This is a genomic window from Agrobacterium sp. NPDC090273 (assembly GCF_044772305.1).
Lineage (GTDB): Bacteria > Pseudomonadota > Alphaproteobacteria > Rhizobiales > Rhizobiaceae > Agrobacterium.
The window spans coordinates 1-57,671 of sequence record NZ_JBIVYN010000007.1 but is presented as its reverse complement, the minus strand read 5'-3'; the positions used below and the strand labels follow the sequence as shown (position 1 = coordinate 57,671).

Here is a 57,671-nt window from a genome sequence, read left to right as displayed (position 1 = left end):
TTCCTCAATCGCGCCTACTTCAATCACCTCGTTTTCCCGCGCCTCCCGGCTATTGCGGAAGCGGCGTGGACACCCAAGGCACAAAAGGACTGGCTGCGGTTTGCCGCGATCGTTCCTCTTAGCCCGGTCTATTGAGGAGGAGCGCCATGCGTATTGCCGTTGGTGGCATTCACACCGAATGCAGCACGTCTTCGCCGGTTTTGATGAGGCCGGAGGATTTTCGTGTCTTCCGCGGTCAGGATCTGGTCGAGGCCGAGTATTTCAATTTTCTGGGTGATGGAGGTGCGGAAGTTCTGCCGCTCCTGCATGCACGGGCAGTTCCCGGCGGTCCTGTCTCGCGTCAGGCCTATGAGGCTTTCAAGGCGGAATTTCTTGAAAGGCTTCGCGCGGCCCTGCCGGTTGACGGGCTTTATCTTGCCATGCATGGCGCCATGAATGTTGAAGGCATGGACGATGCCGAGGGTGACTGGATTTCTAGTGCCCGCGCCGTTGTCGGGCCAGATGTGATCGTGTCTGCCAGCTATGACCTGCATGGCAATGTCAGTCAGCGGATCATCGATCAGCTCGATATTTTTGCGGGTTACCGTACTGCACCGCATATCGACGTGCGCGAAACCATGGTGCGGGCGTGGTCCATGTTGCTGAAAGCCCTGAAAACGGGTGAGAAGCCCGGCGTCGCATGGGCCAAGATCCCGGTTCTCCTTCCGGGTGAAAAAACCTCGACGGAAGATGAACCTGCCAAGGGTCTCTATGCGGTGTTGCCGCAACATGATGCCCGACCCGGCATCTGGGATGCGAATTTCATGATCGGCTATGTCTGGGCGGATGAGCCTCGGGCAACAGCCTGCGCAGTGGTAACGGGCACCAACAGGCAAGAGGCGCAGGCCGTCGCCGTCGAGATTGCTCAGGCTTATTGGGATGCGCGTCAGGACTTCGAGTTCGGACCGGTGACCGAGCCTTTGGACGCCATTCTGGACATTGCGGCAAAGACAGTGACTACGCCAATCATTCTGGCTGATTCCGGTGACAACCCGACCGGCGGTGGGGTGGGAGATCGGGCTGATGTGCTGGCTGCGCTCATTGCCAGAAACTGGCAGGGCGCGTTGATGGGCGGTATTACGGACAAGCCCGCTGTCGAGGCGTGTTTTGCGGCAGGCGAAGGTGCATCTGTGAGCCTGAAGATCGGTGGTAGCCTCGATCCTCAAAGTCCATCCGTGAGCGTCGAAGCGCTGGTTTTGAAACTCGATGACCCGGGTACGGACGAGCAGCGCCAGGCTGTTGTTGCCATTGGAGGCATAACGGTCATCCTCGCTGCGCGGCGCAGACCGTATCATATGCTGTCCGATTTTACGCGGCTTGGTTTCGACCCCAAAGAGGCGAAGTTGCTTGTGGTGAAATCGGGTTATCTCTCACCGGAGCTCGCACCAATCGCCAATCCAAATCTGATGGCACTGACGGACGGCGTCATCAATCAGGATATTGAAAGTCTTCCGAACCACCGGCGGCAAGGAGCCATCTTCCCATGGAGCATGTCTTTCGATTATAGCCCGGAACCCGTTCTCTCGGCGCGCTGGCGATAACAGCGCGTCGGGAAAGATGCCCTCGTATCGATCCGGATTTGCGGATCATCTTTCGTGAGTTTTTATGCGCTCCGCTCTTTCCATCGTTATCAGCAATCCGTCGATCCGGATCGGGGCGCTTGCCATTCTGTTCTTCGGTTTTTCGAATGCTGCAACCGCGCCCTATCAGGCGGTCATAGGCATTCGCGAGATCGGACTGAGCAATACTGTATACTCGCTGTTGATGTTGTTTGCCGCCGTCATCAATGTCAGTGCCAGCGTGCTGATGGGGATCGTGGCAGACAGGCTCGGCGAATATCGCAAGCCGATGCTGTTCATCGCGCTGTTTGGCGTAAGCGGTTATTTTCTTGTCTATCTCGCTGCCAATGCGTCCGCGTTCGTGGCGGCGAAACTCGTTCTGTTGCCGATTTTCGGCGCCATGAATTCGTTGATTTTTGCGCATGTTCGCGCTGACGCCCGCGACCTCTCCATGAATGACATGATCGCCGTCAACTCGATCATGCGGGCAACGATTTCGTTATCCTGGGTTCTCGTGCCCGGCATCGTTGGCATATTCCTGGTGAACACCGGCAACATGATGTCGTCTTTCCTGTTCTCGGGCATTTGTGCAGGCGTCTGTTTCCTGTTGGTCGCCTTCTATCTGCCGCGCACCGCCACGCCAATTTCGGTTGGAAATGAGGCACGTTTCGGTTTGCGCGCCTCGCTGGCTGAGGTTGGTTCGCGCCGGGTGTTGTTGCGCGTCATTGCCATCGCGTTGATTTGCTCGATGCTGCATCTGAACGATTCCGTGCGGCCTCTGATCATCACGGGGCAGGCCGGCGGTACGGTGGCAGACATCGGTATCGTAGCCGGTATCGTAGCCGCGCTGGAAATCGCCTTCATCCTGTTCTGGGGATGGATCGAGAAGAAGCTGCCGCAGACGATCACCCTTGCGACAGGTGCCGTACTCTACGCCATCTACCTGGTCTTCCAGGGACTGGCCAGCGCGCCTTGGCACATCTATGCCCAGACCGGTATCAGCGCGCTTGGTGCTGCCGCGATCATCAGCATACCCATTACCTATCTGCAGGAACTGATCGCTGACCGGCCGGGACTTGGAAGCTCGCTGATTGCCGTGAACATATTCCTCAGTGCGGGCGTTGGTGCGTTGATCTTTGCGATCGGAACATTGTTCTCCAACTATGCCGGCACCTCCATTCTCGGGGCGATGTTCGGTCTGGGCGGCATTTACATGCTCTATGCACTTGATGGGAAGGGCCGTCGCCGATAACGGCGGTACAACGAAAGAGGTGTCGATGATTCTCGAGATTTGCGTAGACGATGCTGCCGGGCTGGCCGCCGCCGTGAAAGGTGGGGCAGACCGCATCGAATTGTGCGCAGCCCTTTCGGGTGGCGGTGTCACGCCGTCATCGGGTCTTTTGCAGTTGGCGGCCCGGTATGATGTGCCGGTAAGCGTGATGATACGGCCGCGCGCCGGGGATTTCGTGTTTAGCGGTGAAGATGCCGATCAGATGAAACACGATATTGATGCCGTTCGACGCGCTGGTCTTTCCGGCGTCGTTCTCGGTGCATCGCGTGAAAACGGCGCGCTTGACGTGCCGTTGATCGAAGACCTTTGCCGCCACTCCGAGGGATTGGATCTGACCCTGCACCGCGCTTTTGATGTGGTGCCTGATATGAGTGAGGCACTGGAGGCGGCTGTCGATCTCGGGTTCTCGCGCATCCTGACATCGGGAGGTGCGAGATCGGCCCTGGAGGGTATCGATATGCTGGAGCGGCTTTGCCACATGGCAGGCGACCGGATTGTCATCATGCCGGGTGCGGGGGTTCGTCCTCAAATCACGCCAGCGCTGTTGGACCGGCTTCCGATAACAGAGATTCATGCGTCATGTTCGTCCGCCCAGCCTTACGATCCTGAAAGCCAGGTCTCAAAGCTCGGTTTTGCCGGCCCGGAACGCAAACAGACGGACGAGGCGACTGTCCGGGCATTGAGGGATATTCTCAACGCTCGTCATAGAGATGGCGCAACGCCCTAGCTGTTCCCGATGCGCCATCCAGATCGAGGGAGACGAGGTCCGGAGCAGGCAGCGCCAAAGCTCTTTCTATGGCATCGGCCATCGACTGTGCCGTAATGTCTTTTTCTTCCAGCACATGCGCGAGCCCAAGTTTTTGCAGACGTTCCGCGCGGGCACTCTGTTCCGTCTCGCCACTTGCCGAGAAGGGAATGAGCAAGGAACGGCATTTTGCCTGAAGGACATCGCAGACCGTGTTGTAGCCAGCCTGGGAAATGGAAAGTCGCGCGCCGGCAAGCAGACTTGCAAAGTCTTTGCGGAATCGAAAAACGGAGATGTTGTCCCCGGCCTTTGCGGTAATTGCCTCGAAATCAGCCTGGGGCATGTTGGGCCCAGCGATCAGGCACCATTTTTCAATCCCTTTGACTTTTGGCGCTGCCTCTAGGGCTGCCTGAATGAGTGCTGCACCGACAGCACCACCACCCGCAGACACGATGATATCGAATTTTTCCGACGGCGGTGGTGGCGCTAGCGGAGCGACAAGGCCGGTGTAGACAACGCGGTGGCTGATCTGTTCAGCGAGAGGGAAGGTATCTTCAAGCCGCACGAAATTCGGATCGCCGTGCACGAGTACCGCATCGAAATGTTTCTTCACCAATGAGACGGTTTCTTCGTCCCGCCCCGGTTTCGAACGTTCCTGCAGGATGTCGCGAAGCGAGGTCATGACCAGTGGTCTGGGCTCGCTGTCCTCGATCTCGTCCAGCAGCGGCAGAAGTTCGAAGCGAACCTGCCTGCGCCCGAACGGAAAAGCCTCGATGATGACGATATCCGGTTTGGCGCCGTGATAGGCGCCGATCAGCATGTCGGTCCGATCTTTTTTGAAAGCGTCGTCTGCTGGCTTTCCCGTCGCATCGACAAGACCGGAAAAACTACCGTCGCTCACGGCGATCGGTGGTAGCTCGACATGGCGTATTCCGTCACCTGGAAAACCGGGAACAGGCATGCCCCCTGTCACAAGCGTCACATCGAAACCATCCGCCTGGAGCGCATTGGCAACCCGGCTGGCGCGGGCGATATGACCGATGCCGAGCAGATGCTGGACATAAAAAAAGACGCGGGGAGGCCGTTCAGTCGTCGTCACGATGCCTTCTCCCATTCGCTTTCGAAGAGTGTTTTGAGATCCGCAATGCTGGTTCTGTGATCGAAGGCCGTGCGAACCCGGTGTTCCGCTGCCTCACCGAGCCTGATGCGCAATTGCGGATCGGTGATCACCCGTTGCAGAGCATTGGCGAGGGCCACTGGATTCTCAGGTTCTGTCAGCAGACCATTCTCCCCATCAACAAAAAACTCCGGAATGCCGGATATATTGGTGGAAATGCACGTCAGCGACTGGCTGGCTGCTTCCACCAGGACATTGGGAAGCCCGTCACGGTCGCCATCGCTGGTGATGCGGCAGGCAAGCGCGAACAGATCTGCCTGGCGGTAGTTCTCCAGCACCTGTTTCTGATCCATTGAGCCTGTCCAGACGATGCGATCGGCGACGCCGAGTTCATCGGCAAGCTGTTTGAGCGACGCAAGCTCATCACCGCCACCGATATGGGTGAAATGCCAGTGGATCTCTGATGGCAGGGAGGAGAGCGCTCGCAAAAGCACATCGATCCCCTTTTTCTTGACTGCGCGGCCAACGCTTAGAACACGCACCGGATCGTTTGCGTCCGAGCCGTCTCTCATCGGACGCGGACCATCGAAATGCGGGAAGCGGGTCAGATCCAGCCCGTGATAGCTCAGATGCACATTCTGTTTTTTTCCGGACAGCCCAAGAAGGTGCTGGAAGCCGCTGGCGGTACAGGTAACGGCCCAGCGGGCGCTGTTCAGTTTGGTGGACAGATCGCGATCGGAGGATGTCCAGATATCCTTGGCATGGGCGGAAATCGTCCACGGCGTGCCGGTGATCAGGTGGGTATAAGCGGCAACCGAAGCGGGGGTATGGATGAAGTGCACATGCAGCCATCCAGCGTCGACGGGCCACTCATGAGCCAGAACCGCCGCTTGGCCGAAACGCCGGAAGCGGTTGCGACTGACATCGTGGCGCAAGTCCTGCCAGAACTGGCGAAGGGCTTTGCCGAAGCCGACTTTTTTTCGGCACGCCCAGAGTGCTTTGAGAACGCGCAAGGGTTCCTCGTGCAGATACTCAGGCAGGTAGGTGACAGGTGCGCGGATTTCATCATGCACCGGATGACGCTTCTTGTCGGTCGGGCGGCGCATGGACACCAGTTCCAGCTCAAGCCCGGCCCTTTCCAGCCCCAGAAGTTCCTGCGCAATAAAGGTCTCGGACAGCCGCGGGTAACCCTTGAGCAGCACCACGATTTTTTCTTTTTTTGTCACGTTGGTCGTGTCTCTTTCAGGTCGACGCATCGAACCGGTCGGTCATGCCGTCTGGACAGCCGGCGTCTTTTCGCTTTCCGGGTGCAGCCATTCGGCAATGCGCTTCGAAATGTTTTCGAGGCCGTCGAGCTTGAGGTTCTGCGAATTGACGGAAGGCGGATTACGATAGGGCAACGCTTTGAGAGCCGCAGCCATCTTTCCCGGATTTTCGGCGTCTTCCGGCAAAAGCATGTCGAAAAGCCCGAGTTCCGACGCGCGGCTGGCACGGATCAACTGTTCCTCGCGCGGGATGGTTCTCGGCACGACCAGAGCCGGCTTGTCGAATGACAAGATTTCGCAGACTGTGTTGTAGCCCCCCATCGATACGACGGCCTGAGCACCTGCAACCAGGTCTTCCATGCGGTTGTCGAATTCGATGATCTCAATATGCGGAATGTCTGCGACGAGGCTGACGAAACGCTGGCGCTGATCAACCGGCATATAGGGACCGAGCACCACGAGTGCCTTGTGGGTCAGATCCTTGTCGTGATGATAGGCATTGATCACGTCGTCGATCAGTTCGCTGCCATCACCGCCGCCGCCTGTCGTGATGAGAAGATAATCGCCATCCGGTTTATGCGAGACGGTTTCCGCCTGTGTTCTGGAGCGTTGCAGAAAACCGACGAAGTCCATCTTGCTGCGCACGGTCTGTGGAACGTCCAGCCCAGTCAGCGGGTCGTGGAAATCCGGTGGTCCGTAGACCCAGACGTGATCATAGAAATGACCGATCTTGTTCATCACGTCATTGCGTTTCCACTCGGCTTCAAGAAGTTGCGGCGCATCCATGACGTCACGCAAACCGATGACGAGCTTGGTTCCCTGCTGCTTCAGATAGGCCAGTGTCTCCTCGACTTCGCCACGAAGGCCCATCGGCTCCTTGTCGACGATGAAGATATCCGGCTTAAAGCTTTCGGCTGTGTGGTAGATGATCGAACGGCGCATCTTCAGGGTTTCCTGAAGATCGATGTGTCGATCCATGGATGTGTATTCGCCGTTGCGCAGCTTGATGACGCTCGGGATTTTTACAAAATCGACGCGAGCGCGATAGTCGAAGGCGCCGGCGATCGTTGCGCCCGAAATGATAAGAACGTTGAGGCCGCGATAATCCTCCACCAACGCATGGGCGATCGTCCGACACCGTCTAAGGTGTCCGAGCCCGAAAGAGTCGTGGCTGTACATCAGGATGCGCGCATCATTCAGGCGGGAGGTCATGGGCCACACCTCTTGGTGCCTTTCACGGAAAAGGCGATGGCGGAAGGGCAGTCTATCAAGGCGTGTTCCATTTTATCTGAAAGGGTCCGCGGCATCACGTAGTCCGTCACCGAAGAAATTAAAGGCCAGAATGACGAGAACGACCGGGATCGTCGGAATGAGAAGCCACGGATATAGCGCAATCACGCTGACGCTGCGCGCCTCCGTGAGCAGAATTCCCCAACTTGTGATCGGCGGGCGCAGGCCCAGGCCAAGGAAGCTGAGTGCGGTTTCGCCAAGAATCATGCCCGGTATCGTCAGCGTGGCCGATGCGATGAGGTGCGACATGAAGCCTGGTATCAGGTGTCGCCCAATGATGCGCGTCGTTCCCGCACCCATCAATTGTGCTGCTAAAACATAGTCTTCTTCGCGAAGCGCCAGCAATTTCGAGCGCACCGCGCGTGCCAGCCCGGTCCAGTCCAGCATGCCGAGGATGATGGTAATGCCGAGATAGACGAGAATCGGGCTCCAGGTGACGGGCATGATCGCCGCCAATGCCAGCCAGAGCGGTATGCTGGGGATCGACTGCAGCACTTCGATAAGGCGTTGCACGATGAGATCGAACGTACCGCCGCGATATCCGGCCAATCCACCGATCACAATCCCGAGAACGAAGCTCATGGCGACGCCCAAAAGGCCGATGGTCAGCGAAATACGTGCGCCATAGATGATGCGCGAAAGGACGTCACGACCAAGCCTGTCGGTGCCGAGCAGGAACATTTCGCCGCCTTCTGCCGGGCAGACGAGGTGTCTGTTGCCATCGAACAATCCCCAGAAGCGATAGGTATCGCCCTGGCAGAAGAACCGCAGCGGCTGAACATCGGTCGGGACGTCCCGATAGACGCGCCGCAGGTTTTCCATGTCGAGCGTCATCTCCCGACCGTAGACGAACGGTCCAACAAACTTGCCGTCATTGAAGAAATGGACGCGCTGTGGCGGGGCGTAGATATGGTCGATGTTGCGCGAGTGCAGGTTATAGGGTGCCAGAAACTCGCAGATCAGGATCGAGAGATAAAGGACAGCCAGAAACGCGCCGGACCATACGGCGATCTTGTGCTGGCGGAACTGCCACCACATCAGGCGAAACTGCGATGCCTTTCCGAAGGCCGCCAGCCCCGACGTCGCAGGCTCGACACTATAGGGATCAAATGGCGCTGCCGACACATAGTGCGGAAGCGGTTCGCCGGGCTTGGGAATGGGAGTCGGGGCGGGTGAAGTCATTTGACGTTATCGCCTCCGAAGCGGATTCTCGGGTCAAGTATGGCAAGCGCGATGTCGGAGACAAGAACGCCGATCACCGTCAGGAAAGCCAGGAACATCAGGAACGAGCCGGCAAGATACATATCCTGGCTCTGCAACGCTCTGATGAGCATCGGACCGGTGGTTTCCAGCGACAAAACGACGGCGGTGATTTCCGCACCGGAGATAATGGCCGGCAGGATCGAGCCGATGTCTGAGATGAAGAAGTTCAAAGCCATGCGGAGCGGATACTTGATCAATACCTTGAAAGGGTGAAGCCCCTTGGCGCGTGCGGTGACGACATATTGTTTCTGCAACTCGTCCAGCAGATTGGCGCGCAGGCGCCGGATCATGCCGGCCGTTCCCGCCGTTCCAATGATCAGGACGGGAATCCACAGATGTTCAAGGATTGATTTGAACTTGGCCCAGCTCATCGCCTGATTGAGATATTCACGATCCATCAGATGGCCGATGGAGATGCCGAACCATATGTTGGCGAAATACATCAGGATCAGCGCCAGCATGAAGTTGGGAATGGCGATGCCCAGCAACCCCAAAAACGTCAGCCCGTAATCACCCCAGCTATATTTGTGGGTAGCGGAGTAGATGCCGATCGGGAACGCGATCAGCCATGTAACGATAATGGTGACAAAGGACACCAGAACCGTCAGCCACAGGCGGTCGCCCACGACTTCGTTGACCGGAAGCTGATATTCGAAAGAATAGCCGAAATCGCCGACCAGCATGCCGCTGACCCATCGCAGATAACGAATCGGCGCAGGTTGGTCGAAACCGTAACGGACACGCAGTTCCTCGATTTCCGCCATGTTGGCCGTCTCGCCCATGGCGCGCATTTCGGCGACATAACTTTCGAAATAATCCCCTGGAGGCAACTCGATGATGGTGAAGACCAACATCGAAATCAGGATCAGGGTGGGGATCATCACGAGGATGCGCTTGAGAATGTACCGCAACATATCAAGCGTCTCCGTCGTACCAGAAGGCATCCGGCATATAGACGCCGAGATAGGACGTTGGCTCGTAACCGAACAGGGCTTTCTCCGGCACATTGCGCATGCGCGTGACGTGAACGACCGGTTGGAGCGCTCCGTTGACGAGGCCGATCGAGAAAACCTGCTGTGAATAGAGTTCCAGCATCTCAAGCCAGATACGCTTGCGGTCCTCGTCGGAGACCGTGCGTCGCCACTCCTTCAACATTGCCAGCAACTGCGCGGCCTCAGGCAGATCGGGGGCCGTGCCTTCTCGTCCACCGGACAGATAATGCACGCCCCAGACGGGCCATTGCAACTGGTCGTCGCCCGTCGGCGCAAGGCCAGAGGGCAACATGTCGGCGTTTGGCACCCCGTTGTCCATGCCCATCCAGACGGACATCATGACCTCGCCACCCATGGCACGTTTACGGAAAACGTCGCGCTGGGTCGGGCGCACCGAAAGCGAGATGCCGACGTGCCGCCAGTGATCGGTGACGAGTTCCATCACATCGGTCTCGAGGGTGCTTTCACCGGCGGTTTCAGCGATGATGTGGGCTGGACGACCGTCTCGAAGGAGCCGCATGCCCTTGCTGTCGCGTTTGTCGAGGCCCGCTTCATCCAGGAGACGGTTGGCGTGCGCGGGATCGAATTCGCTCCAGGCTTTGGCGAATTCCGGGCGATAGAGCGGACTTTCAGGCAGCACGGTATCGGCGCTCTCGGTCGCCAGGCCGTAAAAGCACACCATGTTGATTTCGTGCCGATTGATCGCCAGCGACAAGGCGCGGCGCACGCGGACATCGCGGAACGCCTCTCGCCAGACCGCATCGCCACAGGTCAGGTTCGGCAACAAGGCTATGCGTGAACCCTGCGATCGTTTGTAGAGATTGACCTTCAAGGGGAAGCGCTCTTCGGCATCCTTCAAAAAGGTGTAGTCAGTGAAATCGAGGCCAAGGAACTGGATGTCGCTGTCTCCAGATGCCGTTTTTGCCGAAATGATGTCTGATGACGTCACGTTCAGAAGGAAACGATCGAGATAGGGCAGTTGCAGGCCATTTTCATCGACACGATGATAATAGGGGTTTCGCTCAAACACGAATTGTTCGGCCGGTGGCGATGTCATGTTGCGCCATGCGTCGAGTGTCGGCAATGCAGGGTTTTCCGGACGAACCTGCCGCGACATTTTGATGTGCAATCCGCTCCAGTCATCGGTCTTGTTTTTCTTGATGAGCTTCGCGAGATTTTCCGCCGTCTGATATTTGACGTGGAATTGCTTCATGTAGGCGGCCGGCAGACACAGTCGCGCGGGGGAGGCGGCGGCAAGCTTTGCCAGGAAATCCGGGTTAGGACCTTCCCAGGTGTAACGAACGGTCAGGCGATCAATGATTTCGATGAGCGGCGGCTTGTCATAGACAAGCAATTCGATCGGCGGGCCGCCCTTGTGGATTTCACGGTTGAGGGCAACATCCTCCCAGAAATAACGAAAATCCTCCGTCGTGAAGTCACTGCCGTCAGACCATTTATGGCCGTCTCGCAGTTTCAACGTGAAGATCCGCTCTTCCTGAATGTCGTAGCTCTCAAGAATATCCGGCTGGAAATTGAAGTTCTCGTCATAGCCGACAAGACGTGCGTAACTGTTGATCGGCATCAGACGGATGTCTCGCTGCCCGCCGATCAGCATTCGTGCTGAACCGCCATGTTTACCCGGCTCACGGCCAAGCTCTTTCATGTTGATGATGCGGGGATTTTTCGGCAAACGCTCGGAAACATCCGGCAATTCGCCCTTATCCTTTTTTCCCTTGAAAAAGCCAGGGTCGACATAAGCTGCTCGTGCCGTGAACGGCAGAAAAACGGAGGCCAGCAGGCCAAGTGTTGTGCGGCGGGTAATCAAGGTCGCAACTCTCGGATATCGGCGCTGCCGTTGGCGAGCACGAAATGGCCTTCGCCCAGATCTGCGGAGATCATCGTTCCTTCGCCCTCATCGCGGAACTGCTTGCCCCAATCGAATTTGCCCGTCGCGCTGATCTTGCCGATGGTGCGAAAGTCGAGAGGGCGGTCCAGATCGGGGAACGGAACCGCAGCCAGCAGAGATTTAGTGTAGGGGTGGACCGGCGACCGCATCAAGATTTCCCGTGGCGCGAGCTCGACGATGCGTCCTTCACACATGACGGCGACGCGGTCTGCCATGTAGTCGACGACCGCCAGATTGTGGGAGATGAAGAGATAGGTCAAACCGAGATCCTGCTGCAAATCCTTCAGCAGATTGAGAATTTGCGCCTGCACCGACACATCGAGGGCGGAAACCGGCTCGTCGCAGATGAGAAGCTCAGGGCCGAGTGTCAGAGCTCTTGCAATGCCAATGCGTTGGCGCTGGCCACCTGAAAAGCTGTGCGGATAACGATTAAGGGCACTTTCGCCAAGGCCGATGGCCTTGAGAAGATTACGCACCTTCTCCGCACGATATTTCGCATCGCCGCGACGATGGATTTCCAGAGGTTCACTCAGGATATTTCCCACTGTCATGCGCGGCGACAGAGACGAAATTGGGTCCTGGAACACCATCTGGATTTTGGAGCGCAACTGCTTGAGGTCGTCGTCCTGTGCATTCAGGACGTCGATGTCGCCATCTCGGCTGTGAAACGTTACCGAACCTTCGTCCGGTCGGACGGCGCGCATGAGAATCTTGCTGACAGTGGTTTTGCCGCTGCCGCTTTCTCCAACGAGGCCGAGACATTCGCCCCGGCGAATCTCGAAACTGACGCTACTGACCGCCTTGGTGGCGTTAGCCTTGCCACTGCGGAACCAGCTGGATTTGCGCGTCGTGAAGGTCTTGCTGATGTTGTCGACCGTCAGAATCGTATCAGGTGCTTTGTCGCTCTGAGCGACTTTCTTCTTGCCGACCAGACTTTCGTGATCGACCGTGATTTCACGAAGTGCTTTCAGCCTCTGGCCGGGTTTCATGTCGAAATGCGGCACGGCAGCCATCAACCCCTTGAGATAGGGGTGGCTGGGAGCCCTGAAGATGTCGTCGACGGGACCAGCCTCCATGATCTCGCCTTGGTAAATGACGGCAACTTCGTCGGCGATGTTGGCGACAACACCGAGATCATGGGTGATGAGTAGCATGCCCATGTTCAGTCGGCTCTGCAGATCGCGCAACAATTTCAAGATCTGGGCCTGGATGGTCACATCCAGAGCCGTCGTCGGTTCGTCTGCGATCAATAGCGCAGGGCGGCAGATCAGTGCCATCGCGATCATGGCGCGCTGACGCATGCCCCCTGAAAGCTCGAACGGATACATGTTGCAGATCTTGGCCGGATTGGAAAAGCCGACGAGATCAAGCGTCTCGTGCATTTTTTCGAGACGGTGCGCTGGCGTCAGGACACTGTGAATTCTAAGCGCTTCATCGATCTGGTTACCGATTGTGTGCAGCGCTGAAAACGATGTCATCGGTTCCTGAAAGATCAGGCCGATGCGGTTACCACGTATGGCGCGAATTTCCCTGCCGTCTTTCGGCAGTTGTAGCAGATCGACTGGCGCCTGCGCTGGAAGAGCCGGATCGGAAAACAGGACGCGACCCGTCACGCGTGCGGTTTTGGCCTGGATACCCATGATGGTCTGGCCGATCACGGACTTGCCGGAACCGGATTCGCCGACGAGCGCCGTTACCTTGCCCGGCAGAATACGGAGGCTGGCGCCCCTTACCGCATTGATGGTTCCTCCCATGAGAGAAAACGACACCTGCAAGTTTTCGATGCGGAGCAAATCCGCGCCTGCGCTCATGCCAAAAAGGTTCCCTGTCGTCTTCTTGAGTATTGCCTTGCGACGAAGTTCATCCAAGGCTCTAACGTCACGTTATCGTAGGGCTTTGTGTCTGTCTATGCCCTTGAAACGCCTGTATATGCTGCGAATTCGAAGCCGGCTTCTTAAATCGGCGACTTGCCTGGCGGCTTCGGTTTGGCGATATGTGAATAAGTGTTTCGGGACAGGGTTAAATGTCGGACAAGAAATATTACGACACATTGCTGGATAAGGCCCGACAGTTGCAGGGCAATGGCAAGTATGCCGAGGCGCATGCGATCCTGTCTTCACTCGTTGCGGTTGAGGATGGGCACCTGATGGGTGAGCCGACCGTGCTTGGGCTTCCGCGAAGGTTGCATGCTGCCCGTCTGCGCCTTGCCAAGGCCGAGGGCGACCGGATTGCCAAGATCGGCTATCAGTACACGCTGGTACCGCCCCCTTCGACGCTCGCAAAATACGCGCAGTTTTCAGTGGAGGAGCGTCGCACCGTCGCGGAAAAAAGTCGGCAGCCGGTCCCCAAAATTATCCACCAAATATGGATCGGCGATAAACCTCCACCGGTATCGACCGTCGCATGGGAGGCTCATGCGCGGGCGAACGGTTATGAATATTTTTTATGGCGCGAGGACGGGTTGGAGCGGGAAGGTGTTTTTGCCGACGCGACCTTCAAGACTATGTTGGACAAACGCGACTATCCCGGTGCCGTCGATGTTGCTCGCTACAAGCTGCTGGACCGTTTCGGCGGTATCTATCTCGATTGCGACTGGTATCCGGCGCGCGATGATTTGAGCTTCGATGCCGTTTTACCGATGATCGGGCTTATAGCTTTCGATGAAAAAACACCACGCGAGACCGGAAAAGGCAGCGTTCTCCTGGCCAATTCATTTATTGCGGCACCTGCCGGGCATCCTGCCTTTCGCAAGCTTCTCGACGCCTTTCCAGGCATTGTCAGGGATATGCCGCGTGCTCCGGCCTGGTGGGCGACGGGACCGTTGATCTTCACGATTATCGCCCGGGCAGGAAGTATCAGCCTGGCACCAGCAGATTTCGTTGCTGCATCCATGGCCGATCGTGCGCCGTTTGACGAGGTAGAAGCTGTCAGGGCCGGCCTTCAGGACGAGGATGGAGGATTGCTGATTGCCTGGAAATCATGGTGAAGGCGTTTCGATAAGATTGGCGGACGAACGCCAGCGGCATGCCGGGTGATCTGTCGTGACTTCCAGGAGCATCGTCAAAAATCGCCAGACGTTTTCGTCGTGCACCAGATGATGGGTGAGGATACCTGTCGTCCCACCATCTTCCATTGTTGTTGTTATGCGAGTGGCAGTTTCCGCGAACAGGGTGTCGTGGTCGCGTCCGCCGCGCGTGCCATGCCAGTCCATGACATCGACATGGGTATTCAGAGATGGCGGTTCTGTCGCCTTTTCCGGGCCAAACACGGAAAGGGCGCGATAGCCGATTTGCGGGAGTCCGCTGACGACACCGGCATCGATGCGGTTCCAGGGTGGGACGAGCATCGGCGTGAAACGTCCTCCATGCAGATCGCGTAGTTTTCGCAGTCCGGATTGTAGCTCCGTGACAACGGCGGCCGTTTCCCGATGGCGCCCCAACTCCTGCTTCTTTTCTTCCTTCGTCGCATAGTTGGTATGGGACCAGCCATGGACGGCAACAGTCGCAAGATGTGCACCATCGAGATAGGTCGACAACTTCTCCGACGTGGCAACCGGAATGACGGCGAGGGTCATTGGCACCGAAAAGTCTTCGGAGAGACAGAGCAATCGATCGAGTTTTGCCGTCGGTTCGACCGCGTCGTCATCTCTCAGCCAGAGATCGGCTGTGACACCACGCTTCGCGCATGCGTCCAGGGCAGCAACAAGCTTTTCCACACTCATGGTTTCTGCGCCTTCGTTTGCGAAAGAATGTCGTTTAATCGTTCGGCAGCTTTCTCCAGCGATCGTTCCTCCATGACAAAGCGGCGAGCGCCGTCGGCCAAAATCCGACGACTTGTCTCATCGGTCAGCAGGGACTCGATCGCTTTTGCGTAGGCGCCCGTATCGCCTGCGGGCGTCAATCGTCCGGTCATTCCAGATTTTACCACCTCCGGCACCCCGGCCGTCTGCTCTGCGATAACCGGAAGACCTGCTGCTTGCGCCTCGAGATAGGCAAGCCCGTAAGCCTCACCATGTCCCGGCCAGACATAGACCGATGCCTTGGAGAGAAGGGTGGGGATTTCGGTGGCGGATTTTTCGCGGTGCCATACGAGCCGCCGAGCGTCGACGGGTCGGAACATGGCCTGCACCTGTTCGCGTTCGGGTCCGTCTCCGACAATGTCGAGCGTCCATTCCAGATCGTTTGGCAACATCACGAGCGCATTGGCAAGCGCTTGATAGCTGTTGAGCTTGTCGCCCGCTCGCATCATTGCGACTGCAATCAGTTTTCCCTTTACGGGCGTTGGCTCGTTTTCACGGTAGGCCCCGGTTTCGATGAAGGGAGGTAACATTGCTGTGTGAACGGCCGGTGAGGCCCGCAAGAGCCCGTCCTGATCCCGTGCGGTAAAGCAGATGTTGACGGCAGCATCTGCCAATGCGGACAGAAGTCCATCCTGTATGTCCTGCCATCCCATCGCATTGCGCTTGGGAGCATAAGAGGCTTCGGCCGTGACGTATGCAACATCGAATTCCCTGCAAAGCGTTGGTCCCAAGAGATCGGGCGCCTTGTAATAGGGATGATAGCAAAACCAGAGATCGGGTTTTCCTTCGTTTTTCCACACACCGGAAATCCGTGCCACTTCACGTTCTGCCGCAGCATTTATCTCCGCTCGACTGAGGGCGTCGGGGTGCTTGTTGAAGCTCCGCAGCTCCGAAACGACACAAACCTCATGGCCGCCCATCGCCATTGCTTTCATTAAAAGGCGTGCCATCAACCGGTCTCCGGAAGGGACAGGGTGATTGGGAGATTTCAGCGGCGAATAAAAAGCGATTTTCATCTGCATGGTTTTGCGTCGGCCGCTGTCACTGCGTCAACCGTAATTTGAGGGCCGCGAGCCTTGACAGCTTGTCCATTCTTGCCCAACTGAAAGGCATCTTTTTGCAATGCGCGGAGCGTAACACGCTTTGACTTCCTCGGTCTCCTTCCAGAATTTGCTCACCACCATTGAAACCAAGCGCGCCAGAGCAGGCGTGATCGGACTTGGCTATGTCGGCCTGCCGCTGGCGATGACAATCGCCAAGGCGGGCTACAAGGTCACCGGGTTCGATATCGACCCCAGTAAAATCATCGCGATCGACACGGGTCGAAGCTACATTGAGGCGGTCTCGGACGATGTTCTGGAAGAGGTGCGCCGAGACGATGGGTTTGTTGCAACATCCGATTTTTCGAAATTGGCTGATTGCGATGTGATCGCCATCTGTGTGCCGACGCCACTGACGAAATATCGTGAACCGGATCTCTCCTACGTCGAAAAAACCTGCCGTGACATCGCTGCACATCTTCGTGTGGGGCAGCTTATCGTGCTGGAATCAACCACTTATCCCGGTACGACCGATGGAGTGGTGAAAACCATACTTGAGACATCCGGGCTGATGGCCGGCGTCGACTTCTTCATAGGTTTTTCGCCGGAACGCGAGGACCCCGGCAATCGGGATTTTGAAACATCGACGATCCCGAAGGTCGTTGCCGGCTATGGTGAAGCAGCGGGAACGCTGATGACGGCATTCTACGGTGCGGTCGTGAAAAAAGTCGTTCCCGTGTCAACGACGGCGACGGCTGAAGCGGTGAAAATTACCGAGAACGTTTTCCGAGCGGTCAACATCGCGCTCGTCAACGAACTGAAGGTCGTCTACGAGGCAATGGGCATCGACATCTGGGAGGTGATCGATGCGGCCAAGACCAAACCTTTCGGTTATATGCCTTTTTATCCAGGCCCCGGTCTCGGCGGTCACTGTATTCCGATCGATCCTTTCTACCTCACCTGGAAATCGCGTGAGTATGAATTGCCGACGCGTTTCATCGAACTGGCGGGCGAAATCAACACCGGCATGCCCCGGCATGTGATCGGTCGCGTTGCGGAGGCGCTGGATATTCATGCCGGCAAGGCATTGAGCCGTTCCAAAGTGCTGGTGCTTGGACTGGCCTACAAGAAGAACGTGCCTGACATTCGCGAAAGCCCGTCTCTGAAGCTGATCGAGCTGATCCATGAGCGTGGCGGCGAACCGTTCTATTACGATCCCTACGTGGCTGAAATCCCGAAAACGCGCGAATACAGCGCCTTGATGGGCATGCAGTCGGTCGCGTGGCGCAAGGAAGTCATCGGTGCCTTCGATGCCGTGCTTATCGCGACCGATCACGACGACGTGGACTATGCGACGCTCGTGGAGTGGTCGCCACTGATCATCGATACCCGAAACGTCTTTGCAAGACGGGGCATCGCCGCAAAACATATCCTCAAGGCCTGATCGTCCTCCCATTTCTCGTTCCATTGGATATCGCATGAGCAGACTCGACAGTTTCATTCGCCGTTTGACCGCACAGCGGGATATTCTCAACCACGTGCGTGACGACCTCGAATTGCCACGCAACGGGGCGATCATGGAGGTTGGTCTTGGCAATGGGCGGACGTTCAATCACCTGCGCGAACTTTTCCCGGAGCGTCGTATCATCGCTTTCGACAGGGCGATGGGCGCGCATGCTTCGTCCGTTCCGGTGGCGGAGGACATGGTGATTGGCGAGATATCGGAAACCGCTCCCGCCTATATCGGCTCGGAGGCTGCGCTAGTACATGCCGATATTGGTACGGGATATCCGGAAAAAGACGCGATAACCTTGACCTGGCTTCCCCAGCTTGCGGCTGGCCTGCTGGGTGCGAGCGGCATCGCCATCAGTGGCCTGCCACTCGAGCATCCGGCCCTTGAACCGCTTCCGGTGCCGGACAGCGTGCCCACCGACCGTTATTTTCTCTACCGCAAGATCTGATACGTGCGGCGGTTTTACAGGAACCGCTCGCTCTCTTCCTTTGACAAGAGAAAGACCTTCAGTTGCGAGTTTCTGCCACGGATAGCGATCTTTTCGTTGCGCAGATCGGCGATGTCCTGACCGGCCTGAATAATGGCCGGTTCAGAGACCACAATTGCCACACCAAGCTCCTTGGCTTTCGATTCCAGCCGACTTGCCACATTGACGGTGTCGCCAATGGCGGTGAGGGTTTTTGCTGAACCATAGCCCATGACGCCAACAATGGTCGGGCCTGAATGAATGCCGATGACCACTTCCAGCCTTACGGAAAACTGTCTTTCCAATCCCTCGTTCAGAAGCGACAGTTCCCGTAAAATCGTGGCGGCTGCTTTCATCGCATTGCGGCAGGCATCTTCGGTTTTTCCCTCGACACCAAAAAGCGCCATGGCGCCATCGCCGATGAATTTATCCAGGCGTCCGCCTGCCTGTTCGACAGCCTGCCCGACGATCGTGAAGTAGCGGTTCAGCAAAAAGACGACGTCGTAAGGGAGCTTCGCTTCCGATAGCGAGGTGAAATTGCGGATGTCGCAAAACAGAACCGCGATCTCCTCTTCCCGGCCTGGCCGTGTTGTCTGCGTATCGGGTGGGAGATCGCTTTGCTGATTATGAGATACGAGGAGCGCGACACTGAGATTGTCGGTCGGGCGCAACTGACAGCCAAGCCGCACATCGGAATCGGCATGAATACGCCGTAACGTGTTCTTTTCGATGTCGCCAACAGGTGGCAAAGGCCCCTTGCTATCGAGAATTCTGACCCGACAGGTCGAGCAACGTCCTTTTCCTCCGCAAACGGAGTAGTGCGGAATACCGCCAATCCGGCTTGCTTCCAGAATGCTCAGTCCAGCAGGTACACGCACCTGCGCGCCATGCTCATAACGGATTTCGATGGCGCCGGTTCGCTGCCGCCACGCGCGCAGGCCACGCATTGCAATCACAACGGCAACCGCTGATGCGAAGAGCGCCTGTGCACCTGTCGTGATGGATTTGATGTGATTTTCCATCTGGCTTGGCGAGCGTTGATATTCCGGATGCTGGCTGTATTCGGCAAGCCCCGGCGGCAGGCTTAGCCTGGCGCTCTCCTCTTCAAGCAGTCTCCCCGCATCAGCAAAACCCAAGAGGGCGAGGATCGGGAGCATGACAGCAAAGGTCAGGAAGAAACCTGAAAATCTTGGGTACCAGTCCCGATAGCGCAGCCAGAAAAATACGCCGATACAGCCATGTGTCCAAATCACCAGCAGCGCAAAACTCTGCCATGCACCAGCACCGGGATTTTCGACCCACAGTCTGCGAATGATGTCTGGATAACCGAGATCGACGCCGTAAAGTATTCTGGAAAAACGGATGTTTACGGCATGACCGATGATGAGGAAGGGAATTAGCAAACCAAGACCAGTCTGCAATGCTTCACGCAGAGGCATCCGCAAGGTCCGGCGCAGATAAATGGAGCGAAGGACGAGCACCAAATGAACGAGAAGCGCGCCGTAAAGCAGAATGCTGCTTGCTGGATTCAGCCAGAGCAGGCTGAACCATTTGCGCCCTTTTTCTGCGGTTTCCAGTGATACGAGCGCAAGAGCGTGATTTGAAAGATGGCTGCAGACAAACGCGAACATGACAAGGCCAGAGCCTATCCGGGCATGTCTGAGCGCGGTTTCCGGCACGAAGCGGATCATGGAAATCCCTTTATGCGGTCTGTCGGTGTGACGTTGCCTGTTCCAATCTCGCGGTTCCCCCATCATTCATTGCGTAAGCACCCGTCATCGCGACGAACTGTTGTTCTGCGTTATTGCGCAATGGCTTGCGGCAACATCGTGGAAGGGAACACACACTTATTGTCACTTGTACGTGTTCGTATCACGGATTGTTCCGAAGGATGGAGACGGCCAGGTCGATGGAGCGAAATTTTCCGTCAGAGTTCGATGATCTGATGATCCATCGCCGCAAATGCACTGTCGAACTGCTCTTTCGCCTGTTTCTCGATGTCATCGAGTTCTTCGTCGCTGCGTGTTGGCGAATGATGGATGAACCCGACGCTCTTTGCATTGGCAAGCTTGGCGAGGCGGATTGCCTGCTGCCATGAGGAATGGCCATAGCCTTTATAGAGGCCCATCTCTTCGTCCGTGAACATGGCGTCATACAGGAAGAGGTCGACGTCCTTGATGAGATCAAGCACCGTCTCGTCAAAGGTACCCGGCTCATGTTCGGTGTCCGTTATGATCGCAAGCGATTTACCTGCCCAATCGATACGGTAGCCAACCGCATTGCCTGGATGATTGAGCATTCCGGTGCGAATGGAGAGGCCAGGGCGCACGTCCAGGGTATCGCCAGGGAGAAAGTCCCGGGTCGCAATTCTGGCGCAACAGATTTCCAGCGGAACGGGAAACCACGGTGGGCTCATGAATTCCTTGAGCATTTCGCGTGTGGTTTTCGTGCCGGCCAGATGACCGGACCAGATCTTCACATCATTGGCGCTGTTGTAGAAAGGCTTGAAATAGGGGAAGCCGACAATGTGGTCGTAATGGCAGTGTGAGAAGAACAGGTTGACGTCCGTCACGCCTTCTGCACGCAGCGCGAGGCCGGCTGGCAGAAGTCCGGACCCTGCATCGAACAAAAGCACATGATTTCCGCATCGAACCTCGATGCAGATCGTATTGCCTCCATATTTCCGGAAATCCTCACCTGAAACGGGGAGTGTTCCTCGCGCTCCCCAGATCTTTATCCGAAAATTCTCATCATTTTCCCGACCCGCTACGTCGGAACCGAACACCATGATACACCCCAAACCACAACGGAGCCTTGCAAGCTTTCCTCCCTGGAGGCCCGTTGTAAACGCATTACCTATGTCTGCTGCCCCACAGCAGACGTCTCACTATTCATCCAGCATTTCATGTATATTGCAATGGCGCGACGTCTGTTTTTTCAAGATCGCGCGTGACGGTAGCAAGGAATTGCCACTTATGTTTTCGCCATGGTGCGCGCTTTGCTCAGTTCCGCCGTGGTTTGCGTAAGCCGCTCGGCAAGGACGCGCATGACCTTGATGGTGATATCAGGGAAGTCCGACATCAGCTTGAAAAACTGTTCCTTGCCGATACGCAGAGCTTCGACATTGGTCGACGCCCGTACCGTCGCCGTTCTGACGCTGTCACAGAGGATGGCGATTTCGCCAACGATTGCGTTCCCGGTCATTTCCGTCAGCTTGATGGGGCCGGCAGGAGAATCGATGAGCACATCGACTTTACCGGTCAGAAGCACATAGGCGGCGTCGCCCACATCACCCTGCCGGAATAGAACATCACCACTGTGGTAGGATACGCGATCCGATGCAAAAGCCAGAAGTTTAAGCTTTGACGGTTCCATCTCCGAAAAGAATGGCACTCGTTTCAGCATTTGTATTTCGTCTTTAAACAGCATCGCTTTATCCTGATTTCGTTCCACCTCGGTCACGTCTCTTAACTTTATGTTGCGACCATTTCCTTGAATGTACCGTTTTCTTGCGCAAGAGTCTCGTAACTTCCATCAGCAGTTATAGAACCCTGGTGTACAACGATAACGCGATCGAACATTCGTGAGAGTGTAGCGTTAGACAGAACCCAGACGATGGACGGGTTATTGTTGTTCTGTTTCAGGAATGTGATGACTCTCTCAACAATTTCCTCCTGCAGTCGATGATCGAGACCTGGAAGCGGGCGATTGAAGATGTAGTAGTCTGATTTGCGCATCAGCGCCCGAGCAAGATTAAGCTTCTGGCGTTGCAGGGGCCCAAGTCTTTTGCCACCGGAACCAAGGTTGAAATCCAGACCAACGGCCAGAACGCGTTCGTAGACGCCACGTTTGCGCATGACATCGGCGACGATCTTGGTGATGCGCCTCGATGCATCCGAATATCGGTAACTGATCTTGCCGAGCAGAATATTGTCCATGAGGCTGGTGGCGCTCATGTATTTGGATGGATCGTAGATCTCGATGATGTTTTTAAGTTCATCGGGCAGGTTGGCATGGAACATGTGCCTGACCTCGATGATCCGGTCCATGATCTCCTGCGTCAACAGACCGAAACGTTGTCTCGGTTCGACATAGAAGAAGCTCAAGCGCAACATTGCACGCTTTTCACTTTCATTGGCGTCGGCGAAATGTTTGCCCTGAAGGCGCTGCAACATCTGCTGGTAGATTGGCAGATCATCCGGCGTCATAAAGGTGAGCTGCTGGAAGAACGGGTGGTCGCCCGGCAGGTCGGAGAAGATTTCGACAATGTTTTCAGCAATTGTGTGACCCATGTCGAACAATGTCTCGACAAGGCCGGTTTCACGCATCAGCGTCCGGAAGTAATCGCTCTCAATGACTGTCCGGATCGTCTGCGACGAATCCCGCATTGTACCGAACAGCAGGTTCTCGCCCACAGTTGCTTCGTTGTTGTAACTATTGAGCTCGAAAGGCGCGATAAGACCGCTCAGATTTTCCTTTTCAAGTTCGGAGCGCAGGATGTGGCGAAGTTCCACGATACGTGCCGCCAGATTCAGGTCATGCAGCGGGTCGATGGACGAGCGCAAAGCGAACTCCAGGACATCCTGCGACAGATCCACCGCATCGAGAACCGCCAGCACGGCCTTTGAGAGATTTTCCGGCTTGTCGTCACCGGCGGGACTGGACGCGTAGTCGATCCAGTTCCCGTTGATATCGACCGACGGATTGCCAGCCATCTTGGCTTCGCGGATTTCCCACTTTCGGTGTTCCAGTTCCGCACCCTGATACACCTTGTCGGCGATCAACGAATGCTTCAGGCCATAGAGCAGGTTGTCCGCGAGGCTGGCGTGGAAGAAATAGCTGTCCGACGAGACATAGGAAATCCGGCGGCCGGTGACGGCTTCCGGCAACTCCAGGATGTCGACATCATCAATGGTGATCTTGCCGCTCGCTGGCCACAGAGTACGTCCAACGGCGTCCGCAAGTGCCTCCCCGCCGGAGCCGCCGACGATCGCGATCACTTCTCCCGGTTCGATTTTCAACGAGGCCTGCTCAAGCAGTCTGCTGCCGCTGTCATCTTCCAGCGTCAGGTTGGTGATGACGATCGGGGCGGTGAGTGCCGTGGTCGATACGGCAGAAAGTTTCTGCACCTTTTCATCGATCATGTTGGGCGCGTTGAACTGCTCGAACACCTGTTCGTATTTGACCTGAACGTCCTGACGCGACTGGTCCCAGTCGATCAGTTCCTTCAATGGTCCCGGCAATTCCTTGTAGGCATTGATCACGGCCACGAGCTGGCCGACGTCCAGACTGCCTTTCAGCGTCAGGTATCCGCCCAAGGCGTAAAAGAAGAACGGCGTGAGCTGTGCCAGGAAGTTGTTGATGAACTTGACCAGGAACTTCCACTGGTAGAGATCGTAGCGGATTTTGAAGATATCGCCGAGCCGGTGGGATGCGTCGGCTCTCTCGTAGTTCGACGTGTCATAGGCATGGATGGTGCCAATACCGTCGACCATTTCGCCGATACGGCCGGCCAGTTGACGAGCGCTGAGCTGACGCTGGCGCCCCAGTTCGATAAGCCGGCGCCGCATCTTGGGGATAATGCCGACCTGAATGGCGGCCATGAAAGCGGCAATCAGGCCCAGCCAGAAATTCTGTACAAGAATGAAGAAAAGCGCAGACAGAGCCTGTCCGCCCAGCAGGGCTGGCTGGACGAAGGCATCGCCGGTAAAGCCGCCCAAAGGCTCAACCTCATCCTTCACCATGCTCGAGATTTCAGCGCCTTTGACGCGTTTGAAATGGCTGGGTGGGAAGCGAAGAATCTTGTCGATCAGCTCGTAGCGGATACGACGCAGCAGGCGTTCGCCGAGCCGACCCTTGTAGGTGTTGATGTAATATTTGAAGAGACCGTTGACGATGACCAGCGCGAGAAACGTCAGGCTCAAGGCCATCAGCATTGACATGCGGTCGAGCTCAAGCCCGTCGAACAGCGTGATCGTACCCCAATAGGGCAAGTCGACGGTGATGTTCATGAACGGCTGAGTCGCGTTCGCGCCTTCGAAGCCGTCACCCTGAATCGGGCCGTTGACGATCTGCTTGGGAAGGTCAAAGGCAAGGAAATAAGGAATCATCGAAAGAGCGACGATCATCAGAATGAAGAGCTGATGCCGCTTTGTATGCGTCCAGATGTAACGCGTAAGGCTTTGTTCCATAAAAGACTTCTATGATTTTTCGGGTGAAACCCGTCGTTTAGTTCCCGCAACGCTCCGGCACTGGTTTGCCAGACAACGAAGGTCCCTCCTACAGATAGTATGCAAGTTGCTATTTATCAGCATCTCGAGGGGGTTTCGAGCAAAATAGCGACGCTTGTGCCTTCGAGGATGTCGTTGTCGTAGAACTGGTGTTAAGACCTTTGATGTATCTGTAAACGTGTATGGTTGAGCCAGGCATCGGCGCAAAAAGTGGCAGGCCCAATGACGATAAATATTTCAGAGCGAACAGGCGGTATGAAAGCGCAGCCAGTTTCTTTTGATGGTTGTGTCGGCATTTTTCATCCAGCCTTGGGTGATACCCAAAAAAATACTGCGGTTCTCTTCGTCAGCCCCTGGGGTATGGAAGAACTCTGCAGCCGCAAATTCCAGCGGGTCATTGCCGAGCGGCTTGGTGCTGTCGGCATTGCGAGCCTGCGGTTCGACTACCATGGCGCGGGTGATGCGCTCGATCCTCAAGATGTGGGCAAGGACGCCGATTGGTCCGCCAACGCCAGATCTGCTCTCAATTGTCTCCGCCAGATTTCGGGTGTCTCAAGCATTGTCATTGTTGCGCAGGGCCTCGGCTGCCTGATTGCCATGCAGGCTTTTGCGGATGAGACGAGCGTAAGCGGAATGGCTCTGCTTGCTCCTGTCGTTTCAGGGCGTGCCTATCTGCGTGAAACTGCGATGTGGTCGTCGATGATCGATGACGGTCTGGGCCTTCGTCCCGAGCAGCGGTTGGCGACACCCGGTTCCATCGCCAGCATGGAGATGCCTGCCGTCGTTGCAGAGAGGGTCAAGAAGACCAATCTTTCCAGCCCGACTGTTGTTCCTGCCGGGCGGCTGCTCGTTCTGACGCGTCCAGGGCGCGTGACGGATGCCGATTTCGCACGCCATTTGCAAACGCTTGCTGGCGACGTGCAAGAAGACGAATTCACAGGCTATGACGATCTGGTTTCCAGTCCGACCTTGTCAAAGATCCCGGACAGTGTCGTCAGCCGTATCGTGGACTGGACACTGTCGCAGGCGCAAGCGAGTGACGGTGTCGGATATGCCGGGGAACAGCTCGCCAACGCGGGTCAAAGAGGACATGGATTTATCGAAAAACCCGTCCAGTTTGGTGAGAACGGACGTCTGTTCGGTGTCTTCTGCAAACCCGCTGACGCGCGCGCATCGTCTGCGGTCCTTTTTCTGGGGGCTGCCTATGACAGACATGCGGGGTGGGGCAGACTTTCGGTAACGATGGCACGCGAACTCGCGAGAAATGGCGTTGCTTCCTTGCGGTTTGATGCCGCGAACATCGCCGACAGTCCGCCGGTTGAGGGCGTTCCAGAACAGGTGCTTTACGACGTCAGACAGAACGACGATGTCGTCGCAGCTCTCGATTTTCTGTCGGCGCAGATCGCTGGTCCGATCGTCGCCGCCGGGCGCTGCAGCGGTGCCTATCTGGCCTTTAACGGTGCCCTTGCCGATGATCGCATCCGCGCTGTCGTTGCGGTCAATCCGGTTGTTTTCCATTGGCTGAAAGGCCGCTCTGTCGATGAGGCGCTGCACAAACGTCCGCGCTCTTTCGGCGAATATCGCCAGCGCTTTTTGCAAGGGGCGACGTTCAAGCGCCTGTTCAGCGGCGATGTCGACGTTGGAAGTGCTGTGCTGAACATCATCAAAGCGACGGCGAAAAAGCTTTCGACAAAAACCGCACGCCTTTTTCGAGCCAACAGTGAGGAGGGTCGGGCGGTTTATCGGGCTTTCGAAACATTGCGAGCAAAGGGCACGATCGTCACGTTGCTCTATAGCGACAATGACGATGGGCTCGAACACTTCCGTTATTACTTCGATTCCGATGGCCGGGGGCTGGGTGCCTATGCGAATGCGTCCGTGACGATCATTCCCGATGCCGACCATAATCTTTCCACACCTCAAGCCCGCGCGGTCTACCTCGAGACCGTGACGCGTCTTGCATCTCAACCCTGATCGGTTGCTTCTGCAGGGAATGCTCTAGAAGGAAAAGCGGCGGCTTGAGCCGAGCGACATGATTTCGCCAGTTGGTTCGGCAGCATCGGTATCGACGTTGGCACGAAGTTCGACCTGCTTTGCTTCACCCGGAGCCAGATGGAACCAGTTGTCGGAGGGGCTATAGCCTTCCGCAGCAATATGGACCGACTGCGCCAGACGATCGGTTTCGATCTCAAGCCACCAGATTCCACCAATATTGTTTTTGGTGATCTGTATTGATGCTGGGTGCAGTGCTCTTTTCCGTCCAAGTGGAAAATGAAACGCATCTGTCACCACATGTCCGCTTGTCGTGTCGCGTAGCCGCGCGAGCGTCACATCATGGGAAGGAGGGCCGAAGCGATAAGCATAGGTTGTGTCGAAAAACGCTCCGAACAGGTCTGTTGCCGGGACAACGAGACTCTGGCGTGGCGCAAGATCGAAGGCCCGCTTGGCATGCACGACCGGTTGCGTGCCGTCCCGCAGGCAAGTCAATTCCAGCATGACTTGAGTTGTTTGGGCGGTTTCGTTGACGATATTGACGTCCAGGCCATTTGTGCCTTCATCTGACAGCGTCACCTGCAGCCGACGGAAGGCACGTTTCAACCCGTACCAAACGGATTTTGGTCGGCCCGTGGCATCGATCAATCCCCAGCCTGCGCCGGGCAGGATATCCTGGAAAGTCCAGACCATGGCGCCTTGGCAAGGGGATGCCGGACGACGCCACTCCGCAAAGGTTGCTTCCATGACTTCGGCAATTGCAGCGCGCGACATGTCCATGTAGCGGGCGCTGTCTTCGCGGCGCAAGACATCCGGTTCGACGTCGTAAAGGAGTTTCAGGTAGTGATCGCGTACATCCTCGAAGTCCCAGGAGGCACCCCGGTCACGCGGCGTTCGGGCTTTCCATCGCGGATCATGCAAAGGCTGGACGGCAAGATGGCGGTCCAGCGTTTCCTGCTCGGGAATATTGGCAAAGGCCAGGCACTCGGCGGCAAAACGAACGTCAGCACGGCGCGCATCGTCGAGAGGACGGCCATAGGCTCCGACGCCGTAATAATGGCCGACGCCAGAATTGGGAAAAAATGGCAATGCGCCGCCCGACGGCGAATTCGCCACGTAAGCGATGTCAGGGCGCTTTGTTTTCAAAAGGTCGGGAAGGACCACTTCCGTCAATGGACCTTTCCAGATTTGCTCGGGAAGGCCCAGCATCGCTCCCTGCTGATACATCTCGCTGCCACCGCAAAAGACGGTGAGCGAAGGCGACAATGCGGTGGCGTCAAGAAGCTGCGATATCTCGGTCGTTACGTGCTCGCGAAACGCCTCATCCTTGGCCGGATAGTCGAAGTTCGCAAGCATGGCATCCTGCCAGACCATGATGCCGAGTTCGTCGCAGAGTTTAAAAAACTCCGCGGTCTCATAGGTCATGGTACCGCCAATGCGGATCATGTTCATACCGGCGTCCAGAGCCCGTTTGAGCCATGGTTCGTAATCCGCGCGCCCGCCGGGCAGCCGGACGATATCGGCTGTCGTCCAGACGGCACCGCGGCAGAACACAGGTTCTCCGTTGATCCGCAGTCCGAAACCATTGCCATCTTTGCCGTGGTCGATGTCAATCCGTCGAAAGCCTGTCGTTGCAAGACTGATGCGCTTGCCATCCAGCTCCAAAGCGATCTCGTGGAGGGTCGGTTCGCCATGTGTGTGTGGCCACCATGATGTGACCTCTGGTATCGCCAACTCGCCGGAAAGCCTGCCAATTGCATCTGTATTCAGGTCGACTGCGTGCCCGCCGCATATCAAACGCGCCAACGATACGTCGCTATCCGTTTCCAGAGCGACGCTGAGCGTTCCGGTTCCTGCTTCGTCCAGAGAAGAACGAATGGAGTAATGGATTTGCGGTTGCCTTGTGAGGCTGACAGGACGCCAGGGGCCGGCTGCATGAATTTCAGGGCACCAGCCCGGCATGTAACCGAGTGCCGTTGTGCGGATCAGCCGCAAACCCTGTGAATTCATCATCTGGGGGCGCCATCTGGCGCGGGGGCCGGTCTTCTCAAGCCTCGGGGACAAGGCCCGGAAACACATCGCCAGCTCGTCCGCCCCAGTCAATTCAACCGGGATCTCCAGAACCTCGAACATGCTCTGGGATGCGGCGACCAATGTGCCGTTGAAAAAGACCTCGGTGACGGTCGCCAGGCCATCGAAACGCAATATCGCGCGTCCCTTAACCTCCGAAATCAGGGTCAGGCGATACCATGCGTCTTTGTCGTTCAGGGCTTCTGGGGAAAAGCGATCGAACTCGCCTGAGACCTCCAGTGCCTGCGCGACTGTACCTGGAACGTCGGCTGGCAGGCTTTCAAGGTGTGCCGGAATGTCCGACGGGAGATCATAGGCATCCGCTGATGTCAGCGTCAGCGTCCAGCCTTCACTCAACAGGGTCGCCGTCTCTCCCGGAAGGCTCACTCTCACGCGGCCTCGCTGGCATCGGACAGTTTCTTGTCGAGGGCCTGCATCAAAGCATCCCATGCATCTGCGGCGGGATCGAGAACAGTTGCAAGCGCATCGAATTTGCGGCGCGTGACAGCCCGCGCCAGCTGGAACTGAACGGTCTTGGCGACCTCCGATATGCGCAAAGCGTGTTGCGATGCCTCTTGGAAGCCATCCCTATCCAGCCATTCGAGGTGGCTTGCCGCCAGTTCGAAATTGGCGCCGAGCTGTCGTAACGTGTTGAACGCATATTTGTGAAAAAAGCCGAAGGGCCTGTCGGCCACTTTTTCCACCTGAGCCGGAAATACGGCCGAGAACGCCCCGACCGGATTGGCGGATGGACGCCTGGAAAAATGCAGTTTGAGCAGGCGCGCAGCCGTCTTGCGGATGTGCGTTTCAGAATTGTTGCTCTCGGGAAATTTCGCGAATTCCGTATAGGGCAGGAAAGGCGGGTCGGTTTCCTGCAGATGGTGCTGGAACAGACCGTCGAAGTCGTCACCTGCCAGATGGAAAAAACCGGCATTGTGGAAATAGTCCAGCTCGCGCTTGTCTCTGTCGAGCCGATTGATGGCGATAGTCGTTTTGCCATGCTCTTTTTGATAGCCCACACCATGGGTATCAGGCATGTAGAAACTGTCCATTTCGATGAGGCAGATGCGGCCGCGCTGAAGCTGTGCCTCTACGTGGTTTTCCACCTGATCGAAGATCGCCAGTTCTGTGGCGCGGATGTCGTATAGTGTTTCGAGGTCTTCCAGCGGCACCTTGAAAAAGGTGAACTGGTCGCCTTCGAAATCCTGAGCCAGCGTGAAGCCAAGCATGGCTTCCGGAGGCAGGCCTCGGGACGCCAGCACTTCGATCCACAAATCGACGTAGCAATTGGTTTCCGGCCACATTCTCTCTGAGGAATGCAGGGGATGCTGCGTGTAGTTCTGAGGATCGAGGCCAGGAAATATCTGCTTCATCGCGGGTCAGCCCCAGAGCGTCTTCACGACCTTTTCAGGCCATTTTTTCACGTCGAGACCGTGATGTGCAAACAATGCAAGCGCAATGCGCTCGAGGCCGAAGCCAACACACGCCGTATGCGCAACGTCGCCGCTGTCGATGTTCAGACCCCATTTCTGGCCGAAGGCGTCCTGATGGTAGTTGAAGCTCATGCAGGCCGTCGGATTGGTGGTGGATGTCACCGGGATCAGCAGCTCAAACTTCAGGTTCTGGTCGCGCTGATTGTTGGCAAGCATCTTGCCAGCGCGGCCGAAGAACGGATCGTTTGCCACGTCAATCGTTACGTCGAGGCCAACGGCAGCCATCATCGCGACACCACGATCCATCCAGATCTGACGGAACTCCGTGACATCCGTTTCGGTGCCCATGCGAACATATTCGCGCATGCGGAAAAGCTGCTGGCGGGCCGGGTCCTTGGACGGCTCATGGCGGAAGCAATAGGACTGGATATCGTAGAGCCCACCGCCGGACGGCAGGTTGCCGCGCTTGGCAATCGTCGGGTAAAGCGGGTAGCACGCGGCCGGTGTCAGAACGATATCGGTAGCCTTCTGGTCTTTCGTCCAGTCGCCACCCTCATCCATCGTCTTCAGCAGGCTGACATGGTCCAGTTCGCAGCCGCAGAAGGAGTGAACCGTGCCTGCAAGCTGCGGAAAGCTCTTCATGTAGCCGCTTTTTTCGAAATAGGCGCGGTTGATGCCCGGCGGGAAGCGGATCGCTTCTGCACCATCCGGACCACCGGTCCGGTCAATCAGGCGCTCGAACGCGGCGATGACGTCTTCGAACTGACCGCTGCGGCCATAAAGACCATCCACGCCCGTCTCGATCAGCAGGCCCTCTTCAAACAGTCGATCAACAAACGATGTCTGCATGTCCATGGTCTTATCCCAAGAGGCTGGTGTCCTGCTTGTGAACGAGCAGGAGGTTGGCGGAATTGCCGAGTATGCGGTCATTGGAAATCATCAGGCGCGCGGAATGCGCATCGCGCAGATGCCGGCCGAGGCTGTAGGGCGTACCGTTCTTGTAGCCCATGATGCCGCAGATCAGCATGGCGTGGTCGATGATTTCGAGAATGGATTCCGAAGAGCAGATCTTCACATTGTTCATGGCCACGGCGAAGGCCATGGACATGAGCTTTTCCGGATCGCTCTTGGTATCATTGTAGGCCTTGATGCCAGCGATGATGTTGGATTTCACCACCTGCAGCTTGGTCGAGACTTCGGCAAGACGGATGGCGCCTGGTGGTGCGGTGCCTGGCGATTTGCGTGCCGCAGCGCGTACGAAAGATTGCGCTCTCAAGACAGCGTCAGAAGCGATACCGTACCAGACCGCGCTCCACAGCAGATGCGATGTTGCAAGCATCGATTGTGCAGCGATCTCGGCAAATGGTTTCGGAAAAATCTGGGTGGCCGGCGCCTTGCCGCGAAACAGGAAGCCGTCGGAGCAGGTGCCGCGCATGCCGAGCGTGTCCCATACGTGGGTCTTCTCGAGCGTATACTGGTCTTTCAGGAAAACCGTCATCACCTGATCGGTGGGTGCGGCGTCAGAATGCGAGCGCGAGGTGATCAAAATGGCGTCGGCGTCGCTACCGTAGGAAATGACGGTGGCGTCCTTTTCCAGCTGGCAGATATCGTCCTGGATATCGATTGCGCAGATGGAGTTGCGGAGATTACCGCCGATGCCGCCTTCCGTCGTCGCCGATCCGAGCAGGAGTTGTTCGCCCGCAACACGGCGCATGAAAGCCGCGTGCCAGTCGCTTTGTTCGCCGTGCTCAACGAGGCTCGACAGTTTGATATGATGCATGGCGAAAATCATCGCCGTTGCCGAGCATGCCTGTCCCAGGCGGACGCAGATATCAGCGATCGCCTGCAGGGAGGCAGCTTCGCCGCCAAGGTTTTCAGGAATTTGAATTCCCAGCAGCCGTTCGTGCCGCAGTGCTGCTACGGCCTCATGGGGAAACCGGCCGGCAGCATCGACATCATCGGCATGTTTTGCGGCAATCGCCGCGACTTTGCCCGCACGCGCGGACAGAGCTTCATCTATCGGCGCCACGGTGACGTTCATCAGGCGGCCTCTTTTCCGTCGAGGATGAGCTTGACCGTTTCTTCGATCGCCTTGATGCTCGCAAAGGATTTGCGGTTGAGAAGATTGTCGGGGAACTCGATATCGAATGCCTCTTCGATGCCGAGCATCAGTTGTACTGACGCAAAAGACGAAAGCCCCGCCGCGTAAAGATCAGCCTCATCGGCGATCGTTTCGACAGGGGTGGGAAGCTGGCCGAACTTTGCCAGTATTTCACGAATAGTCGCGTTCATTTGGACGTGTCTCCCATGAAGTCATATTAGACGCTTTGAATGTTATGGTTACATTCCAAACGATAACATTCAACTAAACCGTTAGGTTAACTGCAACTAACAGCAGCATGCGACAAACAGTCGATGCTGCCAAGTGTCGATATCGCTCCTTGACAAAAGCGGGGATGTGCATTTTCTTTCGGTCATTCACCAGGGGTGTCCCGCAAGGGGCTGAGATTCTGCTGTTATGCGCAGTGACCCGTTGAACCTGATCCAGTTCATACTGGCGTAGGGACGGTGCAAAGACCAAAGGGTTTGCTGACGCTTGACGTTCATGCAGCACCTTGCGGTATTTTCCATCATTCCGGCTCGAACTGGGTCTCCACTGTCAAACTTTGGAGCCTCAAGATGAATATCGTTGCCAAGACTACCCCGCCCGTCGTCACCACCGGGCCGCTGCCTGCCTCCACGAAAGTCTACAGGCAAGGCGTCCTGCATCCGGAAATTCGCGTGCCTATGCGCGAGATTGCGGTCCATCCGACAGCGGGCGAACCGCCAGTAACAGTCTATGATTCCTCCGGCCTCTACACCGACCCTTCCCACATCGCCGCCATTGAGCGTGGCCTTCCACGCCAGCGTCGCGACTGGACGCTGGCCGGAGGTGATGTCGAGGCTTACGACGGACGTCACGTCAAACCGGAGGACAACGGTTTTGCGACTGGCACCCGCCTGACGCCTGAATTTCCGTTACGCTATCAACCGCTCAGGGCCAAAGACGGCAAGGCCGTCACCCAGCTTGCCTATGCTCGGGCCGGTATCATCACGCCGGAAATGGAGTTCATCGCCATCCGGGAAAACCTTGGGCGTGAGGCGGCCAGGGAAAAGCTTGTGCGTGACGGCGAGAGTTTCGGCGCGCATGTTCCTGATCACGTCAGTGCGGAATTCGTTCGTCAGGAGGTGGCTGCGGGCCGGGCGATCATCCCCGCCAACATCAATCATCCCGAACTGGAGCCGATGATCATCGGCCGCAATTTCCTGGTGAAGATCAACGCCAATATCGGCAATTCGGCCGTTACGTCCTCGATGGCGGAAGAGGTCGAAAAAATGGTCTGGGCGATCCGTTGGGGCGCCGACACCGTTATGGATCTTTCAACGGGTCGCAACATTCACAATATCCGAGAGTGGATCATCCGCAATTCGCCGGTGCCGATTGGCACTGTGCCGCTCTATCAGGCGCTGGAAAAGGTGAATGGCATTGCCGAAGACCTGACCTGGGAGGTCTTCCGCGATACGCTGATCGAGCAGGCGGAGCAGGGCGTAGACTACTTCACAATCCATGCCGGCGTCCGGCTGCATTACATTCCGCTCACCGTCAACCGCGTTACCGGTATCGTGTCGCGTGGCGGTTCGATCATGGCCAAGTGGTGTCTGCATCATCACAAGGAGAGTTTCCTCTACGAACACTTCGAGGAAATCGGCGACATCTGCCGCGCCTACGATGTTTCTTTCTCACTCGGCGACGGTCTGCGTCCGGGGTCAATTGCCGATGCCAATGATGCGGCGCAATTTGCCGAACTGGAAACGCTGGGTGAGTTGACCAAAATCGCCTGGGCCAAGGATTGCCAGGTGATGATCGAAGGCCCTGGTCATGTGCCAATGCACAAGATCAAGGAGAACATGGACAAGCAGCTTGAAGTCTGCGGCGAGGCACCGTTCTACACGCTCGGGCCGCTGACGACGGATATTGCTCCGGGTTATGACCACATTACGTCTGGTATCGGCGCTGCGATGATCGGCTGGTTCGGCACGGCAATGCTTTGTTATGTGACACCGAAAGAACATCTCGGTCTGCCTGATCGCAATGACGTCAAGGTGGGTGTCATTACCTACAAGATTGCCGCCCACGCAGCCGATCTCGCCAAGGGACACCCGGCTGCGCAGGTGCGTGACGATGCGTTGTCGCGCGCCCGTTTCGAGTTCCGTTGGGAAGATCAGTTCAATCTTTCGCTCGATCCCGACACGGCGCGTTCCTTCCATGATGAAACGCTGCCGAAGGAGGCGCACAAGGTCGCGCATTTCTGCTCGATGTGTGGTCCCAAATTCTGCTCCATGCGGATTTCGCATGACATCCGCGCCGAGGCGCAGAAGGAAGGACTGGAAGCAATGGCGGCCAGGTTCCAGGAGGGTGGGGAGCTCTATCTGCCTGTCGATCCTTCGACTGGCGCTTAGCATGCGTATCCTGATCAAGGGAACGGGCGTCGCGGGTTTAACCGCGGCGTTCGAACTGGCTTTGGCGGGTGCTTCGGTCGAGGTTGCGGATGCCGCTGCCGAACCGTTTCGCGGCGCTTCCTGGTATGCAGGCGGAATGCTGGCCCCCTGGTGTGAACGCGAGAGTGCAGAAGAGGCTGTACTAACGCTTGGTCAGTCTGCACTGGACTGGTGGGAGCGGGCCACCCCCGGCCTCGTTTTCCGCAATGGCACGCTTGTTGTTGCGCCGGCGCGCGATCGCGCCGAGCTTTCGCGTTTTGCCTCCAGAACCAGTGGCTACAGATGGCTGGATGAGGATGGGATTGCAGCTCTCGAGCCCGATCTTTCGGGGCGTTTCCGTTTCGGGCTGTATTTTCCGGAAGAAGGCCATCTCGATCCGCGCCTTGCGCTGAAAGCTCTTCATGCGCGCCTTCAGGGCATGGGTGTCGCCTTCCATCTGGGCATGGGCCAGCTGGAGGAAAATACGTTCGACCGTGTGGTCGATTGTGTCGGCCATGCGGGGGTTGGTCGGCTTCCCCGGCTTCGCGGTGTTCGTGGCGAAATGCTTTATCTCGCCACACAGGATGTTTCGCTGGCCCGCCCTGTCCGCCTGCTGCATCCGCGTATCCCGCTTTACATTGTGCCGCGTGAAGGCGGGCGCTTCATGGTCGGGGCAACGATGATTGAATCCGAGCATACCGGACCGATCTCGGTCCGCTCGACGATGGAATTCCTCAATGCTGCCTACACCATTCATCCGGCTTTCGCCGAAGCGGAGATACTCGAAACAGGCACCGGTATCCGCCCTGCATTTCCCGATAACCTGCCGAAGATCAGCGAAAGCGGCAGGACCATTCTCGTCAACGGTGCGCACCGGCACGGCTTTCTTTTGTCGCCAGCGATGGCGCGCGAAGCTGCGCGTATCGTCTTCAGTGATCTATCTGCAAAGGACAAACAACATGAAACTTCTGGTGAATGGCGAGGAGCTTGATTTCGCCGCAGACACATTGGCAGCACTGCTTGCCGATCTTGAGTATGAAGGCGAATGGCTGGCGACGGCGGTCAATGGCGACCTCATCCATTCGGACGAGCGTGCCGCGTGCAGGTTGAAGGATCGCGACCGTATCGAAATTCTCTCGCCGATGCAGGGGGGCTGACGGAATGTTGACGTTTTACGATCGCGAAGTCTCTTCCCGTCTGCTGCTTGGTACGGCCCGCTATCCATCGCCTGCCATTCTTGAAGAGGCTATCCGGGCAAGTGGCACGGAAATCCTGACAGTTTCGTTGCGCCGGGAAACGGCGGGCGGCAAGAAGGGCGGGCAGTTTTTTGAACTGCTGCGTGACCTTAGTTGCCACATCCTGCCCAACACGGCGGGTTGCCATACCGCCAAGGAAGCGGTTTTGACTGCGAAAATGGCGCGCGAGGTGTTCGCGACAAACTGGATCAAGCTTGAGGTCATCGGCAATCACGATACCTTGCAGCCAGATGTCTTTGCCCTGGTCGAGGCCGCGAAAATCCTCTGCGACGAGGGCTTCGAGGTTTTTCCCTATACCACCGACGATCTAGTCGTGGCGGAAAAACTGCTGGATGCCGGCTGCAAGGTACTGATGCCCTGGTGCGCGCCCATCGGAAGCGCCATGGGGCCTCTCAATGTGACCGCACTCAAATCGATGCGGGCGCATTTTCCTGACGTACCATTGATCGTCGATGCCGGGATTGGTCGCCCGTCCCACGCGGTTACGGTGATGGAACTGGGCTATGATGCGGTCCTGCTCAATACAGCGGTTGCGGGTGCAGTTCATCCGGTCCTCATGGCGCAGGCATTTGCCCGTGCGATCGCTGCCGGGCGTGATGCGTTTCAAGCCGGGCCGCTTGAGCCAAGGGACATGGCCGTGCCCTCAACGCCGATCATCGGTACGGCGGTGTTTTCCTGATCGTCGTTTTTCCGGAAGGCTGGTTTTACGTTGACACTCTTCAGTCGTGGCGGGATACCGGCATAAAAGAGGGAACAACGCCGCAATGCATAATCTTCTCACCGATATCGATGGTGTTTCAGTCGGGAACGTCACCGACCTTCAACTTGGCTCGGGTGTGACCGCCATCGTGTTCGATCGACCGGCTGTTGCCTCTGGCAGCGTGCTGGGAGGCGCGCCCGGCGGCAGGGACACAGCCTTGCTGGACCCGTCTATGACGGTCGAGACGGTGGATGCTCTTCTGCTTTCCGGCGGTTCAGCATTCGGGCTGGATGCGGCAGGTGGCGTTCAGGCCGGTTTGCGCGAGATTGGTCGCGGCTTGCAGGTCGGCACCACGCGGGTGCCGATCGTACCGCAGGCGATCCTGATGGATCTATTGAACGGCGGGAACAAGGATTGGGGCCTCAATTCTCCTTATCGCGACATGGGTTACGCGGCCTTCAAGGCTGCTGCCACGGGACCGTTTGATCTTGGCACAGTCGGTGCCGGGACGGGGGCAACGACTGCTACCTTCAAAGGCGGTCTTGGTTCGGCCAGCGCCATGAGTTCCGGCGGCTACAAGATTGCGGCGATTGTTGCGGTCAATGCACTTGGTTCTGCAACTGTCGGGGAGGGGCACCATTTCTGGTCCGCGCCGTTTGAAACGGACGGCGAGTTTGGGGCTTTTGGGTATCCTACGCAATTCGCGACGCACGATACTGCGCTTCGTTTGAAGGGTGTGAACCTGACGGCAACAACCATTGGGGCTGTGGTGACCGATGCCGCGCTGACAAAAGCACAGGCACATCGTTTGTCGATCATGGCGCATGATGGCCTTGCCCGTGCCGTTTTGCCAGCTCATCTGCCAAGCGATGGCGACACAATGTTTTCTGCCGCAACGGGTGAAAAAACACTTCAGGCCGGTGTTCACTTCGCAGAACTCTGCCACCTTGCGACAATCACCATGGCACGCGCCGTGGCGCGTGGCGTTTATGAAGCGACGGCTCTTCCGGTTGCCGGTGCCCAAAAGGCATTTCGCGATGTTCACCGGAGCACAGGGCCATGAGCAACGCATCTTTACCGTTGAAGCCGGTTCTTCGGATCGATTTTCCACCTGGCGATCGCCTCGGTCATGGCAGGATCGAGCTGATGGAGCTTATTGCCGACACGGGATCGATTTCTGCTGCCGGGCGGGCAATGGACATGTCCTACCGACGGGCATGGCTGCTGGTGGATGCTCTGAACCACATGTTCCGGCAGCCTGTGATCGAATCGCAGCGCGGCGGCAAGCAGGGGGGCGGCGCGTCCCTGACCCCATTTGGCGTTGAAGTCCTGGAGCGGTATCGCGCCATGGAACTGCGTATGAACGATGCCTTACGCGCCGATCTAGACTGGCTGGAGGCCAATCGCAATCTTGAAGCGGGCGATGCGATCAATAGGGATCAAGAGCCGCCGATTTTATGATCGCGTGGATAGGTTTGCCCGGTTCAAGCTGCATACGATCACGCGACAGATCGGTGATGCGCGATTGGATCAGGTTGCCGCCGCAGTCAACCTGAACCGTAACCATCCCGTCGCCGGAGGCCGTGATATCGGCGATCGTTCCCTCGAGAATGTTGAGGGCACTCAAGCCTTCCGGTCTTACTGTTGCCAGCATGACATCGCGAGCGGGGATAAGGACACGCACCGCTGCTCCAGCCGTTCCGGACTTGGCTGGAACCTGCAGGACGACATTCGAGAGGCGCACGGCAGCAAGGTTATGCTGTGCATCGAAGCTGTCCAGACGGCCGGAAACAATGCTGCCGGCCTCGCGCCTTTCAAGATGAACACTAAGAGCGGGACGGGCAAGAACATCGGCCGCCTTGCCCTGCGTTTCGATCTTGCCGTCTTTCATGACCACGATGTTGTCGGCCAGGCGTGCGACTTCCTGGATCGAATGGCTGACATAGACAATCGGAATGTTCATCTCGTCACGCAGCCGTTCCAGATAGGGAATGATCTCCGCCTTGCGCGCCTCATCGAGAGACGCCAGCGGCTCATCCATCAACAGCAGTCGCGGTGATGACATGAGCGCGCGCCCGATCGCAACGCGTTGTTTTTCGCCCCCGGACAGTTTGTTCGGATGCCGCTGCAACAGGTGGTCGATACCGAGCATCTCAATGATGCGGCGGTCGTCAGCCGTCGTCAGTTTGGCGGACGTGAACCATTTCCCGTAATTGAGGTTCTGCGCCACGCTGAGATGCGGAAACAGGCGTGCTTCCTGAAAAACATAGCCGAAGCGACGTTTGTGGACGGGCACGAACAGCTTCTTCTCACTGTCTGCCAAAACCTCGCCATCAAGCGAAACTTGCCCGTTCTCCGGCCGTAAAAGACCCGCGATAATTCGGACCATCGACGTTTTTCCGGAGCCGGAACGCCCAAACAAAGCCGTGACGCCGCTCTGCGATTCAAAGGATGCGTCCAGCGCAAAAGAACCAAGGCGGTGGCGAACTTTAACCGAGAGCGTCATTCCATGCTCACCTTTTTGCCGATGATCCGCGCCAGAAATTCCGAACCGAGCAGCGCCAGCATGGAAATGATGACGGAGACGATGGTGAGGCGAAGCGCGCCGGAATCGCCGCCGGGAACCTGAGTGAAGGTGTAGATGGCGGCTGAGAGTGTCTGGGTTTCCCCTGGAATATTCGAGACGAAGGTGATTGTCGCACCAAATTCGCCCATTGCCTTGGCAAAGGCCAGGATCATGCCGGCAATGATGCCTGGTAAAATCAGAGGCAATGTAACGGTGAGAAAGACACGCAAGGGACTGGCACCGAGCGTCGCCGCTGCTTCTTCCAGCTTGCCGTCTACCGCTTCAAGCGAAAGACGGATGGAGCGGACCAGCAATGGAAATCCCATGACCGCGCAGGCGAGTGCGGCACCTGTCCATCGAAATGAAAAGACAATGCCGAAATAGGTATCGAGAAACTGGCCGATCATGCCTCTTCGGCCAAACAGCACGAGGAGGAGAAAGCCCGTGACTACGGGCGGGAGAATGAGTGGCAGGTGTACGATGCCGTTGAGGATGGATTTTCCCCAGAAGCGACCACGCGCCAAGGCAAGCGCCACGAGAATTCCCAGTGGCAGGCTTGCGAACATTGCGACCACGGACACCCGCAGGCTGAGCCTGATTGCAGTCCATTCTTCAGGGCTGAGCGTCCACCAGTCCAAATGCATATCCTGTCGTCGTGAAAAGCCGTGGCTGCCGTTGTTCGGAAGCCACGGCGATCACCTTACTTCAAAACCGTAAAGCCTTGCTGTTCAAAGAATGGCTTGGCTTTTTCCGACTTCAGGAATTCGAGATAGGATTTGGCCGCCGGGGACTTGGCCTCCGAAAGTACAGCGACCGGATAGATGATTGCCGGATGGCTGTCTTCAGGGAAGGTGCCGACAATTTTCACGCCCGGGTCGGCGGCAGCATCTGTCTGGTAGACGATGCCATAAGGTGCTTCGCCGCGCGAAACGAGAAGCAGTGCGGCGCGCACGCTTTCAGCGCCCGCGACTTTCTTCTCGACTGACGCCCACACGCCAAGCTTTTCCAGTGCAGCCTTGCCATATTTTCCAGCCGGAACGGAATCCACGGCGCCCATCGCCAATCGGCCATCGCCAACCAGGCTGGCAAGATCAAAGCCCTGGCCGATCTCAACGGGTTTGGCCTTGTCGGCAGGAGCGACGAGAACGATCCGGTTGCCAAGAAGGTTGGAGCGGGTCGCGGTGTCGATCAGCTTCTTGTCTGCAACGTAATCCATCCATGCGAGATCGGCGGAAATGAAGATATCGGCAGGCGCGCCGGCTTCGATCTGTTTGGCAAGTGCAGAGCTTGCCGCATAAGACACCGTGGCCTCGTTGCCGGTCTCCTTGGCCCATTCGCCATTGATGGCATCAAGAGCATTCTTCATGCTCGCGGCTGCAAAAACAGTCACCTTTTCGGCGGCGTTGGCCGGTAGGGCGCCAAATGACGCGGCCAGCACCATGGATGTGGCGGCAGCAACAGATCTGAAAAAAGTGCGGCGCAGAAGCTTCATAATCATTCCCCGGTATCGAGATATTTTCGTGAATATAACGCTAGCCGTACATCGCCATCATTATATTTTCAAGAACATATCGATCTTGTAAAAACGTCGAGACGTCTTTGCAGGATCAGGATGGAAAATGGCCGCTTTTGATCAAATCAGTCGATGATGACGTGCGGTACGAAGCGGGACAAGTTGGCGGTAATTCGTGATTGATCCTCACGGACGCCCAGACCACAAGCGCGGTCGCCGATCACCCAACTTCCGAGCACGGCGTAGCCCGCCTCGCTTTCGAAAAGTGGCGAATAGGCCTGTATGATAAAGCCCTCCTCGCCATATTCGCCAGGAGCTTCGATCACGTCGTGTCCTTCGCGAACAATGGTGACGTTTTCTCCCTCACGGGAAAGAAGCGGTTTGCGCACGTAATCCATCAGGCCTGTTGCTGCCGGGGTGTCGGCAAAGAAGCTCGGCAACAGGTTGGGATGATTGGGATGCCGTTGCCATAAAAGCGGCAGTAGCCCCTTGTTGGAGAGAACCGATTTCCAGGCCGGTTCGATGAACACGTCGCCGGATTTTGCCAATTGGCGGGCGTAGGGCTCGCGCAGCATATGTTCCCAAGGATAAAGTTTGAAACAGCGATCGATTACCTGATCTTGAAGATCGGTATATCGCCCTTTCGCGTCGATCCCGATGTCGTTGATGTCGATAAGCTCGACGCGATGACCTGCCTGCAGGGCGCAATCCATCAGGTACACCGTCGTGCCGCGATCCTCTTCATTTCGGGTCGCGGCAGCGAAATGGAAAATCGGTTCCTTGGAGAACTGCGCAAAAGCCTCGATCAGGCTTTCCTGCAGAAGATTGTATTGATCCGCACTGTCCGGCAGTTGGCCGCTCAAGATTTGATCTGTCAGCCAATCATATTGGAAATAGGCTGCCTCGAATATGGATGTCGGCGTGTCCGCATTGTATTCGAGCAGTTTGACCGGCCCCGATCCGTCATACGCCAGATCGAACCGTCCATAGAGATGGCGATCTCCGCGTTGCCAGGATCGCAGGACCACGTCGCGCATGTCGTGCGGTATGGCCAGCCTGTCGAGCATCTCTTCACTGGTGACGATGTCGCCGACCATGTCCATGCACATATCGTGCAATTCCTGGCTTGGGGCCTCGATTTCTGTCTCGATTTCTTCAAACGAAAAGACGTAAGCGGTGTCATCGACCCAATAGGGTTCGCCGTACATTTCATGAAAGCCAAAGCCGACGGCGCGCGCTTTCTCGCGCCAGTCGGGTCGGGCCGTAATGGCTATGCGTTTCATATCAACCGCTGCTGCTAAATGAACGTCCGCCGAAACCTTCACGCGAAACGCTCTGGGTTTTTACATTGACCATCTGGGTGGCGCGCGTTGTTGTGATTTCAGTATCGCTGTGCGCGCGGTTTGCCGTCATCATCGGTGTTACCGTCTGGCCAGTGCGGTTGCGATAGACCGGTTGGGAAGCGCTGATACCTGCGCCGCCGGAAGAGCTGCTTTCCTCTTCGTTTTCCTCTCGACGGTAGTTGTTATAGTCAGCGATGTTTTTGATCGTGGAAGACAGAAAATATCCGGTCATGAACGGCGTAAAGGAGCCGCCGCTCGTCCCGCTCGACTTTAGCCCTTGTTGCTCAGTGCACTGAAATTTTCCGTACTCATCCTCGCAGGCCGCCATGCCATCGAAACGCGGAGCGTTTGTGAGATGCGTCTGCATGGCATCTTGATAGGCGGTCTGGCAGACCCGCGTATCCATGCCAGAGGAAACGCACTCATCCACGGAGGTGAACATGACGTTGTAGGGCGGGGTCTTGGTACAGTTGTGAAGAAACAAAGCGTATGCGGCGAGGGAGCCGAAAATGAGGATTGGGCGTGTGTGCCCGCTCAAACGTCTGCGCATTTTCTCTCCTCAATACGTCATGCAGGCGGCATTGAGGATGCCGATCGCGAGCGCCACACCGCCACCCCACAATCCGGCTGCGATATCGCCGCTTGTGATCTTGTCATGGAGGTTCTTCATCGTGAAATTGGCAATGTAGAAAGCGAGCACTTGGGCGGCGATGCCAATTACGGCCCAGATGACGTAGTCGACGATGCTGACAGAATGGGCTGCTGCAGATGCAAGCGGCAGACTGAAACCGATCAGTGCGCCGAGAAAAGCTATAACGGCTGCAAGGTTTCCCTCTTGGATAAGCTCCGCCTCCCGATGAGGGGTCAGTCGGGTGTATATGGCAGCGAAAGCAGCGTATGCGGCAAGTCCGATGAAGAAATATCCCAAAAATGCGGGCAGGCCCGCAACGTAATCAATCACTTAAAAGTCCCCCAATACATATAATACCGTCAGTACCACGCAGATGGCAGGCAGCAGGGCCACACGATCAACAAATCGATGTCGTATCGGCTGCATCTCTGACCGTGATTTTGCCTCTGATCGATCAGATGCATATTCTGAATATCTTCACTTTAAATGACCACTCTGGATGTTCCATTCGGTCTGTGGTCCCGCCGTTTCCTCCATCAGAACGCGCCAAGTTCGACTTGTGGCTCCATATCCGTCAAGGCAAGGTCAGGTTGAGAAGATTCTCCTCCTCAACTCAACCATGAAATCAATACGCAGAGCTGCTATTTTTGGCAATGGAGACGCCCAATGGTCAGGCGGCTTTATTGTGTGTGACGATTTTTAGAAGCGCTCGCCGGCGAAATGGGCAAGTTGTGCGCCTGCTTCGTAGTAGCTTTCCTTCAGCGCACGAAATGGCTGGGCTTGAGGATCGGTCACAGGCAAGGGCAGGTCGTCTTCGGAAATGTCACCCAGGACATGGTGGGCAATCGTACGGCCGAAAATCGTGCCTGGTGCGATGCCTCTGCCGTTATAGCCGGAGAAGCCCACGACCTTGTCTGCAAATTTGTGGAAGCGCGGCAGTGCGTTGTCGGTCATGCCGATCTGGCCATACCATTCGCATTCGAACTCGATGTCGGCAAGCTGCGGAAAGAGCCGTTTCAGCGATCGTCTTGCCCAGCTCCTGTGGATGGCTGTACCCGTTCCACGCAAGGCGCCAACGCTGCCGAACACCAATCTGCCGGCCTTGTCCATCCGGAAAGACGACAGGATTTCCTTGGTATCCCAGCATCCTTCGCGGTTTGGCAGGACGCTTTTTTGCAGATTGTCGCTCAGTGGCCGGGTGGCAAGGTTGAAGTAGGGAAGGTAGACCTGCTCTTCCCGCACGATTTTCCAAGGTCCCGTGCTGTAAGCCTCGGTTGCGACGATGATCCAGTCGGATGAGACCGCGCCCTGCGGTGTCTTGACGACCCATCGGTTTCCGTCGCGTTCCGTGGCGATGACAGGGCTTTCGGTGAAGATGCGTGCCCCGGCCTTCGCGGCAGCCTTTGCAAGGCCGCGGACATAGGCAAGCGGTTGCAGTGTGCCTGCGCGGGTATCGAGAAGCGCACCGGAGTAGGCCGGGCTGCCGATACGCTTTGCGGTCTCGTCGGCGTCGAGAACCCGGACCGGTGCGCCGCGCGCTGCCCACTGTTCACATCGGGCGTGGATTTCCGCCAGCCCCTTTTCGCCGACCGCGCAATGCAGGGTGCCGTTCTTTTCCATCTCGCAGGCGATGTCGTGTTTTTCGATCAGGTCTCGGACAGTGAGCGGCGCATCGCCCAACAGGTTGAGAAGGCGCTCACCATAGACCGGGCCCAGAACCCCCGGCAGTTCCTGAGGCATGACCCACATGCCGCCATTGATCAGGCCGACATTGCGGCCAGCGCCCCCGAAGCCGATCTGTTTTGCTTCGAGAAGAATGACGTTCACACCTCTTTCCGCCAGATGAAGTGCTGCTGACTGGCCGGTGAAACCGCCTCCAACGACGACGACGTCGGCATGGACCGTTTCCGTCAATGAAGAGGTTGCAGGGGGCTGGGGCGCGGTCTTTTCCCAAAGGCCATGAGAGCGGGGGTTGTTGTACATCGTTCCACCATTTTTTGGGCCTATCCATGCTGATTATATATGAGTGATAAGCCCTTGTTCCGAAGACTTTACAGCCGGGCGCGCATGGTGAATATCGACATATCGTCAAGAGTTCATTCCGTGAGGGAATATGGTTCTTCCGCCGCGTAGATTTTTGCCGTCATTGTCTCTTCTCGCGGCGTTCGAGGCTGCCTCGCGTATCGGCAGCGTGTCGGCGGCGGCTCGGGAACTGGGGCTGACGCAAGGAGCGGTCAGTCGACAAATTCTCGCGCTTGAGGAGCAGCTTGGCGTGGCACTTTTTTTACGCGAACGCCAGACGATCCGGCTTACCCGCGCGGGGGAGGGTTATGCACGCGAAATTCGCGAGGCTTTGCGCCGCATTTCCACCGCCTCGCTCAATCTGCGCGCCAATCCCGACGGTGGCACGCTCAATCTTGCAGTTCTGCCGAGTTTCGGGACACGCTGGCTGGTGCCGCGCCTCCCCGATTTCATCGCGGCCTGTCCGGGAATATCGGTTAATCTCCTGACGCGCTCGTCTGTGTTCGACTTCAGGACCGAAACTGTCGATGCGGCCATTCATTTCGGTTTGCCGCATTGGCCGGGGGCGGAACTCGTTTTCCTGATGCATGAAAGCGTGGTGCCGGTCTGTAGCCCTGACTTCAAGGAACGACATGGTCTTTCTGACCCGGCTCATTTGCTGAATGTGCCGCTGTTGCACATGACGACCCGTCCCGATGCCTGGGAAAAGTGGTTCCGAAGCCATGATGTGGGTTTCGACAATCTGCATGGCATGCTGTTTGACCAGTTTACGACGATTGCCGAGGCGGCGTCTTTCGGTGTTGGAGTGGCACTCATTCCCTCCTTCATGATCGAAGATGAGATGCAAACCGGCAAACTGGTCAAAGCAGTTTCAGGAACGCTTGAAAGTGAAGAGGCCTATTATCTGGCCTGCATGTCGGACAGGGCAGGTTATTTGCCGCTTGAAAGTTTTAGGAACTGGATCGTCGGCCAGGCAAAAAAGGGCGATATTCAATTGCGCGGCGTGTCGCGAGGCTGACGCAGCTCTACGTACTATGGTCAAAATGGTCGCACACTTTTTTACGGCGGGCTCGGAACGGTCTTGCAAGACGAATGCGGGTGCGCCAATAGTGCGGCATGCCCGCAGGGTAAAGCCATTTATTGCGAATCCAACCACGGGAGACGTCCGTGAAGCCAATCTTTGTTCAGCTTCAATGTGAACCCGGCAAGACCTACGATGTCGCCGACGCCATCTACAAGACCGAACTCGTTTCCGAACTGTATTCGACGAGCGGCGAATATGATCTGATGCTGAAAATCTATCTCGGGCCGGAGGAAGATATCGGCAAGTTCATCAACCAGAACATCGTCAACATTCCCGGCATCGTGCGGTCTTTGACCACCTTGACGTTCACTGCGTTCTGAAGCCGAAACGCGTTACAACAAAAAAGCGCGCCGTCGATATCAGTATCGGGCGCGCTTTTGTTTTTCTGATCGGTTTTTAAACTGTCGGAAAATGCATTCCATCAAGCGACAGCGGCGAAGTTCCGCTCGCGCACGAGATTGCGGATTGCAATGCGTACGTCGTCGGCGCTGTCAAATTTCTGTTCGTCCAGATCATGAACGTGAAACTTGACTGCAATGAACTTCAACCGGTCATTGTCCGGAATAACGATGCCGACCGGTTCGCCAGCGAATTCAATAACTTGCTTCTGCATAATACACTCCCGCTGTGGCTATATCTCACAGCATGTTGTCGAACTGAATTTTCAGATGATTGAGACGGTTAAGTCACATTCGACAGCAGCGGGAACATGTGGATTTAAATCCACCATCCCGGGATTCAAGACCAAGGATTGCGACGATGCGCGGATATTTCGACATGACACACTCCCTGTGTTGGTGTTGACCCGGAATATCAGGATACTCGTTCTCCAGTTCAAACGACAGATAGTCCGGATCGGCGTTAAAATCAATGCCAATTGTTATAGGTAGAATATTTTTCTGTATGATGACAGGAGATGGGCGGAAATGTGAAATTTTTGTTTCTGAAAACGTCAGGTTTCAAAAGCCCGGAAATGCGGGCTTTTGATTGGCTTTTTAATTGCCGTTCCCGTCCATGGGTGGGTAGATATGATCGTTTCCGTTGAAATCAGAGACTGAGTAACAACCCTCTGGTGTTTTTTTCGCCGCATTCTCGCCGATAACGGCTTTGCCATATCCGCCGGGAATATCGAGAACATAGGTCGGCTGGCACAGACCAGAGATTCGCCCGCGCAGCGCGGAAACGATTCGCTGCCCGTCTTCTATGCTAAGCCGAAAATGGCTGGTGCCGGGCGCAAGATCCGGATGATGCAGGTAATAAGGCTTGATGCGGGTTTCGACGAAGGCACGCATAAGGTCCGCAAGAACCGCTGGGTCATCATTGATGCCCCGCAGCAATACCGTCTGGCTGATCATGACAATTCCAGCATCCACCAAACGGTCGCAGGCTCCCCTTGCCACATCTGTGAGCTCACGCGCATGGTTTGCATGAAGTGCAACATAGGTCGTCTTGCCGCTCCCCTTCAGCGCATCGATCAGTGCGCTGTCAATACGGGCCGGATCAACAACCGGCACCCGCGTATGGAAACGAACGATTTTGACATGCGGAATGTCGCGCAGTCGCTGCATCAGACCGGAAAGTCTGCGTGGCGATAGCACGAGCGGATCGCCACCCGTCAGAATTACTTCCCATATTTCCGGGTGAGATCTGATGTAGTCGAATGCTGCATCCAGTTCGTCCGGGCTCATCGTACCACTTCCTTGCGGGCCGACCGTTTCACGGCGGAAGCAGAAACGACAATAGACGGGGCAGACATGCACGGCCTTCAGCAACACCCTGTCCGGATATCGGTGGACGATGCCGTGGACGGGACTATGCGGCTTGTCGCCGATCGGGTCGTCACGTTCTTCTGGAAGCTGTAGAAGCTCGGCTTCGGTCGGAACAAACTGCAATGCAATCGGGTCGGCCGGATCAGCCGGATCGACCAACGCGGCAATCGAGGGCGTGATTGCCACGGCATAACGTTGTGCCACTGCTCGCAGGCCATCAAGCGCACTGGCGTCTATCAGACCTGCATCAAACAGCGCTTCGGGTGTCTTGATGGTTTCGGCTGCAGTCATTGCCCATATTCCGCAACGGGTGCCCACATAACGAGATCGATGCGCGGCGCACCGGTTGCCAGCATAACCACGCGGTCAAAACCAAGCGCTATTCCGCTTGCTGCCGGCATGATGTCCAACGCAGCAAGAAAATCCTCGTCGAGCGGATAGATCTCTCCATAGACGCGCTGCTTTTCCAGCATTTCGGCTTCAAAGCGTCGCCGTTGTTCTGTTGCGTCGGTCAATTCGCCAAAGGCATTAGCGAGTTCCACGCCGCAGGCATAAAGCTCGAAGCGTTCTGCAACACGTGCATCTGCCGGCGATTTTCGAGCGAGGGCGGCTTCGCTTGTTGGATATTCATCAAGAATGGTGGCTCGTCCGAAACCGAGCTCAGGCTCCACCCGTTCGACGATGACACGGCTGAACATGTCCGCCCAGGTGTCGTCGTCAGCAACACGGATGCCTGCGTTGATGAGGTTCGCGGCGAGGTGCCTGGCGTCGGTTTCACCATTCCGGCTGATCGTTGCGAGAAGATCGATACTTGCATATCGCTCAAACGCTTCCGCGACGCTCAAGCGTTCAGGCGCCAGAAACGGATCGACGCTGCGGCCACGATAGGTGAAGGTTCTGGTTTTCGCCGTTTCGGCTGCAAGTGCAAGAAGTTCGGCACTGTCATTCATCAGCGTTTCATATGTCTCGCCGGAACGGTACCATTCAAGCATCGTAAATTCAGGATGGTGCAGGGGGCCGCGCTCACGGTTTCTATAAACATGGGCGAAACAGGAGATGCGTTTTTCACCCGCTGCAAGCAATTTCTTGCAGGCGAATTCGGGCGAGGTGTGAAGGTAAAGTGCGGCCTTGTCGCCACTTGTGGTGATGCCCTGTGTCGTGAAAGCGTGTAGATGAGTCTCGTTTCCGGGCGAGATTTGCAGGGTCGCAGTATCGACTTCGAGAAAATCCTTGCGGGCAAAATAACCGCGGAAGGCAGACTGGATCGCATTTCGTCCGATCAGAAAGGCGCGACGGTCTGCATGAACATCAGGCCTCCACCAGGACGATACTTTCTGTTTGCTTGAATCCATTTTCCTGTCTTCTTTTCCGTCGTTGCGGCGGCGGCATTGCAGAGATTTTTCTCCGCTACATGTGCGATCATACCATTTAAAGCAGTTCTGGACCGAAAAGCGCTAGGCACTCTTCCCGGAATTGCTGTAGAAGGCTGGCAATTCGCACGGATTTAAGGTAGTTGCGCCCCAGAAAAAAGACAAAACGTCTACCGGGTCGGTGCAGCCGCGCAGTCCTTTACGACGCATTTCATCGAGTTACAAGGAGCTCATATGGTCAAGGTTATCGCCTCATCCGTCCGCAAGGGCAATGTTCTCGACGTCGACGGCAAGCTGTACGTCGTCCTCACTGCCCAGAACTTTCACCCTGGCAAGGGTACCCCGGTTACGCAGGTCGACATGCGCCGCATCGTCGATGGCGTGAAGGTTTCCGAGCGCTGGCGCACCACCGAACAGGTCGAGCGCGCGTTTGTTGAAGACCTGAACTTCCAGTTCCTTTATGAAGACGGCGAAGGCTTCCACTTCATGAACCCTGAGAGCTACGATCAGGTCGTTGTCGATGTTGATACGATGGGTGACCAGAAGGCTTACCTCCAGGAAGGCATGACCTGCGTTCTTTCCATCCACGAAGGCCTTCCGCTTTCCGTCGAACTGCCGCGCCACGTCACGCTGGAAATCTCTGAGACCGAACCGGTCGTCAAGGGCCAGACCGCGTCTTCATCCTACAAGCCGGCAATTCTCTCCAACGGTATTCGCACCATGGTTCCGCCGCACATCGATGCCGGTATTCGTGTTGTGATCGCGACGGAAGACAACTCCTACGTTGAGCGCGCCAAGAACTGATCACTGGATGTGTGCTCGCGGGCGCATTCGGAGCGTTTCCGCTATTTGAGGTGATGCGCCGATCCAGATCCGAAAATGCAAAAAGCACCGGGAAACCGGTGCTTTTTTATTGCCTGATTTGACGGATGTGTTGGCATAAAAAAACCCGCGCAAAGCGCGGGTTTTTTTGTTGTTGCGAAAGGCTTGTTACATGCCCTTTGCGACAGTCTGTGTTTCCGTGACCTTCTTCGGTGCGGTCTGGCCATAGGCATAACCACCACCGAGAGCGACGCTCAGAGAAACATAGTCCTGGGCGGTCTGCTGTACGGCCTGAGCAAGACTTGCCTGAGCGGTGGAAACCTGACGCTGCGCATCGAGAACGTCGAGCAGCGAGGATGCGCCGTCACGATAGCTCGCGGTCGAGAGCTGCAGGGCTTCCTGATAGGAGGCAACCGTCTTGCGCAACGCATCGGCAGTCCGCTGATCGCGATTGATGGCAGCCAGCGCGTTTTCAACTTCTTCCACAGCGTTCAGAACCGTCGCCTTCCAGACGAGATACTGTTCGCGAGCCTGCGAGTTCGTCAGATCGATGTTGGCGCGGATGGTGCCGCCATCCAGAATCGGCAGGACGATGCTCGGACCAAACGACCAGCTATTTGCCGATCCGCGGCTGCCGCCGCTGATGAAGTTGTAGCTTGGCGTGATGGAGCCGCCGAGCTCGATGCTCGGATAAAGTCGCGATTCGGCAACACCGATGCTCGCAACGGCTGCTGCCAGTTCGCGTTCGGCCGCACGGATGTCCGGACGGTTGCGAATGAGATCTGCCGGAATGCCGGTGCGCGGGACGCTGCGGGCAACTGGCTGGCGAGAACCCTTCTGAAGCTCCGTGAGAAGCGACGAAGCCGGCATGCCGAGCAGGGTGGCGATGCGGTGGGCCGAGCGACGGAAATTCGTCTCAAGACCCGGAATTTCCGACAATGTCGAATTCACGAGGCCCTCGGACTGCACAACGTCGAGGCGCGATGCAGCACCTGCCTCGAGCTGCAGCTTGGTCAGGTCGAGCGTTTCGCGGCGAGAACCGAGGTTCTGTTTCGCGATCGCGATGCGCTCCTGATAGTAGCGAGCGTCGATATAGGCGGCGGCAACTGCCGAAATCAGCGTCAGACGCTGGGTGTCGACGTTGGAATAGGCGGCGTCGAGCGAGGCATTGGCGCTTTCCTTGGCGCGACGGTACTGACCGAACAGGTCAAGCAGCCAGGAAACGCTCAGGCCACCGGACGAGGCGTTCGTGACGGGAACGTCGCGATAACTGCCCTTGGTCTGGCTTGTGGTGTGCTGGCCACTTGCCGTGAGGCTTGGAAGCGAACCGGCGCCGGCTGCGACAACGTTGGCCTCGGCCTGATTGATGCGCTCGAGGGCCTGCAGGACCGTGAGGTTCTGCGCAAGACCGGTCGAGACATAGCCGTTCAGGCGGCTATCGTTGAACCCCGTCCACCAGGCAACACTGCTGATGTCACCGTTACTGGTTTTTCCACCTTCTGCATATTTTCCGGGAAGCTGAATTTCCGGGGTTTTGTGATCTGGTCCGACAACGCAGCCAGACAGCAAAAGCATTGTCAGGGGAATGGTAGCACGAATAGACAGCATATATTTTTCCCAATTCTCCGGTTGGCTTACCGAATGCAGCGTCATGACGAAGCGAACAAAGCCGCTCATGTGCCGTAGAAACGAGCATCTGCCAAATCAGCAACATTTCTAGCAGCGTATTTACAATTGGCACAGCCCATTTTTGTTTTGTTAACGCCTAGAAAGGCGGCGAATGACCACGAAAAACGACGGAACGAAGAAAATTCCGAGGAGTGTTGCAGAAAGCATACCACCCAGCACCCCGATACCGATCGCATTTTGGGCCGACGATCCTGCTCCCGTTGCGATTGCAAGAGGAACAACACCGAGGATAAAGGCCAGCGAGGTCATGATGATTGGGCGCAGACGAAGCTTCGCAGCTTCCAGCGTCGCATCCACCAGACTAAGCCCGTGCTCTTGCCTCTCCTTCGCAAACTCGACGATCAGAATGGCGTTCTTGGCGGCGAGACCGATGGTCGTCAAAAGGCCAACCTTGAAATAAACGTCGTTCGATTGATCGAAGAGCAGCGCAGCACCCAATGCACCCAGCACGCCGACCGGCACGGCCATGATGACCGAGAACGGGATCGACCAGCTTTCGTAAAGGGCGGCAAGGCAGAGGAAGACGATCAGGACCGAAAGCGCATAGAGCATCGGTGCCTGTGAGCCGGACAAACGTTCCTGATAGGAAATGCCCTGCCACGCGACGGTGTAACCACCTGGCATGCTTGCTGTCAGACGCTCCATCTCGTTCATCGCGTCACCAGACGCAACGCCCGGTCCGGCGGTTCCTTCAAGCGAAATGGCGCCCGTGCCGTTGAACCGCGCAAGCGTCGGCGGTGCATTGATCCAGGTGACTTCGCTGAAGGACGAGAACGGTACCATTTCACCATTCGTGTTGCGGGCATACCAGTATTTCAGGTCATCTGGTTGCATGCGATAGGGGGCATCACCCTGCACGTAGACCGGCTTCAACTCGCCGTTCAGCGTGAAGTCGTTGACATCGCGTCCGGCAAAGATCGTCGACAGCATGAGATTCACCGATGCAAGATCGACGCTCATGGCCCCCATCTTTTCCTGATCGAGAATGATCTTCATCTGCGATTCGTTGTCACGGCTGTTGCTTCGCAGCGAACTGATGTTGGGGTTGCCGTTGGTCAGCTGGATCAGTTCCTTCGATGCTGCTGTCAGGGCGTCAGTACCGTTACGGCCGCTGTCGACAAGGTACATCGAGAAGCCGCTGGACGTTCCCATGCCCTGAATTGCCGGCGGCAGAAGCGGAAATACCTGCGCATCGCGGAAACCGAAGAATGTTCCCATCGCGCGCTGGACAATCGCTGCTGCGTGCTGATCCGGCGCCGTGCGCTCGGAAAAGTCCTTGAGCTTGGTGAACACCATCGCGTTGTTCTGGCCGGAACCGGTGAAGCTGAAGCCAAGCACACCGAATACGGATTCAACGTTGTTGCCTTCCTTTTCACGGAAATAGGCCTCGACCTGTTTGACCACTTCGTTGGTCCGCTCGATGTTCGAGCCGGTTGGCGTCTGTACGATGGTCAGCAAAACGCCCTGGTCTTCCTGCGGCAGGAACGAGCTTGGCAGTTTCGTGAAGAACCATGCGCAACCGCCAATGATGGCAACGAAAAGCACCATGACACGCAGCGGACGCTTCAGAAGATAACCAATGGTCGAAACGTAACCGTCAGTGGTTTTCCCGAAGCCGCGGTTAAACCACGCGCCAGGTCCACGCTGTTTCTTGTGATGGTCGATCGGCTTCAGCATGGTGGCGCAAAGCGCTGGCGTCAGCACGATAGCGACAACGGCCGAAAGCAACATTGCCGATACGATCGTCACGGAGAACTGGCGGTAGATAATGCCGGTGGACCCGCCGAAAAAGGCCATCGGAATGAACACGGCAGTCAAGACGAGGGCGATACCGACGATTGCGCCGGTAATTTCACCCATCGACTTTTCCGTTGCTTCGACAGGCGAAAGGCCCTCTTCCGACATGATACGTTCGACGTTTTCAACGACGACGATGGCGTCATCGACGAGAAGACCGATCGCCAGCACCATGGCAAACATGGTGAGCGTGTTGATCGAATAGCCGGTGAGGGCAAGAATGCCGAAGGTTCCAAGCAGAACGACGGGAACCGCGATCATCGGGATGAATGTTGCCCTGAGATTCTGCAGGAACACCAGAAGCACGACGAAGACGAGGATGATCGCTTCGATCAGGGTGTGAACCACCTTCTCGATCGACAATTTGACGAAGGGCGTCGTGTCGTAGGGATATTCGATCGAAACGCCTTCTGGCAGAGAGCCTTCAACCCTCGTCAAAGCATCCTTCACGCGGGCCGCCGTGTCGAGGGCGTTTGCGCCGGTTGCGAGATTGACCGCGAAACCTGCCGCCGGGCGGCTGTTGGATCGGGAATCGCCGCCGTAGCTTTCCTGGCCGATTTCGATGCGTGCGACGTCGCTCAAACGAACGGTCGCCCCGTCCTTCTCGACTTTGAGGATGACGGATTCGAAATCCGCAACCGTCGTGAGCTGGCTCTGTGCCGTCACCGTCACGTTGAGCTGCTGGCCCTTTACGGCCGGCAGCGCTCCGAGCGAGCCGACCGAGACCTGCGTGTTCTGGCTTTCGATTGCGCTCGTTACATCTGCGGTGGTGAGTTGATATTTGTTGAGTTTGAATGGGTCCAGCCAGATACGCATCGCATATTCGGAGCCGAACACGTTGATGCTGCCGACGCCTTCAAGACGCTTGATCTGGTCTTCGATGCGGGTGGAAAACACGTCGCCGAGGTCAGCGGAGTTGCGCTTCCCGTCTGTTGAAATCAATGCGCCAACCATCAGAATGCTCGACGTCGAGCGACTGACCTGGATACCCTGCTGCTGCACGGTATCCGGCAGTTGCGACTGGACCAGCTGCAGTTTGTTCTGCACCTGAACCTGGGCAATATCCGGCAGAATGCTGTTTCCGAACGTCAGTGTGACTTCGGAGCTGCCGGTCGAGGATGACGAGGTCATATAGGTGAGATCATCAAGACCGGTCATGCCGTCTTCGATGATTGTCGTCACCGATTTCTCGACTGTCTCTGCACTTGCACCGTTATATGTAGCGCTGATGCGCACCGTCGTCGGCGCAATGTCCGGATACTGCGATATGGAAAGCGTCGCGATGGCCAAGGCACCGCCAAGCATGATGACGATGGCGATAACCCATGCGAAAACGGGGCGCCGGATAAAGAAATGGGCCATGGCAGTCCTTGCCTTATCTTTTTCGAGCTTTGAACAAAGGTTCTCTGCCTATGCTTATTTCGAGGGAGCGGCGGCCGGTTGGGCCGGCTGCACGACGATGCCCCGGTCATCGATGGTGACTTCAACGGGTGCGACGGTTGCGCCGTCGGCGATCCACTGGAAGCCGTCGACGATGAGCTTGTCGCCATCCTTGACGTTTTCGGTGACAAGCCAGGCGTTGCCGGATTGCTGGCTGGACGCGAAGGTGCGTGTTTCCACCTTGTTTTCGGCTGTGACGAATTTGGCGGTCAGGTTGCCGCTGGCATCCCGGTTCGCGGCGCGCTGCGGAATGAGATAGCCCTTTTCCTTGCCGATGTTCAGCGTCGCGCGGACATAGGTTCCGGGGAGAATGAGGTCATCCGGATTGTCGAACAAAGCGCGGATCGAGAAGCTGCCCGTCGTTTCGCTGACGGCCATATCGGACATGTCGATCTTGCCGTCCTGCTTGTATTCGGTGCCGTCTTCGAGCGTCAGGTGAATGCCGGTGGCTTTTGCGTCTCCGCCGAGCTGGCCGGAGGCGATGGCATTGCGCAGCCGCAGAAGATTGGTGCTCGATTCCATCAGTTCGATGTAGATCGGATCAATCCGACGCAATGTTGTCAGAGCCGTCGTCTGATTGGCGGTGACGACGTTGCCGATGCTGAACGCGGTGGTGCTGGTGATGCCGTCGAAGGGCGCCCGGACCTTGGTAAGATTGAGATTGATCTCGGAGGTTTCCAGAGCTGCCTTGGCCTGAGCGACATCGGCCTCAGCCTGCAGCAGAGTGACCTTGGCATTTTCATATTCGATTTGCGTTGCGCCGCTGTTGACCAGGCGCTCGTAGCGGCTCAGGTTTGCCTGGGCGCTCGGAATGCTGGCTTCGGCCTTGGCAACGGTTGCCTTGGCCTGCGCGACTTCCGCCAGATAGGTATCGTCGTCGATCTGATAGAGAATATCGCCCTGCTTGACCTCGCTACCTTCCTTGAAGGGAATTTCGCGGATGATGCCGGTGACACGAGGACGGATCTCTGCCGTCTGGAAGGCGCTGGCGCGACCGGGAAGGACCGTCGTCAGGGGATATTCACTGACTTTCATCGGAATGACGCTTACGGGAGACGGTGGGCGCTCATTGGCCTGACCTGCCGCCTGCTTGTTCTCACCGCTGTCGCTGCATCCCGCCAGGATCGCAGCCATGCACAGAGAAACGAAAATAGGTAATTTACGTCGGCTCATCTTTCTTCCCTGCGTATCAGTCGAACTCTGAGTTCTTTGGCTTGCGACGGCATGAATGCGGATACGAAAACGAAGCTGCTTCTTCAGAAGACGAACCGGCGCTCTTTTTGTCCGATGCGTGATCTTCATAGAAGCGCAGGTGCCTCATCTTCGCAAGCTGTCGCGAGAAGGTGACGTAAATTGAGAATCGTCACCTGGCAAGCGGATTACGCAGGCCCGCATCGATCAATTTGACGAGTTCATCACAACGTGTTGCCAAATTGTCGATGCCTTCCCTGGCGATGAGGACAGGATGAATGACACTCGTGAGAGCGTGCAGAACCGTTTCTGGTTCTGTTGATAGTTCGGCAATGGGGTAGGTACCGTCGGCGACACCGTCTTGAATGATTTCGGCGAGCCTGTTGGCAATCATCGTCTTGTAATAGTCGCCACATTTCAAATCCTGCTTGGCCGTCAGCAGAATCATTTCGAAGATATAGGGATTGTCGTTCAGGTCCTGATGATGTTTTGCCATCAGCGTACGAGCAAGGTGTTTCAGTCTTTCGACGGGGGGGTGGTCTTTGTCGAGCAGATGGGTTTCTCTCTCGAAGAGGCCGATCTGCTCCAAGGCGATTGCATCGACCAGGGCATTTCTGGAACTGAAATGCTTGAAGACATTGGCAGGCGACATCAAAAGTGCGGCGGCGATATCGGCGATCGCAACCGCGCCGAAGCCACGCTCTCTGAAAAGCTCTTCGGCCTTGTTGAGAATGTCGCGCCGCGTTTCCTCTGCGGAACGACGCGCCCGACGAATTGCCGGGCGGCCGTTGTTCTTGTCATTTTTCCGCGTTTGTCCGCTCGGTTTGCTCACGGTCAGGCTCCGGGGAAATACGGCTCCAGATTTTTGCGCACTCTATCAAGAGGCGTTGCGCCGTTATCGTCAGGAACGAAACTCTGGCCGGTGATGCGCTCGTAAGCGTCAATATAGACCTTCGAGGTCTGCAGAACGAGATCCTCGGGAATTTGCGGGATGTCATCCTTATAAGGGTCGCAGCGTTCGGCCACCCAGGCCCTAACGAAGTCCTTGTCGAAACTTACGGGGCGGGAACCATTCTCGAAGCTTTGATTGTATGTTTCGGCAATCCAGTAGCGGCTGCTGTCTGGTGTGTGGATTTCATCCGCCAGAATGATTGTGCCGTTCTCGTCAGTGCCGAATTCGTATTTGGTGTCGACGAGAATGAGGCCGTGTTTTGCCGAAACCTCTTGTCCGCGCTTGAAGAGCGCAAGTGCATAGCGGGAAAGTGTATTCCACTGGTCCTGCGTCAACAGTTTCTTCTCGACGATCTCGTCGGGTGTCAGCGGTTCATCGTGACCGCCATCGAAGGCCTTGCTTGTTGGGGTAATGATCGGTTCAGGCAGGACCTGGTTGTCCTTCAACCCATCTGGAAGGGTAATGCCATACATCTGGCGTTGCCCCTTCTTATAAAGCGTCAGGATAGACGTGCCTGTGGTGCCTGCCAGATAGCCGCGCACGACGATCTCCACAGGCAGGATTTCGAGACGCTTGCCGATCACCACATTCGGGTCGGGGTAACTGACGACGTGATTGGGGCAGATATCCTTGGTTTGCTCGAACCAGTACCGCGCCGTCTGGGTCAGAACCTGTCCCTTATATGGAATACAGGTCAAAATACGGTCGAACGCGCTTAGACGGTCTGTCGATATGATGATCCGGTTTCCATCAGGCAGGTCGTAATTCTCACGGACCTTGCCGCGATAATAGTTGGGCAGTTCGGGTATGACGGCTTCTTCAAGGATACGCACGGGCTTTCCAATCTCGACAATATCGCTCCTGTGGCCCGCATCCTGCGCGGGCTTAGGCCTTTTTCCTATCGCATGTTTCATGGGCGAGGGCCAGTATAAGGCGTATTGGAACACGTTTACGGGCCTCCATGTCCGAAACCTGAAAATACCCTTTAATTTCAATGT

Annotated in this window: 50 protein-coding genes and 1 riboswitch (1 of these 51 running past the window's edge); of the genes, 17 read left to right on the top strand and 33 right to left on the bottom strand. The window is 56.6% G+C overall.

Annotated features, from left to right (window positions below; genetic code table 11):
• The 4 genes from ACIQT8_RS18645 to ACIQT8_RS18630 all read left to right on the top strand — a co-directional run.
• Positions 1-135, top strand: partial view of a beta-N-acetylhexosaminidase gene (locus ACIQT8_RS18645; protein WP_400968217.1) — the final stretch only. 1,785 nt of this gene lie to the left of the window's left edge; the window shows 135 of its 1,920 coding nt (coding positions 1,786-1,920); its start codon lies beyond the left edge, outside the window; its stop codon occupies positions 133-135.
• A gap of 11 nt (positions 136-146) precedes the next feature.
• The gene (locus tag ACIQT8_RS18640) at positions 147-1,580 is read left to right on the top strand and encodes a M81 family metallopeptidase (protein ID WP_400968214.1); all 1,434 of its coding nucleotides are present in this window, start codon (positions 147-149) and stop codon (positions 1,578-1,580) included.
• Positions 1,581-1,644: 64 nt separating this feature from the next.
• On the top strand, positions 1,645-2,850 hold the full coding sequence (locus ACIQT8_RS18635; protein WP_138795341.1) for an MFS transporter: 1,206 nt from the start codon (positions 1,645-1,647) through the stop codon (positions 2,848-2,850).
• Between the two features lie 25 nt (positions 2,851-2,875).
• Positions 2,876-3,616, top strand: a complete 741-nt coding sequence (locus ACIQT8_RS18630) for a copper homeostasis protein CutC (RefSeq protein ID WP_400968211.1) — start codon at positions 2,876-2,878, stop codon at positions 3,614-3,616.
• Here the strand turns inward: ACIQT8_RS18630 and ACIQT8_RS18625 are convergent.
• The 7 genes from ACIQT8_RS18625 to ACIQT8_RS18595 all read right to left on the bottom strand — a co-directional run bounded on the left by ACIQT8_RS18625 (position 3,582) and on the right by ACIQT8_RS18595 (position 13,278).
• Positions 3,582-4,733: a glycosyltransferase family protein gene (locus ACIQT8_RS18625; RefSeq protein WP_400968209.1), complete on the bottom strand. Its 1,152-nt coding sequence runs from the start codon at positions 4,731-4,733 to the stop codon at positions 3,582-3,584. The two genes, ACIQT8_RS18630 and ACIQT8_RS18625, sit on opposite strands and share 35 nt — an antisense overlap.
• Positions 4,730-5,977: a glycosyltransferase family 4 protein gene (locus tag ACIQT8_RS18620; RefSeq protein ID WP_400968206.1), complete on the bottom strand. Its 1,248-nt coding sequence runs from the start codon at positions 5,975-5,977 to the stop codon at positions 4,730-4,732. The genes ACIQT8_RS18625 and ACIQT8_RS18620 overlap by 4 nt, the downstream gene beginning before the upstream one ends.
• Before the next feature lie 42 nt (positions 5,978-6,019).
• Positions 6,020-7,228 carry a glycosyltransferase family protein gene (locus ACIQT8_RS18615; RefSeq protein WP_138795344.1) on the bottom strand — a complete coding sequence of 403 codons (1,209 nt, stop codon included), beginning with the start codon at positions 7,226-7,228 and terminating at the stop codon, positions 6,020-6,022.
• Positions 7,229-7,300: 72 nt separating this feature from the next.
• Positions 7,301-8,488, bottom strand: coding sequence for an ABC transporter permease (locus tag ACIQT8_RS18610; protein ID WP_138795345.1), 1,188 nt, complete (start codon positions 8,486-8,488; stop codon positions 7,301-7,303).
• Positions 8,485-9,483 carry an ABC transporter permease gene (locus ACIQT8_RS18605; RefSeq protein WP_138795346.1) on the bottom strand — a complete coding sequence of 333 codons (999 nt, stop codon included), beginning with the start codon at positions 9,481-9,483 and terminating at the stop codon, positions 8,485-8,487. The genes ACIQT8_RS18610 and ACIQT8_RS18605 overlap by 4 nt, the downstream gene beginning before the upstream one ends.
• A 1-nt stretch (position 9,484) precedes the next feature.
• A complete protein-coding gene (locus ACIQT8_RS18600) occupies positions 9,485-11,386 on the bottom strand; it encodes an ABC transporter substrate-binding protein (protein ID WP_400968201.1) in 1,902 nt (633 codons plus the stop codon).
• Positions 11,383-13,278: an ABC transporter ATP-binding protein gene (locus tag ACIQT8_RS18595; protein WP_400968198.1), complete on the bottom strand. Its 1,896-nt coding sequence runs from the start codon at positions 13,276-13,278 to the stop codon at positions 11,383-11,385. Before ACIQT8_RS18595 ends, ACIQT8_RS18600 begins: the two co-directional genes overlap by 4 nt.
• 212 nt (positions 13,279-13,490) lie before the next feature.
• On the opposite strand from ACIQT8_RS18595, the gene ACIQT8_RS18590 reads away from it, so the two are divergent.
• Positions 13,491-14,453 (top strand): glycosyltransferase family 32 protein, encoded by a 963-nt coding sequence (locus ACIQT8_RS18590; RefSeq protein ID WP_400968195.1) that lies wholly within the window; start codon positions 13,491-13,493, stop codon positions 14,451-14,453.
• Here ACIQT8_RS18590 and ACIQT8_RS18585 read toward each other — a convergent pair.
• Positions 14,445-15,188: a polysaccharide deacetylase family protein gene (locus tag ACIQT8_RS18585; RefSeq protein WP_400968192.1), complete on the bottom strand. Its 744-nt coding sequence runs from the start codon at positions 15,186-15,188 to the stop codon at positions 14,445-14,447. The genes ACIQT8_RS18590 and ACIQT8_RS18585 overlap by 9 nt on opposite strands.
• The gene (locus ACIQT8_RS18580) at positions 15,185-16,282 is read right to left on the bottom strand and encodes a glycosyltransferase family 4 protein (protein ID WP_400968189.1); all 1,098 of its coding nucleotides are present in this window, start codon (positions 16,280-16,282) and stop codon (positions 15,185-15,187) included. The genes ACIQT8_RS18585 and ACIQT8_RS18580 overlap by 4 nt, the downstream gene beginning before the upstream one ends.
• 127 nt (positions 16,283-16,409) lie before the next feature.
• On the opposite strand from ACIQT8_RS18580, the gene ACIQT8_RS18575 reads away from it, so the two are divergent.
• Positions 16,410-17,750, top strand: a complete 1,341-nt coding sequence (locus ACIQT8_RS18575) for a nucleotide sugar dehydrogenase (protein ID WP_400968186.1) — start codon at positions 16,410-16,412, stop codon at positions 17,748-17,750.
• A gap of 34 nt (positions 17,751-17,784) precedes the next feature.
• The gene (locus ACIQT8_RS18570) at positions 17,785-18,267 is read left to right on the top strand and encodes a class I SAM-dependent methyltransferase (RefSeq protein WP_400968183.1); all 483 of its coding nucleotides are present in this window, start codon (positions 17,785-17,787) and stop codon (positions 18,265-18,267) included.
• Positions 18,268-18,281: 14 nt separating this feature from the next.
• On the opposite strand, the gene ACIQT8_RS18565 is transcribed toward ACIQT8_RS18570, so the two are convergent.
• From ACIQT8_RS18565 to ACIQT8_RS18550, 4 genes are all read right to left on the bottom strand, one after another.
• Positions 18,282-19,976, bottom strand: a complete 1,695-nt coding sequence (locus ACIQT8_RS18565; protein WP_262523354.1) for an adenylate/guanylate cyclase domain-containing protein — start codon at positions 19,974-19,976, stop codon at positions 18,282-18,284.
• A gap of 236 nt (positions 19,977-20,212) precedes the next feature.
• Positions 20,213-21,073 carry an MBL fold metallo-hydrolase gene (locus tag ACIQT8_RS18560; RefSeq protein WP_400968179.1) on the bottom strand — a complete coding sequence of 287 codons (861 nt, stop codon included), beginning with the start codon at positions 21,071-21,073 and terminating at the stop codon, positions 20,213-20,215.
• Between the two features lie 185 nt (positions 21,074-21,258).
• On the bottom strand, positions 21,259-21,714 hold the full coding sequence (locus ACIQT8_RS18555) for a cyclic nucleotide-binding domain-containing protein (protein ID WP_138795355.1): 456 nt from the start codon (positions 21,712-21,714) through the stop codon (positions 21,259-21,261).
• A gap of 44 nt (positions 21,715-21,758) precedes the next feature.
• Positions 21,759-24,476, bottom strand: a complete 2,718-nt coding sequence (locus ACIQT8_RS18550) for an ABC transporter transmembrane domain-containing protein (RefSeq protein WP_400968176.1) — start codon at positions 24,474-24,476, stop codon at positions 21,759-21,761.
• A 261-nt stretch (positions 24,477-24,737) separates the two neighbouring features.
• On the opposite strand from ACIQT8_RS18550, the gene ACIQT8_RS18545 reads away from it, so the two are divergent.
• Positions 24,738-26,489: a serine aminopeptidase domain-containing protein gene (locus ACIQT8_RS18545; RefSeq protein WP_400968173.1), complete on the top strand. Its 1,752-nt coding sequence runs from the start codon at positions 24,738-24,740 to the stop codon at positions 26,487-26,489.
• Between the two features lie 24 nt (positions 26,490-26,513).
• Here the strand turns inward: ACIQT8_RS18545 and ACIQT8_RS18540 are convergent, their stop codons facing one another.
• From ACIQT8_RS18540 to ACIQT8_RS18520, 5 genes are read right to left on the bottom strand one after another with little or no spacing between them, the layout of a single operon-like run.
• Positions 26,514-28,970 carry a glycosyl hydrolase 2 galactose-binding domain-containing protein gene (locus tag ACIQT8_RS18540; RefSeq protein ID WP_400968170.1) on the bottom strand — a complete coding sequence of 819 codons (2,457 nt, stop codon included), beginning with the start codon at positions 28,968-28,970 and terminating at the stop codon, positions 26,514-26,516.
• Positions 28,967-29,950, bottom strand: coding sequence for a DUF1839 family protein (locus tag ACIQT8_RS18535; protein WP_400968167.1), 984 nt, complete (start codon positions 29,948-29,950; stop codon positions 28,967-28,969). Before ACIQT8_RS18535 ends, ACIQT8_RS18540 begins: the two co-directional genes overlap by 4 nt.
• 6 nt (positions 29,951-29,956) lie before the next feature.
• On the bottom strand, positions 29,957-30,865 hold the full coding sequence (locus tag ACIQT8_RS18530) for an amino acid--[acyl-carrier-protein] ligase (protein ID WP_400968164.1): 909 nt from the start codon (positions 30,863-30,865) through the stop codon (positions 29,957-29,959).
• A gap of 4 nt (positions 30,866-30,869) precedes the next feature.
• The gene (locus ACIQT8_RS18525) at positions 30,870-32,051 is read right to left on the bottom strand and encodes an acyl-CoA dehydrogenase family protein (protein ID WP_400968161.1); all 1,182 of its coding nucleotides are present in this window, start codon (positions 32,049-32,051) and stop codon (positions 30,870-30,872) included.
• A complete protein-coding gene (locus ACIQT8_RS18520; RefSeq protein ID WP_138795362.1) occupies positions 32,051-32,302 on the bottom strand; it encodes an acyl carrier protein in 252 nt (83 codons plus the stop codon). The genes ACIQT8_RS18525 and ACIQT8_RS18520 overlap by 1 nt, the downstream gene beginning before the upstream one ends.
• Positions 32,303-32,483: 181 nt before the next feature.
• A riboswitch (TPP riboswitch) is annotated at positions 32,484-32,594 on the top strand.
• A gap of 95 nt (positions 32,595-32,689) precedes the next feature.
• Here ACIQT8_RS18520 and thiC point away from each other — a divergent pair.
• The 6 genes from thiC to ACIQT8_RS18490 all read left to right on the top strand — a co-directional run bounded on the left by thiC (position 32,690) and on the right by ACIQT8_RS18490 (position 37,945).
• Positions 32,690-34,510 (top strand): phosphomethylpyrimidine synthase ThiC, encoded by a 1,821-nt coding sequence (gene thiC, locus ACIQT8_RS18515; protein ID WP_400968720.1) that lies wholly within the window; start codon positions 32,690-32,692, stop codon positions 34,508-34,510.
• 1 nt (position 34,511) lies between these two features.
• A complete protein-coding gene (gene thiO, locus ACIQT8_RS18510; RefSeq protein WP_400968157.1) occupies positions 34,512-35,519 on the top strand; it encodes a glycine oxidase ThiO in 1,008 nt (335 codons plus the stop codon).
• Positions 35,488-35,685 carry a sulfur carrier protein ThiS gene (gene thiS, locus ACIQT8_RS18505; protein ID WP_138795365.1) on the top strand — a complete coding sequence of 66 codons (198 nt, stop codon included), beginning with the start codon at positions 35,488-35,490 and terminating at the stop codon, positions 35,683-35,685. Before thiO ends, thiS begins: the two co-directional genes overlap by 32 nt.
• Positions 35,686-35,689: 4 nt before the next feature.
• Positions 35,690-36,463 carry a thiazole synthase gene (locus ACIQT8_RS18500; RefSeq protein ID WP_400968154.1) on the top strand — a complete coding sequence of 258 codons (774 nt, stop codon included), beginning with the start codon at positions 35,690-35,692 and terminating at the stop codon, positions 36,461-36,463.
• 85 nt (positions 36,464-36,548) lie between these two features.
• Positions 36,549-37,547, top strand: coding sequence for a P1 family peptidase (locus ACIQT8_RS18495; protein ID WP_400968151.1), 999 nt, complete (start codon positions 36,549-36,551; stop codon positions 37,545-37,547).
• Positions 37,544-37,945: a winged helix-turn-helix domain-containing protein gene (locus ACIQT8_RS18490; RefSeq protein WP_400968148.1), complete on the top strand. Its 402-nt coding sequence runs from the start codon at positions 37,544-37,546 to the stop codon at positions 37,943-37,945. The genes ACIQT8_RS18495 and ACIQT8_RS18490 overlap by 4 nt, the downstream gene beginning before the upstream one ends.
• On the opposite strand, the gene modC is transcribed toward ACIQT8_RS18490, so the two are convergent.
• The 7 genes from modC to ACIQT8_RS18455 form a co-directional block, all read right to left on the bottom strand.
• A complete protein-coding gene (gene modC / locus ACIQT8_RS18485) occupies positions 37,914-38,990 on the bottom strand; it encodes a molybdenum ABC transporter ATP-binding protein (protein WP_400968145.1) in 1,077 nt (358 codons plus the stop codon). The two genes, ACIQT8_RS18490 and modC, sit on opposite strands and share 32 nt — an antisense overlap.
• Entirely contained in the window at positions 38,987-39,694 is a 708-nt protein-coding gene (gene modB / locus ACIQT8_RS18480; RefSeq protein WP_400968142.1) for a molybdate ABC transporter permease subunit, read from the bottom strand. Before modB ends, modC begins: the two co-directional genes overlap by 4 nt.
• A 56-nt stretch (positions 39,695-39,750) precedes the next feature.
• On the bottom strand, positions 39,751-40,542 hold the full coding sequence (gene modA / locus ACIQT8_RS18475; RefSeq protein ID WP_400968140.1) for a molybdate ABC transporter substrate-binding protein: 792 nt from the start codon (positions 40,540-40,542) through the stop codon (positions 39,751-39,753).
• A gap of 146 nt (positions 40,543-40,688) precedes the next feature.
• Positions 40,689-41,846: a glutathionylspermidine synthase family protein gene (locus ACIQT8_RS18470; RefSeq protein WP_400968137.1), complete on the bottom strand. Its 1,158-nt coding sequence runs from the start codon at positions 41,844-41,846 to the stop codon at positions 40,689-40,691.
• 1 nt (position 41,847) lies between these two features.
• The gene (locus ACIQT8_RS18465) at positions 41,848-42,456 is read right to left on the bottom strand and encodes a DUF1190 domain-containing protein (RefSeq protein ID WP_400968134.1); all 609 of its coding nucleotides are present in this window, start codon (positions 42,454-42,456) and stop codon (positions 41,848-41,850) included.
• A 9-nt stretch (positions 42,457-42,465) separates the two neighbouring features.
• On the bottom strand, positions 42,466-42,867 hold the full coding sequence (locus ACIQT8_RS18460; protein ID WP_400968131.1) for a DUF350 domain-containing protein: 402 nt from the start codon (positions 42,865-42,867) through the stop codon (positions 42,466-42,468).
• A gap of 369 nt (positions 42,868-43,236) precedes the next feature.
• A complete protein-coding gene (locus tag ACIQT8_RS18455; RefSeq protein ID WP_400968128.1) occupies positions 43,237-44,520 on the bottom strand; it encodes an NAD(P)/FAD-dependent oxidoreductase in 1,284 nt (427 codons plus the stop codon).
• Between the two features lie 130 nt (positions 44,521-44,650).
• Here ACIQT8_RS18455 and ACIQT8_RS18450 point away from each other — a divergent pair, with 130 nt between their 5' ends.
• On the top strand, positions 44,651-45,577 hold the full coding sequence (locus ACIQT8_RS18450; RefSeq protein WP_400968125.1) for a LysR family transcriptional regulator: 927 nt from the start codon (positions 44,651-44,653) through the stop codon (positions 45,575-45,577).
• A 149-nt stretch (positions 45,578-45,726) separates the two neighbouring features.
• Positions 45,727-45,963, top strand: coding sequence for an Lrp/AsnC ligand binding domain-containing protein (locus ACIQT8_RS18445; RefSeq protein ID WP_400968122.1), 237 nt, complete (start codon positions 45,727-45,729; stop codon positions 45,961-45,963).
• 101 nt (positions 45,964-46,064) lie between these two features.
• Here the strand turns inward: ACIQT8_RS18445 and ACIQT8_RS18440 are convergent, their stop codons facing one another.
• The 3 genes from ACIQT8_RS18440 to epmA all read right to left on the bottom strand — a co-directional run bounded on the left by ACIQT8_RS18440 (position 46,065) and on the right by epmA (position 48,764).
• Positions 46,065-46,256 carry a hypothetical protein gene (locus tag ACIQT8_RS18440; RefSeq protein ID WP_138795378.1) on the bottom strand — a complete coding sequence of 64 codons (192 nt, stop codon included), beginning with the start codon at positions 46,254-46,256 and terminating at the stop codon, positions 46,065-46,067.
• Positions 46,257-46,638: 382 nt separating this feature from the next.
• The gene (locus ACIQT8_RS18435; protein ID WP_400968118.1) at positions 46,639-47,703 is read right to left on the bottom strand and encodes a lysine-2,3-aminomutase-like protein; all 1,065 of its coding nucleotides are present in this window, start codon (positions 47,701-47,703) and stop codon (positions 46,639-46,641) included.
• Positions 47,700-48,764, bottom strand: a complete 1,065-nt coding sequence (gene epmA, locus ACIQT8_RS18430; protein ID WP_400968115.1) for an EF-P lysine aminoacylase EpmA — start codon at positions 48,762-48,764, stop codon at positions 47,700-47,702. Before epmA ends, ACIQT8_RS18435 begins: the two co-directional genes overlap by 4 nt.
• 252 nt (positions 48,765-49,016) lie before the next feature.
• Between epmA and efp the strand changes: the two genes are divergently transcribed.
• Positions 49,017-49,586, top strand: coding sequence for an elongation factor P (gene efp / locus ACIQT8_RS18425; RefSeq protein WP_400968112.1), 570 nt, complete (start codon positions 49,017-49,019; stop codon positions 49,584-49,586).
• A gap of 186 nt (positions 49,587-49,772) precedes the next feature.
• Here the strand turns inward: efp and ACIQT8_RS18420 are convergent, their stop codons facing one another.
• The 5 genes from ACIQT8_RS18420 to ACIQT8_RS18400 all read right to left on the bottom strand — a co-directional run bounded on the left by ACIQT8_RS18420 (position 49,773) and on the right by ACIQT8_RS18400 (position 57,506).
• Positions 49,773-51,212: an efflux transporter outer membrane subunit gene (locus tag ACIQT8_RS18420; protein ID WP_400968109.1), complete on the bottom strand. Its 1,440-nt coding sequence runs from the start codon at positions 51,210-51,212 to the stop codon at positions 49,773-49,775.
• A 150-nt stretch (positions 51,213-51,362) separates the two neighbouring features.
• The gene (locus ACIQT8_RS18415; RefSeq protein WP_138795383.1) at positions 51,363-54,452 is read right to left on the bottom strand and encodes an efflux RND transporter permease subunit; all 3,090 of its coding nucleotides are present in this window, start codon (positions 54,450-54,452) and stop codon (positions 51,363-51,365) included.
• A gap of 54 nt (positions 54,453-54,506) precedes the next feature.
• Positions 54,507-55,703 (bottom strand): efflux RND transporter periplasmic adaptor subunit, encoded by a 1,197-nt coding sequence (locus tag ACIQT8_RS18410; RefSeq protein ID WP_400968106.1) that lies wholly within the window; start codon positions 55,701-55,703, stop codon positions 54,507-54,509.
• 190 nt (positions 55,704-55,893) lie between these two features.
• Positions 55,894-56,553 (bottom strand): TetR family transcriptional regulator, encoded by a 660-nt coding sequence (locus ACIQT8_RS18405; protein WP_400968103.1) that lies wholly within the window; start codon positions 56,551-56,553, stop codon positions 55,894-55,896.
• A 2-nt stretch (positions 56,554-56,555) separates the two neighbouring features.
• Positions 56,556-57,506, bottom strand: coding sequence for a phosphoribosylaminoimidazolesuccinocarboxamide synthase (locus ACIQT8_RS18400; RefSeq protein ID WP_400968100.1), 951 nt, complete (start codon positions 57,504-57,506; stop codon positions 56,556-56,558).
• Positions 57,507-57,671: the final 165 nt, after the last annotated feature.

Bases quoted from the DNA above. Each gene is read 5' to 3' on its own strand.
- ACIQT8_RS18640 (WP_400968214.1), top strand. From the start codon at position 147: ATGCGTATTGCCGTTGGTGGCATTCACACCGAATGCAGCACGTCTTCG.
- ACIQT8_RS18635 (WP_138795341.1), top strand. From the start codon at position 1,645: ATGCGCTCCGCTCTTTCCATCGTTATCAGCAATCCGTCGATCCGGATC.
- ACIQT8_RS18630 (WP_400968211.1), top strand. From the start codon at position 2,876: ATGATTCTCGAGATTTGCGTAGACGATGCTGCCGGGCTGGCCGCCGCC.
- ACIQT8_RS18615 (WP_138795344.1), bottom strand. From the start codon at position 7,228: ATGACCTCCCGCCTGAATGATGCGCGCATCCTGATGTACAGCCACGAC.
- ACIQT8_RS18610 (WP_138795345.1), bottom strand. From the start codon at position 8,488: ATGACTTCACCCGCCCCGACTCCCATTCCCAAGCCCGGCGAACCGCTT.
- ACIQT8_RS18605 (WP_138795346.1), bottom strand. From the start codon at position 9,483: ATGTTGCGGTACATTCTCAAGCGCATCCTCGTGATGATCCCCACCCTG.
- ACIQT8_RS18595 (WP_400968198.1), bottom strand. From the start codon at position 13,278: ATGAGCGCAGGCGCGGATTTGCTCCGCATCGAAAACTTGCAGGTGTCG.
- ACIQT8_RS18590 (WP_400968195.1), top strand. From the start codon at position 13,491: ATGTCGGACAAGAAATATTACGACACATTGCTGGATAAGGCCCGACAG.
- ACIQT8_RS18585 (WP_400968192.1), bottom strand. From the start codon at position 15,188: ATGAGTGTGGAAAAGCTTGTTGCTGCCCTGGACGCATGCGCGAAGCGT.
- ACIQT8_RS18580 (WP_400968189.1), bottom strand. From the start codon at position 16,282: ATGAAAATCGCTTTTTATTCGCCGCTGAAATCTCCCAATCACCCTGTC.
- ACIQT8_RS18570 (WP_400968183.1), top strand. From the start codon at position 17,785: ATGAGCAGACTCGACAGTTTCATTCGCCGTTTGACCGCACAGCGGGAT.
- ACIQT8_RS18565 (WP_262523354.1), bottom strand. From the start codon at position 19,976: ATGATCCGCTTCGTGCCGGAAACCGCGCTCAGACATGCCCGGATAGGC.
- ACIQT8_RS18560 (WP_400968179.1), bottom strand. From the start codon at position 21,073: ATGGTGTTCGGTTCCGACGTAGCGGGTCGGGAAAATGATGAGAATTTT.
- ACIQT8_RS18555 (WP_138795355.1), bottom strand. From the start codon at position 21,714: ATGCTGTTTAAAGACGAAATACAAATGCTGAAACGAGTGCCATTCTTT.
- ACIQT8_RS18550 (WP_400968176.1), bottom strand. From the start codon at position 24,476: ATGGAACAAAGCCTTACGCGTTACATCTGGACGCATACAAAGCGGCAT.
- ACIQT8_RS18545 (WP_400968173.1), top strand. From the start codon at position 24,738: ATGACGATAAATATTTCAGAGCGAACAGGCGGTATGAAAGCGCAGCCA.
- ACIQT8_RS18535 (WP_400968167.1), bottom strand. From the start codon at position 29,950: ATGAAGCAGATATTTCCTGGCCTCGATCCTCAGAACTACACGCAGCAT.
- ACIQT8_RS18530 (WP_400968164.1), bottom strand. From the start codon at position 30,865: ATGGACATGCAGACATCGTTTGTTGATCGACTGTTTGAAGAGGGCCTG.
- ACIQT8_RS18525 (WP_400968161.1), bottom strand. From the start codon at position 32,051: ATGAACGTCACCGTGGCGCCGATAGATGAAGCTCTGTCCGCGCGTGCG.
- ACIQT8_RS18520 (WP_138795362.1), bottom strand. From the start codon at position 32,302: ATGAACGCGACTATTCGTGAAATACTGGCAAAGTTCGGCCAGCTTCCC.
- thiC (WP_400968720.1), top strand. From the start codon at position 32,690: ATGAATATCGTTGCCAAGACTACCCCGCCCGTCGTCACCACCGGGCCG.
- thiO (WP_400968157.1), top strand. From the start codon at position 34,512: ATGCGTATCCTGATCAAGGGAACGGGCGTCGCGGGTTTAACCGCGGCG.
- thiS (WP_138795365.1), top strand. From the start codon at position 35,488: ATGAAACTTCTGGTGAATGGCGAGGAGCTTGATTTCGCCGCAGACACA.
- ACIQT8_RS18500 (WP_400968154.1), top strand. From the start codon at position 35,690: ATGTTGACGTTTTACGATCGCGAAGTCTCTTCCCGTCTGCTGCTTGGT.
- ACIQT8_RS18495 (WP_400968151.1), top strand. From the start codon at position 36,549: ATGCATAATCTTCTCACCGATATCGATGGTGTTTCAGTCGGGAACGTC.
- ACIQT8_RS18490 (WP_400968148.1), top strand. From the start codon at position 37,544: ATGAGCAACGCATCTTTACCGTTGAAGCCGGTTCTTCGGATCGATTTT.
- modC (WP_400968145.1), bottom strand. From the start codon at position 38,990: ATGACGCTCTCGGTTAAAGTTCGCCACCGCCTTGGTTCTTTTGCGCTG.
- modB (WP_400968142.1), bottom strand. From the start codon at position 39,694: ATGCATTTGGACTGGTGGACGCTCAGCCCTGAAGAATGGACTGCAATC.
- modA (WP_400968140.1), bottom strand. From the start codon at position 40,542: ATGAAGCTTCTGCGCCGCACTTTTTTCAGATCTGTTGCTGCCGCCACA.
- ACIQT8_RS18470 (WP_400968137.1), bottom strand. From the start codon at position 41,846: ATGAAACGCATAGCCATTACGGCCCGACCCGACTGGCGCGAGAAAGCG.
- ACIQT8_RS18465 (WP_400968134.1), bottom strand. From the start codon at position 42,456: ATGCGCAGACGTTTGAGCGGGCACACACGCCCAATCCTCATTTTCGGC.
- ACIQT8_RS18455 (WP_400968128.1), bottom strand. From the start codon at position 44,520: ATGTACAACAACCCCCGCTCTCATGGCCTTTGGGAAAAGACCGCGCCC.
- ACIQT8_RS18450 (WP_400968125.1), top strand. From the start codon at position 44,651: ATGGTTCTTCCGCCGCGTAGATTTTTGCCGTCATTGTCTCTTCTCGCG.
- ACIQT8_RS18440 (WP_138795378.1), bottom strand. From the start codon at position 46,256: ATGCAGAAGCAAGTTATTGAATTCGCTGGCGAACCGGTCGGCATCGTT.
- ACIQT8_RS18435 (WP_400968118.1), bottom strand. From the start codon at position 47,703: ATGACTGCAGCCGAAACCATCAAGACACCCGAAGCGCTGTTTGATGCA.
- epmA (WP_400968115.1), bottom strand. From the start codon at position 48,764: ATGGATTCAAGCAAACAGAAAGTATCGTCCTGGTGGAGGCCTGATGTT.
- efp (WP_400968112.1), top strand. From the start codon at position 49,017: ATGGTCAAGGTTATCGCCTCATCCGTCCGCAAGGGCAATGTTCTCGAC.
- ACIQT8_RS18420 (WP_400968109.1), bottom strand. From the start codon at position 51,212: ATGCTGTCTATTCGTGCTACCATTCCCCTGACAATGCTTTTGCTGTCT.
- ACIQT8_RS18415 (WP_138795383.1), bottom strand. From the start codon at position 54,452: ATGGCCCATTTCTTTATCCGGCGCCCCGTTTTCGCATGGGTTATCGCC.
- ACIQT8_RS18410 (WP_400968106.1), bottom strand. From the start codon at position 55,703: ATGAGCCGACGTAAATTACCTATTTTCGTTTCTCTGTGCATGGCTGCG.